General features: G+C 70.1%; 52 protein-coding genes and 1 tRNA gene (1 of these 53 cut by a window edge). 15 read left to right on the top strand and 38 right to left on the bottom strand.

Going from position 1 to position 57,211, the window contains the following annotated elements; translation table 11 throughout:
• Nucleotides 1–6 precede the first annotated feature (6 nt).
• The 13 genes from atpA to rpmE all read right to left on the bottom strand — a co-directional run bounded on the left by atpA (nt 7) and on the right by rpmE (nt 11,107).
• Nucleotides 7–1,644 carry a F0F1 ATP synthase subunit alpha gene (gene atpA / locus PVE36_RS04355; protein WP_277454805.1) on the bottom strand — a complete coding sequence of 546 codons (1,638 nt, stop codon included), beginning with the start codon at nt 1,642–1,644 and terminating at the stop codon, nt 7–9.
• 73 nt (nt 1,645–1,717) lie between these two features.
• Nucleotides 1,718–2,527 (bottom strand): F0F1 ATP synthase subunit delta, encoded by an 810-nt coding sequence (locus PVE36_RS04350; protein WP_277454804.1) that lies wholly within the window; start codon nt 2,525–2,527, stop codon nt 1,718–1,720.
• Complete coding sequence (locus tag PVE36_RS04345) at nt 2,527–3,117, bottom strand: F0F1 ATP synthase subunit B (RefSeq protein ID WP_277239857.1); 591 nt, start codon at nt 3,115–3,117, stop codon at nt 2,527–2,529. The genes PVE36_RS04350 and PVE36_RS04345 overlap by 1 nt, the downstream gene beginning before the upstream one ends.
• 50 nt (nt 3,118–3,167) lie before the next feature.
• Complete coding sequence (locus tag PVE36_RS04340; RefSeq protein ID WP_185990291.1) at nt 3,168–3,371, bottom strand: ATP synthase F0 subunit C; 204 nt, start codon at nt 3,369–3,371, stop codon at nt 3,168–3,170.
• A gap of 112 nt (nt 3,372–3,483) precedes the next feature.
• A complete protein-coding gene (gene atpB, locus PVE36_RS04335; RefSeq protein WP_277454802.1) occupies nt 3,484–4,323 on the bottom strand; it encodes a F0F1 ATP synthase subunit A in 840 nt (279 codons plus the stop codon).
• Nucleotides 4,320–4,682, bottom strand: coding sequence for an AtpZ/AtpI family protein (locus PVE36_RS04330; protein ID WP_277454801.1), 363 nt, complete (start codon nt 4,680–4,682; stop codon nt 4,320–4,322). Before PVE36_RS04330 ends, atpB begins: the two co-directional genes overlap by 4 nt.
• A complete protein-coding gene (locus tag PVE36_RS04325; protein WP_277454800.1) occupies nt 4,679–5,098 on the bottom strand; it encodes a hypothetical protein in 420 nt (139 codons plus the stop codon). Before PVE36_RS04325 ends, PVE36_RS04330 begins: the two co-directional genes overlap by 4 nt.
• A gap of 107 nt (nt 5,099–5,205) precedes the next feature.
• Complete coding sequence (locus tag PVE36_RS04320) at nt 5,206–6,342, bottom strand: MraY family glycosyltransferase (protein WP_277454799.1); 1,137 nt, start codon at nt 6,340–6,342, stop codon at nt 5,206–5,208.
• A gap of 34 nt (nt 6,343–6,376) precedes the next feature.
• The gene (glyA, locus tag PVE36_RS04315) at nt 6,377–7,654 is read right to left on the bottom strand and encodes a serine hydroxymethyltransferase (RefSeq protein ID WP_277454798.1); all 1,278 of its coding nucleotides are present in this window, start codon (nt 7,652–7,654) and stop codon (nt 6,377–6,379) included.
• The gene (locus PVE36_RS04310) at nt 7,644–8,444 is read right to left on the bottom strand and encodes an L-threonylcarbamoyladenylate synthase (protein WP_277454797.1); all 801 of its coding nucleotides are present in this window, start codon (nt 8,442–8,444) and stop codon (nt 7,644–7,646) included. Before PVE36_RS04310 ends, glyA begins: the two co-directional genes overlap by 11 nt.
• A gap of 275 nt (nt 8,445–8,719) precedes the next feature.
• Nucleotides 8,720–9,616, bottom strand: a complete 897-nt coding sequence (gene prmC, locus PVE36_RS04305) for a peptide chain release factor N(5)-glutamine methyltransferase (protein ID WP_277454796.1) — start codon at nt 9,614–9,616, stop codon at nt 8,720–8,722.
• Nucleotides 9,613–10,698, bottom strand: coding sequence for a peptide chain release factor 1 (prfA, locus tag PVE36_RS04300; RefSeq protein ID WP_277454795.1), 1,086 nt, complete (start codon nt 10,696–10,698; stop codon nt 9,613–9,615). The genes prmC and prfA overlap by 4 nt, the downstream gene beginning before the upstream one ends.
• Before the next feature lie 193 nt (nt 10,699–10,891).
• On the bottom strand, nt 10,892–11,107 hold the full coding sequence (rpmE, locus tag PVE36_RS04295) for a 50S ribosomal protein L31 (RefSeq protein WP_277454794.1): 216 nt from the start codon (nt 11,105–11,107) through the stop codon (nt 10,892–10,894).
• 229 nt (nt 11,108–11,336) lie between these two features.
• On the opposite strand from rpmE, the gene PVE36_RS04290 reads away from it, so the two are divergent.
• Nucleotides 11,337–11,903: a GNAT family N-acetyltransferase gene (locus PVE36_RS04290; protein ID WP_277454793.1), complete on the top strand. Its 567-nt coding sequence runs from the start codon at nt 11,337–11,339 to the stop codon at nt 11,901–11,903.
• A 94-nt stretch (nt 11,904–11,997) separates the two neighbouring features.
• On the opposite strand, the gene PVE36_RS04285 is transcribed toward PVE36_RS04290, so the two are convergent.
• The 10 genes from PVE36_RS04285 to argS form a co-directional block, all read right to left on the bottom strand.
• Nucleotides 11,998–13,980: an ATP-binding protein gene (locus PVE36_RS04285; RefSeq protein ID WP_277454792.1), complete on the bottom strand. Its 1,983-nt coding sequence runs from the start codon at nt 13,978–13,980 to the stop codon at nt 11,998–12,000.
• The gene (locus tag PVE36_RS04280; RefSeq protein ID WP_277454791.1) at nt 13,977–15,434 is read right to left on the bottom strand and encodes a glycosyltransferase family 2 protein; all 1,458 of its coding nucleotides are present in this window, start codon (nt 15,432–15,434) and stop codon (nt 13,977–13,979) included. The genes PVE36_RS04285 and PVE36_RS04280 overlap by 4 nt, the downstream gene beginning before the upstream one ends.
• Nucleotides 15,434–16,534: a HEAT repeat domain-containing protein gene (locus PVE36_RS04275; RefSeq protein WP_277454790.1), complete on the bottom strand. Its 1,101-nt coding sequence runs from the start codon at nt 16,532–16,534 to the stop codon at nt 15,434–15,436. The genes PVE36_RS04280 and PVE36_RS04275 overlap by 1 nt, the downstream gene beginning before the upstream one ends.
• 3 nt (nt 16,535–16,537) lie before the next feature.
• The gene (locus PVE36_RS04270) at nt 16,538–16,912 is read right to left on the bottom strand and encodes a response regulator (protein WP_277454789.1); all 375 of its coding nucleotides are present in this window, start codon (nt 16,910–16,912) and stop codon (nt 16,538–16,540) included.
• Between the two features lie 165 nt (nt 16,913–17,077).
• On the bottom strand, nt 17,078–19,069 hold the full coding sequence (rho, locus tag PVE36_RS04265; RefSeq protein WP_277455758.1) for a transcription termination factor Rho: 1,992 nt from the start codon (nt 19,067–19,069) through the stop codon (nt 17,078–17,080).
• 523 nt (nt 19,070–19,592) lie between these two features.
• Entirely contained in the window at nt 19,593–20,531 is a 939-nt protein-coding gene (thrB, locus tag PVE36_RS04260) for a homoserine kinase (RefSeq protein WP_277454788.1), read from the bottom strand.
• Between the two features lie 3 nt (nt 20,532–20,534).
• Complete coding sequence (gene thrC / locus PVE36_RS04255; protein WP_277454786.1) at nt 20,535–21,635, bottom strand: threonine synthase; 1,101 nt, start codon at nt 21,633–21,635, stop codon at nt 20,535–20,537.
• A 2-nt stretch (nt 21,636–21,637) separates the two neighbouring features.
• The gene (locus PVE36_RS04250; RefSeq protein WP_277454785.1) at nt 21,638–22,981 is read right to left on the bottom strand and encodes a homoserine dehydrogenase; all 1,344 of its coding nucleotides are present in this window, start codon (nt 22,979–22,981) and stop codon (nt 21,638–21,640) included.
• A complete protein-coding gene (gene lysA, locus PVE36_RS04245) occupies nt 22,978–24,444 on the bottom strand; it encodes a diaminopimelate decarboxylase (protein ID WP_277455757.1) in 1,467 nt (488 codons plus the stop codon). The genes PVE36_RS04250 and lysA overlap by 4 nt, the downstream gene beginning before the upstream one ends.
• Before the next feature lie 19 nt (nt 24,445–24,463).
• Nucleotides 24,464–26,107 carry an arginine--tRNA ligase gene (gene argS, locus PVE36_RS04240; protein WP_277454782.1) on the bottom strand — a complete coding sequence of 548 codons (1,644 nt, stop codon included), beginning with the start codon at nt 26,105–26,107 and terminating at the stop codon, nt 24,464–24,466.
• A gap of 98 nt (nt 26,108–26,205) precedes the next feature.
• Here argS and PVE36_RS04235 point away from each other — a divergent pair.
• A tRNA-Arg gene (locus tag PVE36_RS04235) sits at nt 26,206–26,281 on the top strand.
• A 153-nt stretch (nt 26,282–26,434) separates the two neighbouring features.
• Here the strand turns inward: PVE36_RS04235 and PVE36_RS04230 are convergent.
• From PVE36_RS04230 to PVE36_RS04205, 6 genes are all read right to left on the bottom strand, one after another.
• Nucleotides 26,435–26,926, bottom strand: coding sequence for a Gmad2 immunoglobulin-like domain-containing protein (locus PVE36_RS04230; RefSeq protein WP_277454781.1), 492 nt, complete (start codon nt 26,924–26,926; stop codon nt 26,435–26,437).
• A gap of 94 nt (nt 26,927–27,020) precedes the next feature.
• Entirely contained in the window at nt 27,021–27,164 is a 144-nt protein-coding gene (locus PVE36_RS04225; protein ID WP_277454780.1) for a methionine/alanine import family NSS transporter small subunit, read from the bottom strand.
• Nucleotides 27,161–28,717: a sodium-dependent transporter gene (locus tag PVE36_RS04220; RefSeq protein ID WP_277454779.1), complete on the bottom strand. Its 1,557-nt coding sequence runs from the start codon at nt 28,715–28,717 to the stop codon at nt 27,161–27,163. Before PVE36_RS04220 ends, PVE36_RS04225 begins: the two co-directional genes overlap by 4 nt.
• Nucleotides 28,718–28,814: 97 nt before the next feature.
• Complete coding sequence (locus PVE36_RS04215; RefSeq protein WP_277454777.1) at nt 28,815–29,759, bottom strand: hypothetical protein; 945 nt, start codon at nt 29,757–29,759, stop codon at nt 28,815–28,817.
• Between the two features lie 295 nt (nt 29,760–30,054).
• Nucleotides 30,055–31,086 carry a hemolysin family protein gene (locus PVE36_RS04210; RefSeq protein ID WP_277454776.1) on the bottom strand — a complete coding sequence of 344 codons (1,032 nt, stop codon included), beginning with the start codon at nt 31,084–31,086 and terminating at the stop codon, nt 30,055–30,057.
• The gene (locus PVE36_RS04205; protein ID WP_277454775.1) at nt 31,083–32,402 is read right to left on the bottom strand and encodes a hemolysin family protein; all 1,320 of its coding nucleotides are present in this window, start codon (nt 32,400–32,402) and stop codon (nt 31,083–31,085) included. The genes PVE36_RS04210 and PVE36_RS04205 overlap by 4 nt, the downstream gene beginning before the upstream one ends.
• Before the next feature lie 171 nt (nt 32,403–32,573).
• On the opposite strand from PVE36_RS04205, the gene PVE36_RS04200 reads away from it, so the two are divergent.
• The 5 genes from PVE36_RS04200 to PVE36_RS04180 all read left to right on the top strand — a co-directional run bounded on the left by PVE36_RS04200 (nt 32,574) and on the right by PVE36_RS04180 (nt 39,309).
• On the top strand, nt 32,574–33,557 hold the full coding sequence (locus PVE36_RS04200) for an ABC transporter ATP-binding protein (RefSeq protein WP_277454774.1): 984 nt from the start codon (nt 32,574–32,576) through the stop codon (nt 33,555–33,557).
• On the top strand, nt 33,557–34,357 hold the full coding sequence (locus tag PVE36_RS04195; protein WP_277454773.1) for an ABC transporter permease: 801 nt from the start codon (nt 33,557–33,559) through the stop codon (nt 34,355–34,357). Before PVE36_RS04200 ends, PVE36_RS04195 begins: the two co-directional genes overlap by 1 nt.
• Nucleotides 34,358–34,515: 158 nt before the next feature.
• Nucleotides 34,516–38,391: a multifunctional oxoglutarate decarboxylase/oxoglutarate dehydrogenase thiamine pyrophosphate-binding subunit/dihydrolipoyllysine-residue succinyltransferase subunit gene (locus PVE36_RS04190; RefSeq protein ID WP_277454772.1), complete on the top strand. Its 3,876-nt coding sequence runs from the start codon at nt 34,516–34,518 to the stop codon at nt 38,389–38,391.
• A gap of 1 nt (nt 38,392) precedes the next feature.
• Nucleotides 38,393–38,578, top strand: a complete 186-nt coding sequence (locus PVE36_RS04185) for a DUF6104 family protein (RefSeq protein ID WP_277454771.1) — start codon at nt 38,393–38,395, stop codon at nt 38,576–38,578.
• 50 nt (nt 38,579–38,628) lie between these two features.
• Nucleotides 38,629–39,309 carry a GDSL-type esterase/lipase family protein gene (locus PVE36_RS04180; protein ID WP_346780614.1) on the top strand — a complete coding sequence of 227 codons (681 nt, stop codon included), beginning with the start codon at nt 38,629–38,631 and terminating at the stop codon, nt 39,307–39,309.
• A gap of 297 nt (nt 39,310–39,606) precedes the next feature.
• Here the strand turns inward: PVE36_RS04180 and PVE36_RS04175 are convergent, their stop codons facing one another.
• Nucleotides 39,607–40,560: a hypothetical protein gene (locus tag PVE36_RS04175; RefSeq protein WP_277454770.1), complete on the bottom strand. Its 954-nt coding sequence runs from the start codon at nt 40,558–40,560 to the stop codon at nt 39,607–39,609.
• A 309-nt stretch (nt 40,561–40,869) separates the two neighbouring features.
• Here PVE36_RS04175 and PVE36_RS04170 point away from each other — a divergent pair, with 309 nt between their 5' ends.
• From PVE36_RS04170 to PVE36_RS04160, 3 genes are all read left to right on the top strand, one after another.
• Nucleotides 40,870–42,135 (top strand): divalent metal cation transporter, encoded by a 1,266-nt coding sequence (locus PVE36_RS04170; protein WP_277454768.1) that lies wholly within the window; start codon nt 40,870–40,872, stop codon nt 42,133–42,135.
• A gap of 87 nt (nt 42,136–42,222) precedes the next feature.
• The gene (locus PVE36_RS04165; RefSeq protein WP_277454766.1) at nt 42,223–43,458 is read left to right on the top strand and encodes a DUF2157 domain-containing protein; all 1,236 of its coding nucleotides are present in this window, start codon (nt 42,223–42,225) and stop codon (nt 43,456–43,458) included.
• Entirely contained in the window at nt 43,455–43,961 is a 507-nt protein-coding gene (locus tag PVE36_RS04160) for a GDYXXLXY domain-containing protein (RefSeq protein WP_277454764.1), read from the top strand. Before PVE36_RS04165 ends, PVE36_RS04160 begins: the two co-directional genes overlap by 4 nt.
• A gap of 137 nt (nt 43,962–44,098) precedes the next feature.
• Here the strand turns inward: PVE36_RS04160 and rfbB are convergent, their stop codons facing one another.
• The 5 genes from rfbB to PVE36_RS04135 all read right to left on the bottom strand — a co-directional run bounded on the left by rfbB (nt 44,099) and on the right by PVE36_RS04135 (nt 47,571).
• On the bottom strand, nt 44,099–45,094 hold the full coding sequence (gene rfbB, locus PVE36_RS04155) for a dTDP-glucose 4,6-dehydratase (RefSeq protein WP_277454763.1): 996 nt from the start codon (nt 45,092–45,094) through the stop codon (nt 44,099–44,101).
• 21 nt (nt 45,095–45,115) lie between these two features.
• Nucleotides 45,116–45,391, bottom strand: a complete 276-nt coding sequence (locus PVE36_RS04150; protein WP_277454762.1) for a hypothetical protein — start codon at nt 45,389–45,391, stop codon at nt 45,116–45,118.
• A gap of 148 nt (nt 45,392–45,539) precedes the next feature.
• Complete coding sequence (locus PVE36_RS04145) at nt 45,540–46,949, bottom strand: bifunctional dTDP-4-dehydrorhamnose 3,5-epimerase family protein/NAD(P)-dependent oxidoreductase (RefSeq protein WP_277454760.1); 1,410 nt, start codon at nt 46,947–46,949, stop codon at nt 45,540–45,542.
• A 57-nt stretch (nt 46,950–47,006) separates the two neighbouring features.
• Nucleotides 47,007–47,351, bottom strand: a complete 345-nt coding sequence (locus PVE36_RS04140; protein WP_277454759.1) for a type II toxin-antitoxin system PemK/MazF family toxin — start codon at nt 47,349–47,351, stop codon at nt 47,007–47,009.
• A complete protein-coding gene (locus tag PVE36_RS04135) occupies nt 47,344–47,571 on the bottom strand; it encodes a hypothetical protein (protein ID WP_277454758.1) in 228 nt (75 codons plus the stop codon). Before PVE36_RS04135 ends, PVE36_RS04140 begins: the two co-directional genes overlap by 8 nt.
• Before the next feature lie 457 nt (nt 47,572–48,028).
• Between PVE36_RS04135 and PVE36_RS04125 the strand changes: the two genes are divergently transcribed.
• Nucleotides 48,029–48,547, top strand: coding sequence for a helix-turn-helix domain-containing protein (locus PVE36_RS04125; protein ID WP_277454756.1), 519 nt, complete (start codon nt 48,029–48,031; stop codon nt 48,545–48,547).
• Between the two features lie 23 nt (nt 48,548–48,570).
• Nucleotides 48,571–49,176, top strand: coding sequence for a PIN domain-containing protein (locus PVE36_RS04120; protein WP_277454755.1), 606 nt, complete (start codon nt 48,571–48,573; stop codon nt 49,174–49,176).
• Nucleotides 49,177–49,211: 35 nt separating this feature from the next.
• On the opposite strand, the gene PVE36_RS04115 is transcribed toward PVE36_RS04120, so the two are convergent.
• Nucleotides 49,212–50,045: an SGNH/GDSL hydrolase family protein gene (locus PVE36_RS04115; protein WP_277454754.1), complete on the bottom strand. Its 834-nt coding sequence runs from the start codon at nt 50,043–50,045 to the stop codon at nt 49,212–49,214.
• 35 nt (nt 50,046–50,080) lie between these two features.
• Between PVE36_RS04115 and rfbA the strand changes: the two genes are divergently transcribed.
• Nucleotides 50,081–50,941: a glucose-1-phosphate thymidylyltransferase RfbA gene (gene rfbA, locus PVE36_RS04110; protein WP_277454753.1), complete on the top strand. Its 861-nt coding sequence runs from the start codon at nt 50,081–50,083 to the stop codon at nt 50,939–50,941.
• Here rfbA and PVE36_RS04105 read toward each other — a convergent pair.
• On the bottom strand, nt 50,934–51,521 hold the full coding sequence (locus PVE36_RS04105) for a low molecular weight phosphatase family protein (protein WP_277454752.1): 588 nt from the start codon (nt 51,519–51,521) through the stop codon (nt 50,934–50,936). The genes rfbA and PVE36_RS04105 overlap by 8 nt on opposite strands.
• Nucleotides 51,522–51,740: 219 nt before the next feature.
• Between PVE36_RS04105 and PVE36_RS04100 the strand changes: the two genes are divergently transcribed.
• Nucleotides 51,741–53,546 carry a nucleoside-diphosphate sugar epimerase/dehydratase gene (locus PVE36_RS04100; RefSeq protein ID WP_277454750.1) on the top strand — a complete coding sequence of 602 codons (1,806 nt, stop codon included), beginning with the start codon at nt 51,741–51,743 and terminating at the stop codon, nt 53,544–53,546.
• A 944-nt stretch (nt 53,547–54,490) separates the two neighbouring features.
• On the opposite strand, the gene PVE36_RS04095 is transcribed toward PVE36_RS04100, so the two are convergent.
• A complete protein-coding gene (locus PVE36_RS04095) occupies nt 54,491–55,588 on the bottom strand; it encodes a hypothetical protein (protein ID WP_277454748.1) in 1,098 nt (365 codons plus the stop codon).
• Nucleotides 55,589–56,150: 562 nt separating this feature from the next.
• Between PVE36_RS04095 and PVE36_RS04090 the strand changes: the two genes are divergently transcribed.
• Nucleotides 56,151–57,211, top strand: partial view of a PQQ-binding-like beta-propeller repeat protein gene (locus tag PVE36_RS04090; protein WP_277454746.1) — the 5' portion only. Its footprint extends 748 nt past the window's final position; 1,061 of the gene's 1,809 nt are visible here — the first part of the coding sequence; it begins with the start codon at nt 56,151–56,153; its stop codon lies off the right edge, out of view.

Below are 57,211 nucleotides of genomic sequence, written 5' to 3'. Positions count from 1 at the left end.
AAGACATCAGCGCTTCTGCTTGACGATCTGCTCCTGCGAGGAGTCGAGCGCGTCGTCGCCGTCCTCCTCGGTGCTGCCCATCGGCACCTCGTCCCCGTCGCCCGCGACGAAGGTCGGACGGAAGGCGTCGAAGGCCGAGGCCAGCGCCTGCTGGGTCGAGTCCTCCCAGTCGCCGCGCTCACGCAGCGCATCGAGCAGACCCTGCTCGTTGCGGTGCAGGTAGTCGATCCACTCGGACTCGAAGCGCGAGATGTCGCCGACCGCGACGTCGTCGAGACGACCGGTGGTACCGGCCCAGACCGAGACGACCTGGTCCTCGACCGGGAACGGGTTGGCCTGACGCTGCTTGAGCAGCTCGACGAGCCGGGCGCCTCGGGCCAGCTGCTGCTTCGAGGCCGGGTCGAGGTCGGACGCGAACATCGCGAAGGCCTCGAGGGAGCGGTACTGGGCCAGGTCGAGCTTGAGACGACCCGCGACCTTCTTCATCGGCTTGATCTGCGCGTCACCGCCGACTCGGGAGACCGAGACACCCACGTCGATGGCGGGGCGCACGTCCGAGTTGAACAGGTCGGCCTGCAGGTAGATCTGGCCGTCGGTGATGGAGATGACGTTGGTCGGGATGTACGCCGAGACGTCACCGGCCTTCGTCTCGATGATCGGCAGACCGGTCATCGAGCCGGCACCCATCCCGTCGGAGAGCTTGGCGCAGCGCTCCAGCAGACGCGAGTGCAGGTAGAAGACGTCACCCGGGTAGGCCTCACGGCCCGGCGGGCGGCGCAGCAGCAGCGACATCGAGCGGTAGGCCTCGGCCTGCTTGCTCAGGTCGTCGAAGACGATGAGGACGTGCTTGCCCTGGTACATCCAGTGCTGACCGATGGCCGACCCGGTGAAGGGGGCCAGGTACTTGAAGCCGGCCGCGTCGGACGCGGGGGCCGCGACGATGGTCGTGTACTCCATCGCGCCGGCCTCCTCGAGGGAGCCCTTGACCGAGGCGATCGTCGAGCCCTTCTGACCGATGGCGACGTAGATGCAGCGCACCTGCTGGTTCGGGTCGCCGGTCTCCCAGGCCTGCTTCTGGTTGATGATCGTGTCGACCGCGACCGTGGTCTTGCCGGTCTGGCGGTCACCGATGATCAGCTGACGCTGGCCACGGCCCACCGGGATCATGGCGTCGATGGCCTTGATGCCCGACTGCAGCGGCTCGTGGACCGACTTGCGGTCGACGACGCTCGGAGCCTGCAGCTCGAGCGCGCGACGCCCCTCGGAGACGACCTCGCCGAGGCCGTCGATCGGCTGGCCGAGCGGGTTGACGACGCGGCCGAGGAAGTTGTCACCGATCGGGACCGAGAGGACCTCGCCGGTGCGCTTGACCTCCTGGCCCTCCTCGAGCTTGGAGAAGTCGCCGAGGACGACGACACCGATCTCGTGGACGTCGAGGTTGAGTGCGAGGCCGAGCGTGCCGTCCTCGAACTCGAGCAGCTCGTTCGTCATGGCCGAGGGCAGGCCCTCGACGTGGGCGATGCCGTCACCGGTGTCGGTGACGCGGCCGACCTCTTCACGGGAGGCCGCGCCCGGGTTGTAGGACTGCACGTAGCCGTCCAGGGCGTCCCGGATCTCCTCCGGACGGATCGAAAGCTCCGTCATGTTGTCTTCTCCTCGTTGCCGGCCGTGGTGGGGGCCGAGTGGGTGGTCTGCATGGTGGTTGTGGACTCGGGCCTCAGCCGGCCAGGTGTCGCTTTGCCTCGTCGAGGCGGCGCAGGACGGTCCCGTCGACGACCTCGTCGCCGATCTGGACCCGGAGGCCGCCGATGACGTCCTCGTCGTGGACGACGTGCAGCTGGACCGCCTTGCCGTAGACCCGCTGCAGAGCGTCCGAGAGCCGGGTGCGCTGTGCGTCGGTGAGGTCGACCGCCGTCATGACGACCGCGGTGTACTGCTGACGACGCTCGGCCGCGACCTGGAGGTACTCCTCGATGGTCCGCGAGAAGCGCCGACCGCGCGGAGCCAGAACGGCCTGTCGTGCCAGACGCAGCGTCTCCGGACGGGTCTTGCCCTCCAGGAGCGAGCTGACGAGCTCGGCCTTGCCGGCCCGGTCACCCTGGCGGTTGGCGAGCGCGTCGCGCAGCTCGGGGTTGCCCGCGACGACCCGCTCGAAGCGGAAGAGCTCGTCCTCGACCTGATCGATCGCCCGGTTGTCCTCGGCACCCTTGAGCGCGGCCTCGACGGCGAAACGCTCGAGCGTGTCGGTGAGGTCCCGATCGGCCGACCACCGCTGGGCGGCCAGGCTCGCGACGGCACCGACGGTGCCCTCGGAGATCTTGCCGCCGAGCAGCCGGGTCACCAGACCCGACTTGTCGCTACCCTCGCGGGAGGGGTCGGCGACGCTGCGACGCAGGGTCGCGTTGTCGTCGAGCAGCCCGACCACGGCGAAGAGCTCGTCCGCCACGACGGCCGGGTCACCGGACGTCAGCGCCGACTCGAAGGCCGGACGACCCTCGAGGACGGCAGTGCGGGAGGAACCTCGCATCAGGCGTCACGACCCGTCGTGACGCGCTCCGGCTGGACCTTGCCCGTCTCGAGGTCGGTCAGGAAGCCGTCGATGAGGCTCTGGCGGCTCCCGGAGTCCTGCAGCTCGTGACCGACGATGCGGCCGGCCAGGTCGGTCGAGAGACGACCCACCTCACCGCGCAGGGAGATGGCCGCCTGCTGGCGCTCCGCCTCGATCTGCTTGTGCGCCGACTCGGTGATCCGGCTGGCCTCGGCCTGGGCCTGACCGCGCATCTCCGCGACGATGGCCGCGCCCTCGGCGCGTGCGTCCTCACGGATCTTGGCGGCCTCGGCACGGGCCTCGGCGAGCTGGGACTCGTAGTGGGCCTTGGCGGCCTCGGCCTCGGCCTGGGCGTTCTCCGCCAGGGCGATGCCGCCCTCGATCGCGTCGTGACGCTCGGCGTAGGCCTGCTCGAGGTTCGGGACGACCTTCTTCGCGACGACCCAGTAGAGGATCGCGAACATGATCAGCCCGAAGACGAGCTCTTCCCAGTGCGGAATCAGAGGCATGGTCTCCCCTTCCGCCATGGCGAGCCCCACGACCGACGAGGCGGTTGCGGTGATGTGCACGGGTACTCCTAGTAACTGGTGCCGGTTGGACTGATGCCGTTACCGGCGAATCAGAGGACGAAGGCGAGCACCAGACCGAAGATGGCGAGCGCCTCGGCAAGGGCGAAGCCGAGGATGGCGATCGGCTGCAGCAGGTTGCGCGACTCGGGCTGACGGGCAACACCGTTGATGTACGCGGCGAAGATCAGCCCGACGGCGATGGCCGGACCGATGGCGGAGAGGCCGTAACCGATGAGGTTGAGGGAGCCGTCCATGTGAGATTCCTCTTTCGTGTTTCTTCTGATCCACCGCGAGGGCATCTCGCGGGGAAGTCTGGTTGTACGTGCGGGCTATGAAGTTGTGGGTCTGCGGTGCGTGGGCCGCGGCTCAGTGCGCCCCGGCGGCGGCGTCGTCGGGGATGTGCTCCTCGGCGACGGCGCCGGCGATGTAGCTGGCCGCCAGGAGGGCGAAGACGAAGGCCTGGAGGAACTGGACCAGGATCTCGAAGAGGAGCATGACGCCGGCCATCGCGAAGGTCGGCAGCGACAGCAGGCGCAGGAGGACCCCGTCGCCGTGCAGCAGGAAGAAGAAGGCGCCGGTGACGAAGAGGTAGATGACCATGTGGCCGGCGAACATGTTGCCGAAGAGTCGCAGGGCCAGCGTCAGCGGCCGCGTGATCAGGTAGGTCACGAGCTCGAGGAGGAAGACGAAGGGCACGATCCACCCGGGCAGGCCCGGCGGGATCATGTGCTTGAAGTAGCCACCGAGGCCCATCTGCTGGATGCCGACCCAGTGGTAGACCACGTAGACCACGAGCGTCAGGGCGATCGGGAAGGCGACCTTGCCGCTCACGGGGTTCATCGTCAGGAAGAAGGACCCGGCGAGGTTGTAGAACAGCACCATCGTGAACAGCGTGAAGAGCAGCGGCACGAACCGGCGGAACTCCTTGGTGCCGATCATGTCGCGCGCGATGGAGTTGCGCGGGAAGTTGTAGAAGCCCTCGAAGAGCCACTGGCCCTTGCTCGGCAGGACCGCCGCACGCTTGCTCAGCGCGATCATGGCGAAGGAGAGCACCGCGGTGATGATCGCGGCCCAGGCCATCTGGTTGGTGACGGTCAGGCCACCCACCTCGAAGAGGGGTTGCCAGAAGATCTCCGGGGTGGGGGGCTGGTAGCTCTCCCCGCCTCCGGCGGCCGCCAGCGTGGGCGCGAGCGCAGTCAAGGTCACTGAATCTCCTCGTTGTGTGGCGCGGCAGCGCGCGTCGACCCATCAGGGTGGTCGGTCGTGGGTGCCTGGGACGTACCGTATCGGAGCCAGATGATGTAGAGCGACAGCCCCATCCCGAGGATGATGCCGACGGCCACGAAGACGGTGACACCCAGCCAGCGGTCCAGCAGCCAGCCCAGTCCCCCGAAGAGGACCGGTCCGGTGATCAGGTGTGCGAGAACGGTCGACCCCATGGCGTCCGCCGCGACGATCGGGTTGGGGCGGCTGGGGTCGACGGCGTAGCGGGAGGCGGCCGACGGGTCGGCGGGCTTCTTGGTCACCAGGCGCGGTGCGTCGGGGCGGCCGGTCGTGGCACTCATGCGCGACCCGCCTGCGGGTAGATCACGTGGCGCGAGCGGACGTAGCCGGTCACCTGTCCTGCCTGCAGCACCACGGTGGCGACGACCGCGGAGAAGGCGGTGATGTCCCCCTCGAGCCAGCTGGCGCCGTGCAGCGCCAGCAGGGCGCCGACGAGGAGGATGAGCTGGCCCAGGTAGACGACACCGGCGCCGGCCATCGAGACCGCCGGGTCACCGGCGACGATGACCGTGATGGCCAGCAGGCCGACGAGGATGACGACGAAGGCGAGCAGTGACCCGGCCAGCGCGCTCAGGGCGCCGTCGGCCCCCTTCGCCATGGCCCCCACGATCGTGAGGACGACGGTCCCGGCCACGCCGGAGACGAGGACGCCTCGGCGCATGCCCTGCACGGGTGTGCGGCGGGGAGGCGTCGTCATCGGCTCACTTCGGGACGGGAGTGGGGGCTCTGCGGGATCGCACCAAGGGTACTCGAGGGCGCTTGTGAAAGTTTACACAAGCGCCCCGGGGCCGCCCAATCGACCGGTCACCGGTCGACCCGCCGGCCCTCGTCGTCGAACTGCTTGGGCCGGTGACCGGGTCGGGAGAAGCGCGGCAACCAGGCCGTCAGACCGGCCGCGAGGAGGATCATCCCCGCTCCGCCGGCGGCGGCCGCACCCGGCGGCAGGAAGATGAAGCTGACGGCCCCCATCGCCAGGACGAGCGCCCACAGCCACAGCAGCAGCACCGCCCGCCGGTGCCCGTGGCCGATCTGCAGCATGCGGTGGTGCAGGTGCTGGCTGTCCGGGTGCCACGGCCGCTGGCCCCGGGCGGTGCGCCGGACCACGGCCCACAGGACGTCGATCAGCGGCAGCAGGATGATCGAGATGGGGATGAGCAGCGGCAGGATCGTCGACGCCACCCGGTTGGCGCTGACGTCGGCGGGCGCGATGTGGCCGACGTTGAGGATCGTCGCCGCCGCGAAGAGCAGCCCCAGCGTCAGCGCCCCGGAGTCCCCCATGAACAGTTTCGCCGGGTAGATGTTGTGCGGCAGGAAGCCCATGCAGCTGCCGGCCAGTGCCGCCGCGACGAAGGTCGCCGAGGAGAAGACGTTGGGCGGGCTGATGTTGGCGGTGATGCCGTAGCTGTAGAGGAAGAAGGCGACCGCCGCGATGGCGACGATCCCGGCGGCGAGCCCGTCGAGGCCGTCGATGAAGTTCACCGCGTTGATGCACAGCACCACGACGAAGATCGTCAGGATCACCAGCAGCGGTGCCGGCAGGACCGTGACCACCCCGAGCGGCAGCGAGAAGAACTGCACGCCCGCGAAGGCGATGATCGCGGCCGCGAGGAGCTGCCCACCGAGCTTGGTCAGCGCATCGAGCTCACGCACGTCGTCGATCGCCCCGAGGAGGCAGACGACGCCCGCCCCGACGAGGACACCGATGAGCTCGGCGGACTCGAAGACCTGGCTGAGGAAGGGCAGCCGCCACGCCACGAGCGTGGCGGCGGCGTAGCCCAGGAACATCGCCACACCGCCGAGGCGCGGGATCGGCACGACGTTGACGTCGCGCTCCCGCACCTCGGTGAAGGCACCGACGCGCACGGCCAGCGTGCGCATCAGCGGGACGAGGACGTAGGTCGTCGCCAGCGCGACGAGGAAGACGAAGACGTACTCCCTCACCTGCTGCCTCCGCCTGCGCCGGTGACCGGGCGGATCAGCGGGGGTAGGCCGGGAACTGCGTCACGAGGTCGGTGACGGTGCCCCGCACCTGACGGGAGACCTCGTGGTCGGGGTCGGCATCCCCCTTCGTCACGGCCGTGTGGATCAGCTCGGCGATGGTGACCATCTGGTCCGTGCCCATCCCCTGCGTGGTCACGCACGGCGTGCCGACGCGCACGCCGGAGGCGATCGAGGGCTTCTGCGGGTCGTTGGGGATGGCGTTCTTGTTCAGCGTGATGCCGGCCGCGTCGCACCGGGCCTCGGCGTCCTTGCCGGTCACCTCCACGCCCTGCAGGTCCAGCAGCGCGAGGTGGGTGTCCGTGCCGCCGGTCGTCGGGCGGATGCCGCGCTGGCCGAGCTCGTCGGCGAGGACCTTGGCGTTCTCGATGACGGACTTCGCGTACTCCTGGTAGGCGGGGGTGGCGCACTCCTTGAAGTTGACCGCCTTGGCCGCGATCGTGTGCATCTGCGGGCCGCCCTGCATCATCGGGAAGATCGCCTTGTCGAGCGCCTTGGCGTGCTCCTCCTTGCACACGAGCGCGCCGGAGCGCGGCCCGCGCAGCACCTTGTGCGTGGTGAAGGTGACGACGTCGGCGTACGGCACGGGGCTCGGGATGGCCTGGCCGGCGACGAGGCCGATGAAGTGCGCAGCGTCGACCCACATGATCGCCCCGACCTCGTCGCAGATCGCGCGGATGCGCTCGAAGTCGATCAGGCGCGGGATCGCGGAGCCGCCCGAGCAGATGACCTTGGGGCGGTGCTCCTTGGCCAGGCGCTCCATCTCGTCGTAGTCGACGTCCTCGGTCTCGGGGTGGACGCCGTAGTGGACCGCGTCGAACCACTTGCCGGAGAAGGAGACCTTGGTGCCGTGGGTCAGGTGCCCGCCGTGCGGCAGCGACATCGCCAGGATCTTCTCGCCCGGGGCGAGGAAGGCACCGTAGACGGCCTGGTTGGCGCTGGCGCCGGAGTGGGCCTGGACGTTGGCGTGGTCGGCGCCGAGCAGGCTCTTGCAGCGCTCGATCGCCAGCACCTCGGCCTTGTCGACCTCGGAGCAGCCCCCGTAGTAACGCCGGCCCGGGTAGCCCTCGGCGTACTTGTTGCTCAGCGTCGAGCCGAGGGAGGTGAGCACCTCCGGGGAGGAGATGTTCTCGCTGGCGATGAGCTGCAGGCCGCCACGGATCCGGTCGAGCTCGCTGGTGAGCACACCGGCGATCTCGGGGTCGAAGGCACGCAGCGCACCGAAGTCGGATCCGTAGAAGGTGTCATCGGTCATCGCTGGCCTCCGTGTCGGTGGACGTGTGGGTGGGGGTCTCGCTCCCGGCCGGCTCGGCCGGGTCTGCACGCTGGGGATTGTTCCACTCTTCGGCCGGGGGTGCGTCGGCGGACCCGGGCGGTGCCTCGTCAGGGGCGAAGGGGGCGACCGGCGCCGTGTCGAAGTCGGCACCGAGCACCTCCTCGAGGCGGGCGCGGTCGATCGAGCCCTGGCGCAGCACCTGCGGGTACTCCCCGGTGCAGTCGATGATCGTCGACGGCTCGACCGTGGCGCGTGGGCCGCCGTCGACGTAGACGGCGACGCTCGGGCCGAGCTGGACGGCGGCGTCGGTGACGGTGGTCGCGGCCGGCTCGCCGGTGCGGTTGGCGCTGGTGACCGCGAGCGGGCCGGTCTCGCGGAGCACGGCCAGCGCGACCTCGTCGTCGGGCATGCGCAGGGCGACCGTGCCGCCGGTCTCGCCGAGGTCCCAGTGGAGGGAGGGCTGGGCCCACAGCACGAGGGTCAGGGGGCCGGGCCACAGCGCGTCGACGAGGCGGCGGGCCTGCTCCGGGACGTCGCGCGCGAGGCCGTCGACGGTGCGGGTGTCGGGGACGAGGACCGGCGGGGGCATCTCCCGGCCCCTCCCCTTCGCGGCCAGGACGTCGGCGACGGCGGCGGGGTCGAAGGCGTCGGCCCCGATCCCGTACACGGTGTCGGTGGGGATGACCACGACCTCGCCACGGCGCACCGCGTCGACGCAGGCCTCGATGCTCGCGTCGCGGTCGGTGGTGGCATCGACGACGGGACTCATGCCCTCCACCTTATGACCCGCACTGGGACACGCCGGATTTGCCTCGTGTCCGTTGGCGCATGGCGGCTGCCGTCGTGGGTAGATTGACGCTCGTTAGGCAAGGTGCCGTGAACGAAGGAGGAACACATGCGTGGTTCGAGCCTCATCTGGACGATCGTGGGAGTTTTGCTGATCATCGCTTTGCTGATGTTCATCCTCTGACGTCCTCGACACCGACGAAGGGGGTCCGGCACCTGGGTGCCGGACCCCCTTCGTCGTGTCCGCGCTCGTCGGTGTCAGGGAGCGCGGCGGGCGACGGTCGCGCGGGGGCGGCCGGACAGGTCGGGGTGGTCGACGACGTCGACCCACTCCCCCGTGGCGGCGAGCGCGCGGGGCAGGGTCTGCCCCTGGGAGTCGGCGTGCTCCATCACGAGCAGACCACCGGGGCGCAGCAGGGCCGCGGCGGTGGCGGCCACCGCGAGCGGGATCGCCAGACCGTCCTCGCTCCCGCCGTACAGGGCGACCGCGGGGTCGTGCTCGGCGACCTCGGGCTCGAGCGGGACCATCCCGGCAGGGATGTAGGGCGGGTTGCTCACGACGAGGTCAACGCGGCCGACGAGCCCGGCCAGCTCCGGCACGCCGGCGGCCGGGGTGGTGGCGTCCGCGGCGACCAGGTCGACGGCCAGGCCGGTGACCTCGATGTTGCGTGCCGCCCACGCCAGGGCGAGCTCGCTCACCTCCACGGCGGTCACGTGCGCGCCGGGGACCTCGTCGGCGACGGCGAGCGCGAGCGCCCCCGAGCCGGTGCACAGATCCACGACGGTCGGCGTGCTGGTCCCGTCCGTACCGCCCGGCCCGACCAGCCCCTGGAGGGCGAGGTCGACGACGGCCTCGGTCTCGGGGCGGGGGACGAAGACCCCCGGCCCGACCTGCAGCTCCAGACGGCGGAAGGGGGCGGTACCGGTGAGGTGCTGCAGGGGCACCCGGGCGGCCCGCTCGGCCACGAGTGCGCGCAGGCGCCGCAGCTCGTCCGGCTCGACCCCGCCGCCGAGGACCATCCGGCGCTCGATCTCGGAGCGGTCGGCCCCGATGGCGTGGGCGGCCAGCAGCAGCGCGTCCGCCCGCGGCGAGGGCACGTCCGCCCCGGTGAGGACGGCGACCGCCTGGTCCACCTCCGTCCGGAGCGAGGTCACCCCTCGCCGCCGGAGAGCGCGCCCAGGCGCGCGGCCTCGTCGGCCTCGACCGCGGAGTCGATGACCGCGTCGAGGTCGCCGTCGAGCACGGAGTCGAGGTGGTGGGCCTTGTAGCCGGTGCGGTGGTCGCTGATCCGGTTCTCGGGGTAGTTGTAGGTGCGGATGCGCTCGGACCGGTCGACGGTGCGCACCTGCGAGGCGCGGGTCTCGGCGGCCTCGGCCGCGGCCTCGTCCACCGCCATCTGGTGCAGACGGGCGCGGAGCACGCGCAGCGCCGACTCCTTGTTCTGCAGCTGGGACTTCTCGTTCTGGCAGGAGACGACGGTCCCGGTCGGCAGGTGGGTGATCCGCACGGCGGAGTCGGTGGTGTTGACCGACTGCCCGCCCGGCCCGGAGGAGCGGTAGACGTCGATCTTCAGGTCGTTCGGTCCGATCTCGACCTCGGCTGTTTCCCCGATGTCCGGCATGACCCACACGCCCGCGGCGGAGGTGTGGATGCGGCCCTGGCTCTCGGTGACCGGCACGCGCTGGACGCGGTGGACGCCCCCTTCGTACTTCAGCCGCGCCCACGGCGCCTCGCCCGGCTCCGGGGTGCCCTTGGCGGAGACCGCCACGCGCACGTCCTTGTAGCCACCGAGGTCGGACTCGGTCGAGTCGAGGATCTGGGTGCCCCACCCGCGCTTCTCCGCGTGCCGCAGGTACATGCGCAGCAGGTCACCGGCGAAGAGGGCCGACTCCGCTCCCCCTTCGCCCGCCTTGATCTCGAGGATGACGTCGTTGTCGTCGTCGGGGTCGCGCGGGATGAGCAGGCGGCGCAGCCGGTCCTCGGCCTCGGTCGCGGCGCTCTCCAGGGCCGGGATCTCCTCGGCGAAGGCGGGGTCCTCCCCCGCGAGCTCGCGGGCGGCCTCGAGGTCGCCGACGATCTCCTCGTGGGCGCGGTGCGCGGTGACGATCGGGGTCAGCCGGGCGTAGCGCTGGTTGACCTCGCGCAGGCGGTCCGGGTCACCGATGACGGCGGGGTCGGCCAGGGCGGCCTCCAGCTCGGCGTGCTCGGTGAGCAGGGCCTCGACGGACTCGAGCACGTGGACCTCCGGTGTGACGCAGGAGCCTAAGCAGTTGCGAAGGGGGTGGGCCGGGTTCTCGCAGGAGCCTAAGCAGTTGCGAAGGGGGTGGGCCGGGTTCTCGCAAGAGCCTAAGCAGTTGCGAAGGGGGTGGGCCGGTGGAAACACAGATGCGCCGGCCAGCCCGAGCGGGCTGACCGGCGCATCGTGGGAGCTACTTGGAGGCCTTCTGGCCGTAACGCTTCTGGAAGCGGGCCACGCGGCCACCGGTGTCCATGATCTTCTGCTTGCCGGTGTAGAACGGGTGGCAGTTGCTGCACACCTCGGCGCGGATCTCGTGGTCGGCCTTGGTGCTGCGGGTGGTGAAGGTGGCGCCGCAGGTGCACGTGACGGTGGTCGCCTCGTACGCGGGGTGGATGTCCTTCTGCACGTGGTGCTCCTTGAGTCTGGATGTGTCCGGGTCGACGCTGTGCCCCTCGTTGGGACCGTCCAGCTGCGGCCTTGGTGCCGCTCGTCGTGAACCGGACCGACGTTGCATTGTGCCAGATTGCCGGCACACCGGACAAAACACCGGCGCGGGGGTGGATGTTCCTCCCGCACCCCGGGCGCCGCACCGGAGGCGCCCGGAAACGAGGCCGGGCGTGCGGCAGGATGGGGACATGGCTCGCTCCTCCCGCATCCCCCGACGCCCCGGACGGGACCGCCGAAGGGAGCCGGTCCCGGGCCCGGTGGAGGGCTCGGTGATCCGCCCGGCCGTCCAGGGTGACATCGCGACGATCATCGCCCTGCGCGCGTTGATGTTCGAGGCCATGGGGGTCTCCTCCGACGAGGTCCTCGACATCGGCTGGCAGCAGGACGCCTCCCGCTGGATCCAGCTGCGCCTGTCCGACCCGAGGGTGTGCATCGTCGTGGCCGAGGCCAACGGCACCGTCGTCTCGTGCGCGATGGGGCAGGTCGTCCCCCTGATGCCCTCCCCCTTCGGCTCGGACGACGGCGGCCGGATCTCCAACGTCGCGACCTTCCCCCGGCACCGGCGGCTCGGCTTCACCCGGGCGACGGTCGAGGCACTGCTCGAGTGGTTCACCGAGGAGACCGACGTCGGCGTGATCTCGCTCAACGCCACCGAGGAGGGCCGGGCGATGTACGAGCGCTTCGGCTTCACCGACGTCAGCTTTCCTGAGATGCGCCTGCACCTGGACCGGTCCGCGGACGACGAGGCGGACTGACTCCCCCTTCGCACGAGTCGTACCGGATCAGGTGGTCACCTCGTGCGGCATCGACGCGGTCTTCTCGCACCAGTCGACCACCTGATCACGGGCATCATCCCTCGCGCGGCGCGAGCGGGAGGGTCAGGGTGACCGTGGTGCCCTCCCCCTCGGTCGAGGCGAGGTCGACACGGCCGCAGTGCGCTGCGGCGATGGACTCGACGATGACCAGCCCGAGCCCCGTGCCGGGGACCTGCCCCTGCTGGGCGTTGCTCGCGCGGAAAAACCGCGTGAAGAGCCGCTCCTGGTCCGCGGCAGGGATCCCCATCCCCGTGTCCGCACAGACGATGCGCACCTCGTCACCGTGGACCCCGGTCGTCAGGCGCACGACTCCCCCGGCAGGGGTGAACTTCACCGCGTTGCTGACGAGGTTGCCGATCGCGCGCTCGATCTGCGCCGGGTCGACACGCGCCCGGACGGGGGCCTCGGGCTGCTCGAGGACGAGGTCGACCTCGGCGGCGGTGGCCACGGGAGCCAGCTGCTCGACCACTCGTGCCGTGCTGTGGGCGATGTCGTGGACCCGGCGCTGGGTGTTGGCCTCACCGCTGTCCAGCCGGTTGAGCAGGAGGAGGTCGTCGATGAGGCTGCGCAGCCGCTCCACGTTGCGGGCGATCACGTCCAGCGCCCGCGCCTGCGGCTCACTCAGCCGGCCGTAGTCACCGTCCTCGAGGAGCTCGAGGTACCCCGCGATCGAGGTCAGCGGGGTACGCAGCTCGTGGCTCGTCGTCGCCATGAAGGTCGACTTCTGCTGGTCGAGATCCTCCAGCGAGGCGACGTAGCGCTGCTCGACGAGGGTGTGCGCCGCGTACTCGGCGACCCGCTCCATGGCCTGGATCTCCGCCTCGTCCCACTCGTGCGGCTCGCTGGTGACCACGGACAAGGCCCCGACGGCCTCGTCCTGGAAGCACATCGGCAGCAGGACCCAGCCCTCCAGCGACCGGCGGCGGGCCACCTCCTGCAGCTCCTCCGGGAAGGTGGCCTCGATCTCGGCGCGGGTCCGCGCCCGCAGGATGGGCAGGTCGGAGAGCATCCGGGACAGCCCCGGGATGGCGAGCTCCTGCACGGCGCGCGGGAAGTCGGCACCGGAGGTGTCCCAGCTGCCCATGAGCGCGGCGACGTCCTCACCCACGAGCCGGTAGACCGATGTCGAGTCCGCCCCGATGCCGGCCCCGAGCTGCTCGCAGGCCAGGTCCCAGCCTCCCTCCCTCGAGCCCAGCACCGTCGGCAGGCGCCCGGTGATGCGGTAGAGGTCGAGTCGGTGCTCGCGCTCGCGCTGCATCCTCGCGTTGGCGCTGGCGAGGGAGTTGAAGGCGCTGGCCAGCTCGACGACCTCGTCTGCGCCGCGGGTCGTGTCCGCGCGCTCGTCCACGGCGCCCCGCTGGTGCCGGGCGACGACCTGCTGCAGGGCCTGGAGGGGGCGCGCCAGACGAGCGAGTGCGCGGCGGCTCTGCTGGACGGTGACCGCCAGGGCGATCAGCGTGGCCAGCCCCATGACCACCACCGCGCCGTTCATGGCCGTGCTGTAGCGGTCGCGGCGGTCCTGGCGGGCCTCGGCGATGTCCTGCACGAGGGAGTCGTGCGCGTCGGTCAGCTGGTCGAAGGCGCTGGCGTTGGGGCCCAGCGCCTGCGTCCGCGCGTCGGCGCCGGTCGCGATGTCCTCGTCGGCCACCTCGAACCAGCGGCTCCCGGCCTCCACGAAGGTCTTGGTCAGCTCCTCCTCGACACCCGCCCTGGCGGACGCCTCGAGCAGCTCGCGCTGTCCCTGCGTGAAGGTCGCCTTGGCCTCCCGGTACCGCTCGAGGAACTGCGGCTCCTCGGTCAGCAGGTAGGCGCGGTAGTTGGCGTGGGCCTCGGTGGCCTCGATCCGCATCCGCGCGCTGCGGTCGACGAGCGGGCTGATCGTGCTCGTGGACTGGCTCACCTCGTGCTGGATGACCAGGATCGAGGCGACCGAGAGCAGCGAGATCAGCAGGATGACCAGGGACACCAGGGAGACGAGGCGCTCGAGGACACGGGCGACGGTGTTGCGTGGGCTCATCCGTCCGACCGGTCCGCGGTGTCGAATCCGGTGCGGGTCATCGTGCCCCACTCCTGCTTGCGGCCGGCCAGGCTCTGCGCCCATCCCTCGAGGCGCCAGATCGCGGTCGCCTGTCGGTAGCCGAGGTTCTCCACGACGGCGGAGGCGGCGGTGCTCACCAGGTCACGCCACCGCGGGTACTTGTGGAAGCTGAGCTCCTCGACGGTCATGGCCGCCAGGGTCACGAGCATGGCGTAGCCGTAGGCCACGGCCATGAAGAGCAGGAAGTACCCCATGTCCACGACCCCGAGGAGCCAGCCCACGACGACGAGGACCAGCCCGAACAGCTCCAGGGCGGGGGCGATGAGCTCGAAGAGCCAGTAGTAGGGCACCGCGATGAGGCCGACGCGCCCGTAGCGCGGGTTGAGCAGCATCGAACGGTAGGCCCACAGCGTCTCCCACAGACCACGGTGCCAGCGCCGCCGCTGCTTGCGCAGCACCGCCGTCGTCTCGGGGACCTCGGTCCAGCAGATCGGCTCGGTGATGAACTGGACGCGGTAGTCACGGCCGGTGCGGCGCATGTGCCGGTGCACCCGCATGACCAGCTCGAAGTCCTCGCCGATGCTCCCCGGATCGAGCCCACCGACCTCGACGAGCACGTCCCGGCGGAAGACCCCGAAGGCGCCACTGATGAGGATGAGTGACTTCAGGCGCGACCAGCCGCAGCGACCGAGGTGGAAGGCACGCAGGTACTCCACGACCTGGATGCGCGCCAGCCAGCTCGTCGACATCCGCACCTCGGTGACGCGGCCACCACGGACGCTGCACCCGTTGACGGCGCGGATCACCCCTCCGCCGGCGACCATGCGCACGGGGTCCTCTGCGAAGGGTCGCGCCACCGCCAGGAGGGCGTCCGGATCGAGGACGGAGTCGGAGTCGACGAAGACCACGAGGTCCTGGGTGGCGAAGTTGACCCCGACGTTGAGGGAGTCGGAGCGGCCGGAGTTCGGCTTGCGCACCACGGTCAGTCGCGTCCGGCCGTTGCGCGGTACGTGCACGGAGGTCGCGACCTCGCGCACCGCCACGTCCGTGGGCATCCGTCGGGGCACCTCGACGAGGTCGAAGGCAGCACGCAGAACCTCGAAGCCACCGTCGCTGCTGCCGTCGTCGACGACGATCACCTCGTGCCGCGGGTAGTGCAGGGCGAGCATCGACTGCGTGGCGACCTTGATCCCCACCTCCTCGTTGTACATCGAGGTGACGACGCTGACCCCCGGCACCAGTCCGGAGCCGAGGAGCTCCTCGCGCCCGGCGAAGGGCAGCTGCCGGGTGGAGCGACGAAACTCCAGGGCCGCGGCGACGACGAGCACGAGGTAGGAGGTGTTGATCAGCAGGAAGTAGATCAGCACGGGCAGCGCGACGGCGCCGAAGATCGCCTCGACGACAGGGGTGGCGGGCTCGAGGACCTCCTCCATCACGCGCCCCTGGCCATCGGGTGACGAAGGGAGTGCATGGCCAGTCCGTGGGCGGAGGCTGCCGCTGCCGGCCCCTCGGCCGCGTCCGCCTCACGCAGCACCTCGACCCCGCCCTCCCCCAGGCCGATGAGCGCGTCCGCGGCGAGCTCGCCCACTCGCAGGTCCTCGTCGGCCAGCAGGACGGTCAGCGCCACGGCCGCTCCGCGGTCGCCGATGGCCCCGAGCGCCCGGGCGGCGGCCAGCCGCACCGACCTGGGGAGGGTGGGTGCGGTCATGTCGGCAAGGGCGGTCACGTCGGCGGGGTCACCCAGCTCGCCGAGGGAGTCGGCGATGGCCGCGAGGACCGCCGGGTCCCGCTCCTGGTCCACGAGCGAGCGCAGGCGCTCACGCTGGGACAGGTGCTGGGCCCGTCCGATGGTCATCGCCGCAGCCGTGCGGGTCGAGGCGTCCGGGCTGTCCAGGGCCGCGCCGACGACCGCTGCGGAGTCGGGCCCCAGGGCGCCGAGCGCCTCGACGACCACCCAGACCGGCAGCTCCCCTCGTCCTCGGCGTCCGGGGGCCACCGCGGCCAGGAGCGCGGCTGCGCAGCCGCTGTCACCCAGCATCCCGAGCGCGCGGGCCGCCGTCACCGACACCCCGCGGTCGCGGTCCCGCAGCAGCGGGACGATCTCGCTCGTCGCCTCCCGGACACCCATGACGCCCAGGACCCAGGCCGAGCGGGCCCGACGCGTGCCCGACCAGGCGGACAGCCCCGCACGCGCCCGCCGGACCAGACCGTGGGCCACGAGGATGTCGACGATCTGCTGCGCGGGCGCACCGCGGACCTTGCTCAGGTAGCCGACGAGGAGGGGCTCGACGAGCTCCACGCTGTGTCCGTGGAGTGCGCGCAGTCTCGCGTCGGCGGCCCCGTCCTCGTCGTCACCGGCAGCGATGGCGACGATGTCGCGACGCACGGGTGCCAGCTCGCGCGTGATCACCCGACGTCGGCGGCTGCGCACCAGACGAGCCATGACGATGGTGGCGAGCAGCACGACGAAGGTCGCGAGCACCACCCACAGGCTCAGCCGCAGCACCCACGGCTGGACGACGACCTCGTCCACCGGTCAGCCTCGCCCCATCAGCAGGGCGACCCGGTGCACCAGCTCACGCGGGCTGAAGGGCTTGGTGAGGTAGTCGTCCGCACCGGTGCTGAACCCGGCGTCGACGTCGACGTCGCGGGCGCGGGCAGTCAGGAGGATGACCTTGGTGGCGGCGAGGGTCTCGTCCGCCCGGATCTCGCGGAGCACGTCGAGGCCGGACAACCCGGGCATCATCACGTCGAGCACCGCCAGCTGCGGGCGCTGCTCACGCACCTGGCGCAGCGCGTCATCGCCGTCCGCGACCGAGAGGACCGAGTACCCGGCGTTCTCCAGCTTGAAAGCGACCAGGTCCTTGATGTCGGCATCGTCGTCCGCCACGAGGACCACCCCCTGCGCCATACGTCCTCCGATGTCGACCACTGCGCGTGCGTGGGCAGGATAGCCGCGAACGGCGAACCGCGACGACCGGACGTCTTGCAGGTCAACGGGGTCGGCGGCCGTACGGACAGCAGGTGGCCGCCACCCGGCGGGGTGGCGGCCACGTGCGCGAAGGGGGCGGGTCGCCTACGCGGCGTCGTCCTCGTCGCCGAGCTTGCCCGAGCTGGTCTGCGCGACCTGGGTGAGGAACTCGTAGTTCGTCTTGGTCTTGCGCAGCCGGTCCAGGAGCAGCTCGACGCCCTGCTGGGTGTCGAGGGCCGCGAGGACGCGACGCAGCTTCCACATGATCTTCAGCTCCTCCGGTGCGAGGAGGATCTCCTCGCGCCGGGTGCCGGAGGCGTTGACGTCGACCGCGGGGAAGATGCGGCGGTTGGCCAGGCCACGGTCGAGCTTGAGCTCCATGTTGCCGGTGCCCTTGAACTCCTCGAAGATCACCTCGTCCATGCGCGAGCCGGTCTCGACCAGCGCGGTGGCGAGGATCGTCAGCGAGCCGCCGTTCTCGATGTTGCGGGCCGCGCCGAAGAACTTCTTCGGCGGATACAGCGCCGCGGAGTCGACACCACCGGAGAGGATGCGCCCGCTCGCCGGGGCGGCGAGGTTGTAGGCGCGACCGAGCTTGGTGATCGAGTCGAGGAGGACGACGACGTCGTGCCCCATCTCGACCAGACGCTTGGCGCGCTCGATGGCCAGCTCGGCGACCGTGGTGTGGTCGTCGGCGGGCCGGTCGAAGGTCGAGGAGATGACCTCGCCCTTGACCGCGCGCTGCATGTCGGTGACCTCCTCGGGACGCTCGTCGACGAGGACGACCATGAGGTGGCACTCGGGGTTGTTCGTCGTGATCGCGTTGGCCACGGACTGCATGACCATCGTCTTGCCGGCCTTCGCCGGGGCGACGATGAGGCCGCGCTGGCCCTTGCCGATGGGAGCGACGAGGTCGATCATCCGGGTGGTCAGGACGTTGGAGTCGGTCTCCAGGCGCAGGCGCTCCTGCGGGTAGAGCGGCGTCAGGCTGCCGAAGGCGGCGCGACGCTTCGCGTCGTCGACGGTGAGCCCGTTGATCGTCTCGAGCTTGACCAGCGGGTTGTACTTGCCGCGGTTGCCCTTGCCGCCGACCGTGATCTGCGGCTCCTCGCCCTCGCGGGTGGCCTTGACCTGGCCGGTGACCGCGTCACCCTTGCGCAGGCCGTTGCGCTTGACCATGCCCAGCGGGACGTAGACGTCGTTCGGCCCGGGCAGGTACCCGGAGGTGCGCACGAAGGCGTAGTTGTCCAGGACGTCGAGGATGCCCGCGACGGGCACGAGCACGTCGTCGTCGTGGATCTGCAGGTCCATCTCGTCGGGCTGACCGCCGCCACGACGCTTGTTGCGGTTGCGGTTCCGGTTGCGCCGGCGACCGCCGCGGTCGTCGTCCTGGTTGTTGCGGTTGCCGCCCTGGTTGCGGTTGCGGCCGCCGTCGCCCTGGCCACCGCCCTGGTCGTTGCCGCGGTTGCGGTTGTCGCCGCCGTCGTTGCGACCGCCGTCGCGGTTGCCGCCGTCGTTGCGGCCGCCCTCGCGATTGCCGCCGTCGTTGCCGCGGTTGCGGTTGTCGCCCTCGTCGTTGCGGCCACCGTCGCGGTTGCCGTCGTTCTGGTCGTTGCCACGGTTGCGGTTGCGACCGCCCTCGCGGTTGCCACCGTCGCTCTGGTCGTTGCCACGGTTCCGGTTGCGACCACCGTCGCGGTTGCCGTCGTCCTGGCCACCGCCCTGGTCGTTGCCACGACCACGACCGCCACGGTCCTGGTCACGGTCGCCGCGCTCGGAGCGCGAGTCCTGGTCGGCGCGCGAGTCCTGGCTGCCGGAGCGGTCCTTCTTCGCGGACTGGTCGCCGGCTGCAGGCTGCTGCTGCGCCTGCGGCTGCTCGGAACGCTCGGGAGCCTGCTGCGGGGCAGCCTCGGCGGGAGCCGTGTCGGCCGGGGCCGCGTCGGCCTTCTTCTCCGGCGTCCGGGCCGGCGCCGTGGCCGGTGCGGACGAGCCGGACTGCTGCTCGCGGATGGCGGCGATCAGGTCGCTCTTGCGCATCTTGGCGGTGCCGGAGATGCCCATGCTCGACGCGAGCTGCTGCAGCTGGGCGAGGCGCATCGCGCTCAGTGCCCCGGAGCGACGCGGCTTCTCGGCCGTCTCCGCTGCGGTGTTCTCGTCGGTGGTGGTTTCGGTCACGAAGGACCCTTTCCCTCGTCGTGCCCGCCCATGGCAGGCCTGATGAATCCCGTCAAGGGCGGGATATCTGATGAGAACCCCACGACCGTGCGTCACACCCATCGGCGCAGACGCTCACGTAGGGGAAGTGCTCCTGTCCGCACATGCCCTCGACTGGTTCGCCGACGCATGGGGTTCGGTGGAGCAGTTCCAATGTATCACTGCCTCCCTGCCAGACCTACGCACCCGCCCCCTCTCCCTTCGCAAGAGCCTAAGCAGTTGCGACGAGCCACCCCCTCCCTTCGCAAGAGCCTAAGCAGTTGCGAAGAGCCACCCCCTCCCTTCGCAAGAGCCTAAGCAGTTGCGACGAGCCACCCCTCTCCCTTCGCAGGAGCCTAAGCAGTTGTGACGAGCCGCCCCCTCCCCTTCGCAGGAGCCTAAGCAGTTGCGACGAGCCTGACGCGCCTCAGCCGACGAGGTGGACGCCGCGGTCCGGGACGCCCGGGGTGAGCACCCGCCAGCTCGTCTCGCGCGCGGCGGCGATGGCGCCGACCTCGTCGACGTGGTCCCTCGTCGTCAGCGTGAGCACGGACGGACCCGCACCGGAGATCGTGGCGGCGAGGCCCTCGGCGCGCAGGGCGTCGACGAGCGCCATGCTCGTGGCGTAGCTCGGTCGGCGCGACTCCTGGTGGAGCAGGTCGGTCGTGCCGGCGGTGAGCAGCCCGGGGTCCGTGGTCAGGGCGTGCACGAGCAGGCCGACGCGCGCGGAGTTGGCGGCAGCGGTGGCCAGCGGCACGACGTCGGGCAGGACCGAGCGGGCCGTGTGCGTGCTCAGCTGCTGGTCCGGCACGAGCACGACGGGGACGATCCGCGGGTCGAGGCGAAGGGGGACGGTCCGGGTCGTCGGGAGCGGCTCACCGGCGTCGGTGGTCGAGAGCGTCGCACCGCCGAAGACGCTGGCGGAGGCGTTGTCGGGATGGCCCTCGAGCGCGCAGGCGATGGTGTTGATGGTGTCGAGGTCGAGCTGCCCGTCGCCACCGGAGCCCAGGGACGAGAGCGCCTGTGCCGCAGCCACGCCCATGACGATGGCGGTCGCCGAGGAGCCGAGACCGCGACCGTGCGGGACCGCGTTGCGGGAGCTCAGGTGCACCCCCGCGGGCGGCTCCACCCCGAGGTGCTCCCAGGCGGTGACCATCGTGCGGTGGACGAGGTGGCTCGCATCACGCGGCACCGCGTCGGCGCCGGCCCCCGTGACCTCGATGATCGGACCCGGACCGTCGATGACGGTGACCGTCGCCTCGTCCCACACGCCGAGTGCCAGACCGACGCAGTCGAAGCCGGGCCCGAGGTTGGCACTGGACGCAGGCACCCGCAGGGTCACGCCGGTGCCGACGGGGATGGCCACGGTTCAGCCCTGCAGACCGAGCTCGCTGGCGACCGCGTAGGCGTCTGCGGACACCCGCACCGGGGTGACGTCGGAGCCGTCAGCGTTCTTCAGGGCCCACTGCGGGTCCTTCAGGCCGTGGCCGGTCACGGTGCACACGATCGTCGCGTCCGCCGGCACCTGACCGGCGGCACTCGCCTTGAGGAGGCCGGCGACCGACGCCGCGGAGGCCGGCTCGACGAAGATCCCCTCCCGCGCGGAGAGGATGCGGTGCGCATGGAGGATCTCCTCGTCGGTCACCGAGGTGATCGAGCCACCGGACTCGTCGCGTGCCTGCTCGGCCTGGGTCCACGAGGCGGGGTTGCCGATGCGGATCGCGGTGGCGATGGTGTCGGGCTCGTCGACCGGGTGCCCCAGCACGATCGGCGCGGACCCGGCGGCCTGGAAGCCCCACATCTGCGGGGTCCGGGTGGCGACGGCGTCCAGCGTGCCCCCGAGGCCCTCGGTCGCGCTCGCGTACTCGCGGTACCCGCGCCAGTAGGCGGTGATGTTGCCGGCGTTGCCGACGGGCAGGCAGTGGATGTCCGGGGCGTCCCCGAGCGCGTCGACGACCTCGAAGGACGCGGTCTTCTGCCCCTCGATGCGCGCCGGGTTGACCGAGTTGACCAGCTCGACCGGGTAGCTCTCGGCGAGCTTGCGGGCGACCTCGAGGCAGTGGTCGAAGTTGCCGTCGACCTGCAGCAGCGTGGCGCCGTGCGCGATCGCCTGGGAGAGCTTGCCCATCGCGATATTGCCCTCGGGCACGAGGACCGCGCAGGTCATCCCGGCCTTGGTGGCGTACGCCGCCGCCGACGCGGAGGTGTTGCCGGTGGAGGCGCAGATAACGGCCTCGGCCCCCTTCGCCGCCGCCATCGAGATGGCTGCGGTCATCCCGCGGTCCTTGAAGGAGCCGGTCGGGTTGAGGCCCTCGTACTTGACGTGCACCTGCGCGCCGACCAGCTCGGAGAGGTGCTCGGCCGGGATGAGGGGGGTCCCCCCTTCGCGCAGGGTGACGACCGGCGCACCCGCCAGCATCGGCAACCGGTCGGCGTACTCGGTGATGACGCCGCGCCACTGGTGGGCCATGGTCAGTTCCCTTCCACGCGCATGACGGAGGTGACCTCGTTGACCGCGTCGAGCTGGGCCAGCCCGTCGACCGTCGCGGAGAGCGCGGCATCGGTGGCCGCGTGGGTGACGATGATCAGCATGGCGCGCGGGTCGCCCTCCTCGTCGGTGACGACCTGCTGGCGCACCGTCTCGATCGAGACGTCGTGCTCGGCGAACTTCGTCGCGACGGCCGCGAGCACACCGGAGCGGTCATCGACGTCGAGGCTGACGTGGTAGCGGGTGATCGCCTCGCCCATCGACAGCACCGGCAGGTTGGCGTAGCTGCTCGCCCCGGGCCCGCGGCCACCGGTGACCCGGGTGCGGGCGACGGCGACGATGTCCCCGAGGACGGCGCTGGCGGTCGGGTCTCCCCCGGCGCCCTGGCCGTAGAACATCAGGTCGCCGGCGGCCTCGGCCTCGACGAAGACGGCGTTGTAGGCCTCGCGCACCGACGCCAGCGGGTGGGTCAGCGGGATCATCGCCGGGTGCACGCGGGCGGAGATGCCCGTGCCGCGGGGGGTCTCGACCTTCTCGCAGATCGCGAGCAGCTTGACGGTGCAGCCCATGTCCTGCGCGGCCTGGATGTCACGGGCGCCGACGCCGGTGATGCCCTCGCGGTGCACGTCCTCGGTGCTCACGCGCGAGTGGAAGGCGAGGGAGGACAGGATCGCGGCCTTGGCCGCGGCGTCGAAGCCCTCGACGTCGGCTGTCGGGTCGGCCTCGGCGTACCCGAGGGCCTGGGCGCGCTCGACGGTCTCGAAGAGCCCGGCCCCGGTGGTGTCCATCGCGTCGAGGACGAAGTTGGTCGTGCCGTTGACGATGCCGATGACGCGGTTGATCGAGTCACCCGCGAGCGAGTCGCGGATCGGGCGCAGGATCGGGATCGCGCCGGCGACCGAGGCCTCGTAGTACAGGTCGACGCCGTTGTCGGTGGCGGCCGTGTGCAGGCTCGCGCCGTCCTCGGCCAGGAGCGCCTTGTTGGCGGTGACGACCGAGGCGCCGTGCTCCATCGCGCTCAGGATCAGTCCGCGGGCCGGCTCGATGCCGCCGATGAGCTCGACGACGATGTCCGCGCGGGTGACCAGCTCCGCCGCGTCGGTGGTGAAGAGGCTCGCGTCGACGCCCAGGTCGGAGCGGTCCCGCCCGGCCCGGCGCACGGCGATGCCCACGATCTCCAGGCGGCGCCCGATGCGCTGCTCGAGGTCGTCGGCCTGCTCGAGCAGCATCCGGGCGACGGAGCCGCCGACGGTGCCTCCGCCGAGGAGGGCGACGCGAAGGGGGTGGGACGAGGCGGTCTGGTCCGGCCTCGGTACCGCGGTGGTCATCGGACCTCCTGGGACGGGATGGGGGTGTCGTCGACGTCGAGCGCGAGCAGGTCATCGATCGTCTCGCGACGCACGATGGTTCGCGCGGCACCGTCGCGGACGGCGATGACCGGGGGCCGCGGGGTGTGGTTGTACTGGTTGGACAACGATCGGCAGTACGCCCCGGTGCCCGGCACCGCGATGAGGTCACCGGCGGTGATGTCCTCGGGCAGGTACTCGTCCATGACGACGATGTCGCCGCTCTCGCAGTGGCGCCCGACGACACGCACCAGGCGCTGCTGCGCCTCGGAGGTGCGCGAGGCGAGGGCGCAGGAGTAGTCCGCGCCATAGAGGGCGGTGCGCACGTTGTCGCTCATGCCGCCGTCGACGCTGACGTAGGTGCGGGTCAGCTCGGAGGTGACCTCGACGTCCTTGATCGTGCCGATCTCGTAGAGCGTGAAGGCACTCGGGCCGGCGATCGCGCGGCCCGGCTCGATGGACACGCGCGGCGCGGGCGCCTCGGGGTGCTCCTCGTGGAAGGCCTTCAGCTCGCGCTCGACGAGGCCGCCCATCTGCTCGCCGAGCTGCCGCGGCGTGAGCGGGTCGTGCTCGGAGGTGTAGGCGATGCCGTACCCGCCGCCGAGGTCCATCTCCGCCATGTATACGCCGTGCGCGTCGGCGATCTCGGTGTGCAGCTCGATGAGCCGGCGGGCGGCGATCTCGAAGCCGGAGGTGTCGAAGATCTGGCTGCCGATGTGGCTGTGCAGACCGAGCAGGTGCAGCGACTCCCCCTTCGCCACGATCCGGTCGACCGCCTCCCGGGCGAACCCTCCTGCGAGGGAGAAACCGAACTTCTGGTCCTCGTGCGCGGTGGCGATGAACTCGTGGGTGTGCGCCTCGACGCCGACGGTCACGCGGACCATCACCGGCGCGACGACGCCCAGCTCGCCCGCGATCTCGGCGACGCGGTCGATCTCGGCGAAGGAGTCGACGACGATGCGGCCGACACCCCACTCGAGCGCCTGGCGCAGCTCGGCGCGCGACTTGTTGTTGCCGTGCAGGGCGATGCGCTCCGGCGGGAAGCCGACCCGCTGCGCGACGGCCATCTCACCACCGGAGCAGGTGTCGAGGAAGAGACCCTCCTCCATGATCCAGCGGGCGACGGCCGTGCACAGGAAGGCCTTGCCCGCGTAGTAGACGTCGGCGCCGCCGAGCGACTCGAAGCCGGCGGAGAAGTCGTCGCGGAAGGCACGCGCCCGGGCGCGGAAGTCGTCCTCGTCCAGCACGTAGGCGGCGGTGCCGAAGTCACGGGCGATGTCGGTGACCGGCACCCCGGCCACGGTCAGCGCGCCGCTGTCGTCGCGGGCGGTGTTGCGCGCCCACAGCTGCGGCATCAGCGCGGACAGGTCCTCCGGCTCGGGCAGCCAGTTGGGCGTGATGCCGTAACCGTCGGCGTGCAGGGTCCCGGCCTCGTGGGCCCTCATGTTCGTCGCCATGACCGCCTCACATCCGCTCGGGCGCCGAGACGCCGAGCAGGTCGAGCCCGTTGGACAGCACCTGGCGGGTGGCGTCGTTGAGCCACAGGCGCGTGCGGTGGGTGTCGGTGATCTCCTCGTCGCGGTGCGGGCGCACGCGACAGGTGTCGTACCACTTGTGGAAGTGGGTGGCCAGGCCCTCGAGGTAGCGGGCGACGCGGTGCGGCTCGCGCAGCTGGGCGGCGTGAGCGACGACCCGCGGGAAGTCACCGAGCGCGGCCAGCAGCGTCGCCTCGGTCGGGTGCGACAGCAGGCCCGGGTCGAAGCCCGCGTCGCGGTCGATGCCGTCCTCGGCAGCAAGGCGAGCGACGTTGAAGGTGCGCGCGTGGGCGTACTGGACGTAGAAGACGGGGTTGTCGTTGGTCTGCTTGCGCAGCTCCTCGCCGTCGAGGTTCAGCGGCGAGTCCGCGGGGTAGCGCCCGAGCGAGTAGCGCACGGCGTCGGTGCCGATCCAGGAGATGAGGTCCCGCAGCTCGATGATGTTGCCGGCGCGCTTGGACAACTTGGCGCCGCCGAGGTTGACCAGCTGGCCGATGCGGATCTCGATGTTGCGGTCGGGGTCGTCCCCGGCGCAGGCGGCGATGGCCTTCAGGCGGCTGACGTAGCCGTGGTGGTCGGCGCCCAGGAGGTAGATCTTCTCCGGGAAGCCGCGGTCCTTCTTGCTCAGGTAGTACGCGGCGTCGGCGGCGAAGTAGGTCGGCACGCCGTCGGAGCGGACCATGACGCGGTCCTTGTCGTCGCCGAAGTCGGTCGTGCGCAGCCACACCGCGCCGTCACGGTCGTCGACGTGCCCCTGCTCGCGCAGCCGCTCGATCGCGGCGTCGACCGCGCCGCCCTCGTGGAGGCTCTTCTCGGAGAACCACACGTCGAACTCGACGCCGAAGTCCACCAGCGTGGCGCGGATGTCCCCGAGCTGGGTCTCGTACCCGATCTGGCGGGCCACGGCGAGCGCCTCGTCGTGCGGCAGGTCGAGCAGGTCGGGACGGAGGCGAAGGGCGGTGGCCGCCAGGTCGTCGACGTACGGCCCGGGGTAGCCGCCCTCGGGGGTGGGCTCCCCCTTCGCCCGGGCGAGGACCGAGGCGCCGAAGGTGTCCATCTGCGCGCCCGCGTCGTTGATGTAGTACTCGGCGGTGACGTCGGCACCGGAGGCGACGAGCAGCCGGCGCATCGAGTCGCCGAGCGCGGCCCAGCGCGTGTGGCCGATGTGGAGGGGGCCGGTCGGGTTGGCGGAGATGAACTCGACGTTGACCGTGTGCCCGACCATCGCCTCGTTGTGGCCGTAGACGGCGCCGGCCTCGACGATGGAGCGCGCGAGCTCAGCGGCCGAGGCGGTCTCGAGGGTGATGTTGAGGAAGCCGGGCCCGGCGATGTCGACCGCGGAGATGCCCTCGGCCTCGCGCAGGCGGTCGGCCACGAGGGTGGCCACGTCCCGCGGCTTCATCCCGGCGGGCTTGGCGAGCTGCAGGGCGATGTTGGTCGTCCAGTCCCCGTGCTTCTTCTGCTTGGGTCGCTCCACGCGGATCTCGGTCGGTACCTCGACGGACAGGTCGCCCGCTTCGACGGTGGCGGAGAGGGCGGCGCGGATCGCTGCAGAGAGCTCTTCGGGGGTCACGATCGCTCAGTCTAGGTCCGGGGGCGCAGGCCCTGTCGCGGCGGATCGATTCTCGGGACGGCGCGCGCTGGTGTTAATCTCATGCGGCATCACCCACTGCCTCCGTAGCTCAGGGGATAGAGCACTGGTTTCCGGTACCAGGGGCCGCAGGTTCGAATCCTGCCGGGGGCGCCACGTGGGTCACACGTTTATCGGGTGACCCGATGAACCCCGGGTTCGCACGAGTTTCTTACTCGTGCGAACCCGGGGTTTCTCTTGCACAGGTCCGCGAGGGACCACGGGATGCGGTTCGCGCGGGGGCGCGCCCCCTTCGCGCCCCGCAGGGACTCACAGGGCCCGCGGCACCCGGATGAGGTCACCCACGCTGATCTGGTTGGGGTTGGTGATGCCGGGATTGGCGTGCACCAGCCGGTGGTAGAGGCTGCCGTTGCCGTAGTGCGTCTGCGCGATGCCCCACAGCGTCTCGCCCGAGCTGACGACGTGCTCGAGGTAGGTGCGGTACCCCGGCACGAGCAGCCGACCGAGGATGACCGGCACCACCCGCGTGCCGAGCTCGGCCCCGTCCCGCGCGGAGACGTGGAAGACCTCGACGAACGCGGTGTGCAGGGTGAAGGCCGCGGCGGACACGTCGACCGAGACCTGGAACTGGCCGTGGCCCCCGATCCCGTCGCCGGCCATGAAGTGCCCCGTGACCTCGTCGTGCCCCTCGGTGACGCGGTAGTTGAAGTTCGCCTCGAAGGCTCCCCCGGCGGTGCCGGCGATCATCACGGTGTCACCGACGATGTCGTGCGGCTGCGGTTGCTGGATCTCGATGCTCATGGTTCCCCCCGTAGTGACTGATTCCCCCCACAAAAAAGGTACCGCGGTCGGCCCCTGCCGGACAGGGGTCGACCGCGGTTCCTGCGGGCGCGGGTCAGAGGTCTCGGTGCACCTCTGCGCCGCGGACGTCCTCGCGCGCGACGTTGCCGCGCTTGCCCAGGTTGATGATCGCGAGCAGGAGCCCACCCCAGATGGTCAGCATCATGATGATCATCATGATGATTGCCGTCGTGGTCATGCCTTCTCACCTCCATCGACGAGCTCAGCAGCTTCCTCGGGTGCATTCTCGAGGTCGACGTCCCCACGCCACGGGACCAGCGACAGGACGATCGCGATGATCGGCAGGGCAATGGCCATGCCCCAGCCGAAGACGTTGAGCAGCTCGGCCGGGTAGCCCCCGTACGGCTCGGCGATCTTCGACTGCAGCTCCTGGACGAGCATGACGACCAGCAGCACCGGGACGACGACCGCGATGAGCACCGGCCACCAGCCCTTGAGCTTGATCGAGCCGATGCGGTCCATGTGCTCGCGCAGCACCGGCAGCTTCCGGAAGACGAAGGCGATGGCGAGCATCATCACGGCGGCGACGACCACGATGCCGAAGGAGTTGACGAAGGCGTCCATGGTGTCGAGCAGGTAGAGCCCCCCGGTGGTCGAGAACATCACGGTGCTCAGGACCGCCATCGGGACCCCGACGACGAAGGTCGCCGCCCTGCGGGAGATCCCGATCTTGTCGCGGACCGCGCCGATGACGACCTCGACGATGGAGATCATCGAGGTCAGCCCGGCGAGGACGAGCGAGCCGTAGAACAGCACGCCGAGCAGCGCGCCGGCCGGGGCCTCGTTGATGATCGCGGGGAAGGCGACGAACGCCAGCCCGATCCCGCTGGAGACGACCTCGCTGACCGAGCTCCCGGCGGCCTGCGCCATGAAGCCCAACGCCGCGAAGACACCGATGCCGGCCAGCAGCTCGAAGCCGGAGTTGGAGAAGGCCACGACCGCACCGGAGCCGGTCATGTCGGTCCTGCGGCTGACGTAGCTGGCGTAGGTGATCATGATGCCGAAGCCGACGGACAGGCTGAAGAAGATCTGTCCGACCGCCGAGATCCACACGCCGGTGTCCCCCAGCGCCGCCCAGTCGGGCGTGAAGAACGCGTTGAGGCCCTGGCCGGCACCGTCGAGCGTCAGCGCGAAGACCACGAGGGCGAGGAAGGCCACGACGAGGATCGGGATGAAGACCAGCGCGAGCCGTCCGATACCGGTCTGCACCCCCAGCGCGAGCACCCCGATGATGATGGCCCACATGATGATCATCGTCAGCAGGATGCCGGGGACGAAGTCCAGCGTCGGGCCGGGCGTCTCGGCGGCCTGCAGGTAGGTGCCGAAGAGGTAGCCCTCCGGGTCGTCTCCCCATCCCTTGTCGAAGGAGAGGATCGTGTACTTCACCGCCCACGCGAGGATGGCCGCGTAGTAGATCGCGATGACGATGCAGATGAGCGTCTGCCACCACCCGAGCCACTCGGCGCCGCGGTGCAGCCGCCGCAACGACAGCGGAGCGGACCCGCGGAACTTGTGCCCGATCGAGTAGTCGAGGTACAGCATCGGGATCCCCGCGAGGAGCAGCGCGACGAGGTACGGGATGACGAAGGCGCCACCACCACCCTCGTACGCCACGTACGGGAATCGCCAGATGTTGCCCAGACCGACGGCGGAGCCGATCGCGGCGAAGATGAAGACCCGGCGCGTCGAGAAACCTTCTCGTCGCGCGACCGGAGCCTTGGTGGTCGACATGTCGTGTTCCTCCTCCTGTGTTTCAACTACCCCCAGCATGCTCCTCGCGAAGGGCTGGGGGAATGGTGGCACGCGCGTGTCGTCCCCATACGCGCGGTCACCCGCCGCAGGCGCGCAACGGTCGCCCGGGCAGGCCGGCCCGCTCGGAGATCGTGCGGATGCCGCCGGGGTCCAGCGCGCAGCCGAGCTCGTCGGCCACTCGACGCACCAGGACCAGTCGCCGCGGGCGCCGGAAGTAGTCGTCCTTGGTGAAGTCGACGTACGTCCATCCGGCCGCCTCCACCAGCCTCCGTCGGACGATGTCGTCGTCCCCACGCTCGTAGTCACCGAAGTGGTCCGCGCCCTGGTACTCCCCCACGACCTTCGCCTCGCGCCACACGAGGTCCCCCGTCGCCAGCCAGCCGCCATCGGGATCGCTGATGTCGACATTCAGCTCCGGCTCGGGCAGCCCGGCGCGCACGAAGAGCACGCGTGAGCGCGTCTCCATCGGCGAGCGCGACCCGACCCGGATCCACTCCAGCGCCTCGCGGGCCCGGCGCACCCCCGGGACGCGACGGCCCAGCAGCGCGCGCAGCGGATCGGTCCCACCCAGGCGCCTGGCCACTGCGTCACCAATGACGACGAGGTCCTCCAGGCTGACGAAGGGAGCCAGGTCCAGCCAGGTGTCGGCCAGACCGGTCACCGGGATGCCGCGGAGTGTCGTCACCTCACGCCGGTCGAGTCCGCGGTGGGCGACCACCCCTCGCCTCCGGATCCGTGCACACGGACCCATGACGTGCACGGCGTCGTGCTCGCACTCCCGTGGAAGCGGCAGGTTGAGCGCCTCGGCCGCGGAGCAGTGCGACAGGGCGAGGTCCCCGGGGCACACCAAACGCAGCGCCCCGAACCGCTCGACGACGGTGTCCGGGGCGTCGTGGCAGCGCACCCCTCGGTACGGGTTGGCCAGGGTTCGCAGGCTCCCGCCCGGGACCGCGTCCCGCGCATCGCGCACCCGGAAGCTGCCCTCGTGGAAGGGCTCCGGGAAGTTCAGGGGTCGTGCCACGCCCATCAGCGTGCCCGGGGAGCCTCTCCGCGCCGCGAAGTTCTCCACACCCCGGCTCAGGTGGTCACTTCGTGCGACAAGACCCGCCTCATCACGCACCAACTGACCACCTGTTGGGAAGGAGGAGCGGCACCCGGGCCCAAGCGTCCCGGCCAACACATCAGGTGGTCACTTCGTGCGACAAGACCCGCTCCATGACGCACCAAGCGACCACCTGATGACGAGGAGTCTCCAGATTCTCGGGTGACCCGATAATCGTGGGACGTGCGAGAGAGACACACCCGGACGAAGGGGGTCAGCCGCGCTGGGTCGAGTCGGTCACCTCACCGACGAGCTCCTCGATGACGTCCTCGAGGAAGACCACACCGCTGACGCGGCCGTCGTCGCCGACGACGCGGGCGACGTGGGTGCCGGTGCGCTGCATGGTCCGCAGCACGTCCTCGACCTCGTCGTCCGGGCGGACGGTGGCCATCCGGCGCATGCGCTTGGGCGGGACGGCCTGGCTGCGCTCCTCCTCGTCGGCGTAGAGCACGTCCTTCAGGTGGAGGTAGCCACTGAGGTCTCCCCCGTCACCGGCGACCGGGTAGCGGGAGAAGCCGTGCTTGGCCACGAGCCGCTCGATGTCGTCGGGTGTGGCGCCGGGCGCGACGGTGACCAGCTCCCCGGGAGTGATGGCCACGTCGACGGCGTCCTTGTCGGAGAACTCCAGCGCCGCACCGACGAGGCCGTACTTGTCCGCCTCGACGAGCCCCTCCTTGTGGGACTCGGCGACGATGTGCTGGACCTCCTCGGCGGTGAAGGCAGCGCCCACCTCGTCCTTGGGGTCGATGCCCATCGCCCGGACGAAGGCCTTCGACACCCAGTCCATCCCGAGGATGACCGGCTTGGCGACCTTCATCACCCACATCAGCGGCGGCACGAGCCACATCGCGGAGCGCTCCGGCCCGGCGATGGCGAGGTTCTTGGGGACCATCTCGCCGACGACGACGTGCAGGTAGACCACGATGAGGATGGCCAGCACGAGCGAGGTGGCGTCGGTGAAGGCGTCCGGCACACCCGCGCTGACCATCACCGGGTGCAGCGCGTGGTGCAGCGCCGCCTCGGAGATCGCACCCAGGAGCACCGAGCAGATCGTGATCCCCAGCTGGCAGGTCGCGAGCAGGACCCCGGTGTGCTGCATGGCCTCGACGGCCACGGCGGCCCGCTTGTTGCCCTCGTCGGCCAGGGGCTCGAGCTGGCTGCGGCGGGCGGCCATCGCGGCGAACTCCGCGCCGACGAAGAAGGCATTGGCCAGCAGCAGCGCGACGGTGATGAGAACCGGGGTCACTCCGACACACCGTCCTGGGCATCGACCTGCCGGCCGAACCGCAGCCGGTCCACCCGGTGGTTGTCCATGTCGACCACGGTCACCTCCCAGCCGTCGATCCGCACGACGTCACCGACCTCGGGGACGCGTCCGAGCTCGGCCATGACCCAGCCGCCGACGGTCTCGTACGCAGCACCGTCGGGCACCGGCGCACCGATCCGGTCGTGGACCTCGTCGGGACGCCAGAGTCCCGGGACGGTCCAGTTGCCGTCGCCGAGCGAGCGGCCCGTGGTCTGCACGCGGTCGTGCTCGTCGTGGACCTCCCCGACGATCTCCTCGACGAGGTCCTCCAGCGTCACCAGCCCGGCGGTCCCCCCGTACTCGTCGACGACCACCCCCATCTGCAGGCCGGCCTCGCGCAGCTGCAGCAGCAGCGGGTCCAGGCGCAGCGTCTCGGGGACGAGCACGGCGTCGATCATCAGCGCGGAGACCGGGACGGAGTCGCGTCGGTCGTGCGGGACGGCGATGCCCTTCTTGACGTGGACGACGCCGTCGATGTCGTCCCAGTCGTCGCCGGCGGTGACCGGGAATCGGGAGTGCCCGGTGCGGCGCGCGAGCGCGACGAGCTCCTCGGCGGTAGCGGTGCGGTCGATGGAGCTGGCCCGGTTGCGCGGCGTCATCACGTCGGCGGCCGTCTGCTCCCCGAAGCCCAGCGAGCGCGCGACGAGCCGGCCGGTGCCCGAGTCCAGCGTCCCCGCCTCGACGGAGGTGCGCACGAGGGAGGCCAGCTCGGCGGGACTGCGCGCGGCGGACAGCTCCTCCTGCGGCTCGACACCCATGCGGTGGAGCACCCAGTTGGCCGAGCCGTTGAGCACGACGATCGCGGGCTTGAAGATCGCGCCGACGACGCGCATCGGCACGGCGACGACCTTGGCGGTGCCGAGGGGTGCGGAGACGGCGAGGGTCTTGGGGACCATCTCGCCGAGGATCATCGAGAAGACGGTGGCGATCACCAGGGCGACACCGCCGGCGCTGCGCGACGCGGCCGCCTCGGACATGCCCAGCGCCTCCAGCCCGGGCGAGATGAGCGACCCGATCGCCGGGTTGGCGATGTACCCCAGGGCCAGCGTGGTGACGGTGATCCCCACCTGGCAGGCGGACAGCAGCGTCGACAGGCGGCGAAGGGAGCCGAGCACCGGCCGCGCCCGCGCGTCACCGGCGTCGACGGCCCGCTGGACGGCCGGACGGTCCAGAGCGACGAGGGAGAACTCGGCGGCCACGAAGAGCGCTGTGCCCAGGGTCAGGACGAGGGCGAGGACGAGGAGACCGATGGTCATGATGTCGGGATTCTACGGTCACCGCGCTCGGTGACGGGACGACGGCGACCTTCCGGGCGGACGGGGCAGGACGACCCGGGCCCACCCCCTTCGGGATGTCGCTTGGGGACACACCTGCTCCAGTGGTTGCATGGGTGCCGGACACCACACTGCGACAGGGGACTTACGCACATGACTGTGACCGGCGCGCGCGTCGAGGTACGCAACCTCACCAAGAGATTCGGCGGCTTCACCGCCGTGGACGACCTGAGCTTCACCGTCGAGCCGGGGCGGATCACCGGCTTCCTCGGGCCCAACGGCGCCGGCAAGACGACCAGCCTGCGGATGCTGCTCGGCCTGATCCACCCCACCTCGGGCTCGGCCACGATCGACGGACAGGAGTACATCGGACTGGACCGGCCGATGACCCACGTCGGCTCCGCGCTCGAGGCGACCAACTTCCACCCCGGCCGCACCGGCCGCGACCACCTGCGCGTGCTCGCCGCGCCCGCCGGCGTCCCCGACTCCCGGGTCGACGAGCTCCTCGAGCTCACCGGCATCCCCGCGGCCGCCCGCAAGCGCGCCGGCGGCTACAGCATGGGCATGCGCCAGCGCCTCGGCCTGGCGGCCGCCCTGCTCGGTGATCCCCGCCTGCTCGTCCTCGACGAGCCGGCCAACGGCCTCGACCCCGAGGGCATCCGGTGGCTGCGCGGCTTCCTGCGCCACCTCGCGCAGGAGGGGCGCACGATCCTCATCTCCAGCCACCTGCTGCAGGAGGTGGAGCAGACCGTCGACGAGGTCATCATCATCAGCAACGGCCGCCTCGTGCGGGAGGGGACGGTCGGGGACCTGCGCGGCGCGGCCAGCTCGCTCGTGCGCACGACCGACGCCGAGACCCTCGTCGGTGCGCTGCGCGTCGCCGACGTCACCGCGACCCTCGGCCCTGACGGCGAGGTCCTCGCCGACACCGACGACCTGCGCCTCATCGGCGACGTGGCGCTGCGCGCCGGGGTGCCGGTCCACGAGCTGCGGCCACAGGCGGCCGACCTCGAGCAGCTCTTCTTCTCCCTCACCGAGGGCACCAACCGCAACCTCGGCTCGTCGGTGGAGGCCTCCGGCGAGCACGCCGAGCCGATGACACCGGTCGCGGCCGCCGGTCAGGAAGGGGACCGCTGATGCCGGGCGCGATCCGAGCCGAGTTCCGCAAGTACTTCACCACCCGCATGTGGTGGGGCATGGCCATCGCCGTCTTCGTCGTCAGCGCGGGCTTCGCGGCGCTCTTCGGCTTCCTGATGACGATGGACCAGACCGGCACCCCGCCCGAGCAGCAGTTCGGCGGCAGCCCAGAGGAGGTCGCCAAGTCGGTCTACACCGCCGGGCTGGGGGTGGCCTACCTGCTCACGCTGGCCGTCGGGGTCATGCAGATCGGTAGCGAGTACCGGCACAAGACGATCACCTCCACCTTCCTCGCGGTGCCGAAGCGCTCCGTTGTCATGGGCGCGAAGGTCCTCTCCCTGCTGGTCATCGGCGCCATGTACGGCGTGGTCTCGCTCGCCGGCTCGGTCGGCGTGGGCGCCGCCGTGCTCAGTGCCCGCGGCGCCGAGATCTTCCCCTCCGCGGGGGTGGGCCGCACGCTGGCGCTGAGCCTGCTCGTGCTGGGCCTGTGGGCGCTCATCGGCCTGGGCGCCGGCATCCTCATCCCCAACCAGGTCGCGGCACTGCTCATCTCCGTCGGCGTGGCGTGGATCGTCGAGCCGCTGGTCGGCTTCGCCTTCACCTTCTGGGACTGGGGGCAGGACGTGGCCCAGTACCTGCCGTCGGCGGCGACCCAGGCGATGGTCGGCGGTGTCACCGGTGGCCCCACCGCCGGGGCCGCGCAGCTCGAGTGGTGGGCCGGTGCGCTCGTGCTCGCCGGGTACGCCGTGGTGCTCGCCGGCATCGGGTCGTGGCGCACGGTGCGTGCCGACATCAGCTGACCGCTCGTCGCCGCCACGGGCCGTCGGTCGATCGGATCGCGACACATCGTGGCCGCCCGACCGCGCATGGCGTTGCTCACGTTAGGCTTGTCCACAGGAGGGGTCCGCGGTGACTTCGGGCCCCGGTTCGCAACTGTGATGAAAGAGGCGTATGCGCCGTGCCTGACCCCCAGGATGGCTCCGTTTCCCTGACCGACTTCGGCCCCAACGAGTGGCTGGTCGACGAGCTGTACGAGCAGTTCAAGCAGGACCGCAACAACGTCGACGAGGCGTGGTGGGAGTTCTTCGAGAACTACGAGCCCGGCGAGGGTGGTAGCGGCAACGGGACGACGGCGAAGGGGGCGGCCCCCTCCTCCGAGTCCGAGCCGGCGAAGGACGAGCCCAAGAAGGCCGAGTCGAAGAAGGCGGAGCCGAAGAAGGCCGAGGAGAAGAAGGCCGAGCCCAAGAAGGCCGAGCCGAAGAAGGCCGAGCCGAAGAAGGCCGAGGAGAAGAAGGCCGAGCCTAAGAAGAGCGAGCCGAAGAAGACTGAGGCCAAGCAAACCGAGGCCAAGAAGGCCGAAGCCGAGGTCAAGACGGCTGAGAAGCCCTCCCCGACCAAGGACATCTCCTCGGACGACAAGGCGGAGGTCCCGGAGGAGGAGCGCTCCCCCCTTCGCGGTGTCGCAGCACGCGTGGTGACCAACATGGAGGAGTCCATCGAGGTCCCCGTCGCCACGAGCGTGCGCGCCGTCCCGGCGAAGCTGCTCATCGACAACCGCATCGTCATCAACAACCACCTCAAGCGCAGCCGCGGTGGCAAGGTCTCCTTCACCCACATCATCGGCTACGCGATGGTCAAGGCGCTCACGCGCATCCCCTCGATGAACGTGCACTACGACACGGACGAGAAGGGCAAGCCGGTCGTCGTCGAGCCGGGCCACATCGGCCTGGGCATCGCCATCGACCTGGAGAAGAGCGACGGCGGCCGCCAGCTGATGGTCCCCTCCATCAAGCCCGCGGACCGGATGAACTTCACCGACTTCTGGCGCGCCTACGAGGAGGTCGTCAAGAAGGCCCGGGGCAACAAGCTCACCCTCGACGACTTCTCCGGCACGACCATCTCGCTGACCAACCCCGGCGGCATCGGCACCGTGCACTCCATCCCGCGGCTGATGAAGGGCCAGAGCGCCATCATCGGCGTCGGCGCCCTCGACTACCCGGCCGAGTGGCAGGGCGCGAGCGCCGAGACGATCAACCGCAACGCGGTCTCCAAGCTCCTCACGCTCACCTCCACCTACGACCACCGCGTCATCCAGGGCGCGCAGTCGGGCGAGTTCCTGCGCCTGATGCACGAGTACCTGCTCGGCGGGGACGGCTTCTACGACGAGATCTTCGCGAGCCTGCGCATCCCGTACCAGCCCGTGCGCTGGGCGCCGGACATCTCCGCGACGCACGACGACGACATCAACAAGGTCGCCCGTGTGCAGGAGCTGATCCACTCCTACCGGGTCCGCGGCCACCTCATGGCCGACATCGACCCGCTGGAGTACAAGCAGCGTCACCACGACGACCTCGACATCACCAGCCACGGCCTGACGCTGTGGGACCTCGAGCGCCACTTCGCCACCGGCGGCTTCGGCGGCGAGCCCTTCCTCAAGCTGCGCAAGATCCTGGGCATCCTGCGTGACTCGTACTGCCGCACCACCGGCATCGAGTACATGCACATCCAAGACCCCGCCCAGCGTGCCTGGATGCAGGAGCGCGTCGAGGTCGGCTACAAGAAGACCACGAGCGACGAGCAGCTGCGCATCCTGCGCCGCCTCAACGCCGCGGAGGCCTTCGAGACCTTCCTGCAGACGAAGTTCGTCGGGCAGAAGCGCTTCTCCCTCGAGGGTGGCGAGTCGGTCATCGCGGTCCTCGACCGGATCATGTCCCGCTCCGCCGCGGAGGGCATGGACGAGGTCTGCATCGGCATGCCCCACCGTGGCCGGCTGAACGTCCTGGCCAACCTCGCCGGCAAGTCCTACGGGCAGATCTTCCGCGAGTTCGAGGGCAAGCTGGACCCGAAGTCCGTGCAGGGCTCCGGCGACGTGAAGTACCACCTGGGCACCGAGGGCGAGTTCACCGGTGACGACGGCTCCACGACCAAGGTCTACCTCGCCGCCAACCCGAGCCACCTCGAGGCGGTCAACCCGGTGCTCGAGGGCATCACGCGCGCCAAGCAGGACCGGCTCAACCACGCCGGCGAGGACTTCCCGGTGCTGCCGATCCTGATGCACGGTGACGCGGCCTTCGCCGGTCAGGGTGTCGTCGCGGAGACGCTGCAGCAGAGCCAGCTGCGCGGCTACCGCACCGGCGGCACCATCCACGTGATCGTCAACAACCAGGTCGGCTTCACCACCGCCCCCTCGGCCAGCCGCTCGTCGTGGTACTCCACCGACGTCGCGCGGATGATCCAGGCGCCGATCTTCCACGTCAACGGCGACGACCCGGCGGCCTGCGTGCGGGTCGCCGAGCTCGCCTTCGAGTTCCGGCAGAAGTTCCACAAGGACGTCGTCATCGACGTCGTGTGCTACCGCCGCCGCGGCCACAACGAGGGCGACGACCCGTCGATGACCCAGCCGCTGATGTACAAGCTCATCGAGAACAAGCGCTCGGTGCGCAAGCTGTACACCGAGGCACTGATCGGGCGCAACGACATCACGCCGGAGGAGGCCGACGACGCGCTGCGCGACTACCAGGCCCAGCTCGAGCGGGTCTTCGCGGAGACCAAGGAGGCGTTGAAGAACACCCCCGACTCCCCCGACGAGCCCGGTGGCTCGGACAACGCCGGCCTGGAGCGCCCGGCCTCGCAGACGACCGACGACACGAAGCGCTCCGCGACGGAGACCGGTGTCGAGATCGCGGACCTGAAGCACATCGGTGGCCTGTTCGCCTCGCCGCCGGAGGACTTCACGATCCACAACAAGCTGCAGAAGTCCATGGAGAAGCGGGCCGCCTCGGTCACCGAGGGCGGCATCGACTGGGGCACCGGCGAGATGCTCGCCCTGGGCTCCCTGCTCATGGACGGCACCCCGGTGCGCCTGACCGGTCAGGACACGCGCCGCGGCACCTTCGTGCAGCGGCACGCGGTCCTCATCGACAAGGTGACCGCCGAGGAGTGGACGCCGCTGAACTACATCGGCGGCGGCCAGGCCCGCTTCTGGGTCTACGACTCGCTGCTGTCGGAGTTCGCCGCGCTGGGCTTCGAGTACGGCTATTCCGTCGAGCGCCCGGACGCGCTCGTGCTGTGGGAGGCGCAGTTCGGTGACTTCGTCAACGGCGCCGCGGTGGTCATCGACGAGTTCATCTCCTCCTCGGAGCAGAAGTGGGGCCAGAACTCCTCGGTCGTCCTCCTGCTGCCGCACGGCTACGAGGGCCAGGGGCCGGACCACTCCTCCGCACGCATCGAGCGCTTCCTGCAGATGTGCGCCGAGGAGAACATGACGGTCGCCTTCCCGTCGACGCCGGCGAGCTACTTCCACCTGCTGCGTCGTCAGGCCTACCACCGCCCGCGTCGCCCGCTGGTCGTCTTCACCCCGAAGTCGATGCTGCGGCTGCGGGCGGCGGCGAGCAGCCCGGAGGAGTTCACCAGCGGCGGCTTCCGCCCGGTGCTGCCGGACGCGGAGGGCGCCCCCACCGGCGACGACGTCACTCGCGTGCTCATCGCCTCCGGCAAGGTCATCTACGACCTCGAGGAGGAGCGCGCCGAGCGCAAGGACGAGCAGACGGCGATCGTGCGCCTCGAGCGCTTCTACCCGCTGCCGGGTGAGGAGCTCGCCCGTGAGCTGGCGAAGTACCCGAACGCCGAGCTCGTCGTCGTGCAGGAGGAGCCGGAGAACATGGGCGGGTGGCCCTTCCTCGCGCTCAACCTGCCCGGTGACCTCGCCGAGCACGGCGAGGAGCGTCCCCTGCGGGTCGTCGCCCGCACGGCGAGCGCCTCCCCGGCGGCCGGTACGGCCAAGAAGCACAAGGTCGAGCAGGAAGAGATCCTGCGCGAGGCCTTCGACCGCTGACGTGTACTTCACCGACCGCGGTATCGAGGAGCTCGCGGATCGTCGTGGTGAGGAGCTGGTCACTCTCGAGTGGGTGAGTGACCAGCTCCGCCACTTCGTCGATCTCAACCCCGAGTTCGAGACTCCCGTCGACCGACTTGCCGCCTGGCTGGCACGCCTCGACGACGACGGGCTCGACGACGAGTAACGTGCGCGGTAGTCCCTGACCGCACCACCACCCCCAGGAGTACCCCCGACGTGAGCGGCACCCCGATGACGGACGCAGCCGGCAACGAGTTCACCCCCAGCGCGAGCTTCTCCTCCGACGAGGGGCGACGGGATGTCTCGTTGGTCTTCATCGGCGACTCCTTCGTCGCCGGGGTCGGTGACGAGAAGGCCCTCGGCTGGACGGGGCGGGTCCTCGCCCGCACCACCCTGACCGATGCCGTGCTGGCCCACTACAACCTCGGCCTGCGCGGCGAGACCTCCGGCGGGCTCTCCCAGCGCTGGCAGTCCGAGGGTACCCTGCGCTTCCGCGACGCCACCGAGCGTCGCCTCGTCGTGCAGGTCGGCCACGCCGATGTCACCGCGGGCACCTCGATCGCCCGCCACCGGCTCAACCTGGCCAACGTGCTGGACGAGGCCGCCAGTCAGGGCGTCGGGACCTTCGTCGTCGGCCCCCCGCCCACGGCCGATCCGGTGACGAACGACGCCCTGAGCCAGCTCGTCGACGCCCAGCGCGACGTCTGCGACCGCCGTGGCGTGATGTTCGTCGACACCTTCACCCCCTCGTCGGCCACGACCAGTGGGAGGCGGACCTCGCCGCCTCCGCCGACGGCGTCCACCCCGGCCAGGCGGGCTACGGCCTCATCGCGTGGCTGGTGCTCCACCACGGCTGGGGTGACTGGCTCTCCTGACCCCAAGTCGGGTCCCCCTTGACGCTGGGGGCCTAATCACTGGGTCCCCCGTTTGACGCTGGGGCCCCCTTTGACGCTGGTTCAATGTATTCGCGCGTCCCCTGAAACGCGCTGATACAGCGACCCACTGGCAGAGCAGCCCCACCGCCGCTGGGTAGATGTATTCGCGCGCCTCCGGATGCGCCCGAATACATCGACCGGGCAAGGCGGGAGATGCCAGACGCGCCTCCCACGTCCACCCCCGCACCCACTCCCCGCGCCAGTCCCCCACGCCAGTCCCCCACGCCAGTCCCCCGCGCCGACCCCGGGCCGGCCCAGGTCAGCGGCGCCGACGGGCGTAGTTGTCCTGGGCCCAATCGGAGCGAAGGGCGGCGGCCACCTGATCCATGACGGTCTCCTCGTCGAGGCGGAGACCGACGACATTGATCCGCAGCACCCGGTCGCCGTCGATGACGACCTGGTTCTCACGCAGGTTGTCGTCGACCTGCGCCAACCCCCACAGGTGGCCCGCCCCGTCGATCTCGACGACGAGTCCGTACTCCTCGAAGTAGACATCGAGGTACACCCGCCCGCGCGGCCCCCTTCGCATGACCTGCCGGCTCGGGACGGGCAGCCCCCGCCTCCGGCACGCCGCGGCGAAGTCGATCTCGCCCAGCGACTGTGCACCGTCGACGATGTCCATCACGAGCTGGCGGATCAGGGCCCGTCGTGTCCGCCCCCTCACCACCTCGAGCGCGGCCGCGAGTCGCTCCCCGGTCACGAGGCGTTGCTGCACCGGCATGGCCAGGATCGTGGCCGCCTGCCGGTCGCTGACCGCCCAGTGCGCGGCGCGGATGGCAGCCACCGCCGGTGTCGTCCTCGGCATACCCACTCGGACCGCTTCGTCCTCGACCCGACGGATCACCTTGTGCACCTTCACCCCGTCGATCGGGGCGACCACGTGATTGTGGACGGCCGACACGTGCACGACGTCCTCGGTCCACCCCTTCAGCCCCGCAGCCTGGAGCGCCGATGCCCCGTCGACGAGCGCGATCCGCTCGCCCGTCTCCCACACCGCGCGCCAGCACTGCCCGGTGGGCTCCAACGGTGCGTCGCGCATGCCGAATGTCTGGTTCCCCAGCCTGACCCACCGTCCCGCCGTGACCTGGGCGTCGGCCTGGTGCCGCGTGACCCCGAGCTCACGCAGACGTCGCCGACTCAGCACGAAGCCCGTCTCCTCGGACGCAGCGAGCACCCGGCGGTGGCGCTGGATGGCGGTCTCGCGAGGTGGCATGGCAACACCGTGGTGGCGGTCTCCTCGCGGCGGACCCGACCACGTGCAGCTGGGGACAAGCAGCCCGCCTGGCCTCCCGCTGTGGACAACCCCCCTCCTGGGTCGATGTATCCCCGCGCCTCCCGCCGCGCATCAATACATCGACCCGGCGGAAGGGAGGCACGCCAGCGGGAAGGGTGCTCCAACACAGGGGGCGAACCCCTCGGATGCGGGCGGCGGTTCTCCCCACTGCCCTCGGATGCGGGCGGCGGTGCTCCCCACTGCCCTCGGATGCGGGCCGCGGGCTTCCCCGCTGCTACGGTGCCGCGCATGACAATCACCGACGAGAGCCACGTCACACCACGATCGACCTGGCGCAGCCGGTGGTTGGCCCTCGGCCCCGGTCTGCTCGCCGCCTCGGCCGCGATCGGCGCCTCGCACCTGATCTCCTCCACCCAGGCAGGCGCGCTCTTCGGCTGGCAGCTCGTCGGACTGATCCTGCTGGCCAACCTGCTGAAGTACCCCTTCTTCCGGTTCGGGCCCCAGTACACCGCCGAGACCGGACACAGCCTCGTCGAGGGCTACGCCCGCCGCGGCCGGGTCTACCTGTGGGTCTTCTTCGTCCTCGCCGCCCTGTCGTCGGTCGTCTCGACGGCGGGCGTCGCGCTGCTGTGCACGGTGATCCTGGCCTACCTCGTGCCGGCGTCGTGGGGCATCGGCATCCCGGTCCTCGCCGGCGCCCTGATGCTCATCACCTGGCTGCTGCTCGTCGGCGGCCACTACAAGGCGCTCGACGGGGTCACCAAGGTCATCATGGCGGTCCTCGCCGTCTCCACGGTCGTGGCCGTGGTGATGGCCGCGAGCCAGGGCGCGGTGCGCCAGCCGGACTTCGTCGACCCCTCGCCGTGGACCCTCGCGACCCTTCCCTTCCTCGTCGCGCTCGTGGGCTGGATGCCGGCACCGATCGAGATCAGCGCCCTCAACTCGCTGTGGGTCAAGGCCAAGGCCGAGGACCGCACGGTGCACCCGCGGGACGTCCTCTTCGACTTCAACACCGGCTACGTCGTCTCGACGATCCTCGCGGTCTTCTTCGTCGGTCTCGGTGTCTTCGTCCAGTACGGCAGCGGCAAGGAGCTCGAGCTGGCCGGCGGCGCCTACATCCCGCAGCTGATGTCGATGTACGGGGACGCGATCGGCACGTGGGCGACGCCGATCATGGCCGTCATCGCCTTCGCCGTCATGTTCGGCACGGTGATCTCCGTCGTCGACGGCTACGGCCGCGCCTGCGCGGAGTCGCTGCGGCTGCTGCGCGGCCAGCCGCAGATGACCCGCCGCCACAAGGACCTGTGGATCACCGGCATCGCCGGCATCGGTCTGGCGATCGTGGTCTGGATGAGCGCTGAGCTGGGCACGATGCTGCGCTTCGCGATGATCAGCGCCTTCCTCACCGCGCCGGTCTTCGCCTGGCTGAACTTCTCGATCATCCGCAGCGAGCGCCGGCTCTCCGTCGGTATCCGCGTGCTCGCCTACGCCGGTCTGGTCTTCCTCATCGGCTTCGGCGGGCTCTTCCTCGTCTCGCAGCTGGGCCTGATCTGAGGCCTCCCCCACCCGCGCACGCCGGGCGAAGGGGGATGGGGCGCCGTACTCATGGGCAAGCCGCCTGCGAGGGGCCATGCTTTGTCCATGGACACCACATCCCACGCGAGCGCGCCGCGTGAGGTCAGCCGCCAGCGGCTCGACTGGTTGCGTGCAGAGGTCGCCGACTGGCAGGCCTCGGGGGTCATCGACGCCACCCAGGCGCAGACGATCACCGGTCGGTACGACGTCCGCGGGGGTTCCTCCGCATCGTCCGTGCTCGGGCGCCTCATGCTCCTGCTCGGTGGCGCCTTCGTCGGCGTCGGTCTGATCTGGCTCGTCGCCGCCAACCTCGACGAGCTGAGCCCGATGACGCGCTTCGTCGCCGTCGTGGCACTGTGGCTGGCCTTCCTCATCGGCGGTGAGGTCCTCGCCGCGCGCAGTGCGTCCGCCCCCCTCGTGGGAGCGATCCGGCTGCTCGCCGCACTCGGCATCGGTGCGGTGATCATGCAGGCCGCGCAGTCGCTGCAGGTGCCCGCCTACGAGCCCACGCTCGTGGGCCTGTGGTCGCTGGGCGCCCTGCTGCACGCCCACCTGACGAAGTCGACGATGCCCTTCCTCGTCGGCCTCGGCACCGGCGTCCAGTGGTGGATCTGGCAGCCCCTGTGGACCGAGGGCAGCGCGATGGGCGCGGTCATCTCCCTCGGTGCCGGCGCCGTGGTCGCCGCGTCGCTCGCGGTGCTCAGCGACGGCTGGGTCCGTTCCTTCGCGTGGGGTTGGCGACTCGTCGCCGCGGCCCTCGCCCTGGCCGCCCTCTTCGTCGCGGCGATCCCCGGGATCTACGACGGTCTCGACTGGTCGCTGTGGTTGATCGTCGAGCTCATCGCGGCCGTGCTCCTCGGGGTCGTAGCCGTCGCCCTGGCGGTGCGCCGGCCCGACCACGCCTGGATCGAGCCGGTGGGGGCGTTCGTCGTCCTCGCCGCGGCCGTGCTGCTCGCCCTGTGGGACACCGGCACCGACATCAGCGACGTCGGCCCCAGCCAGTGGGCACACGCCGTGCTCAGTGTCGTGGCCTACGTCGCTCTGGCGGTCGCCCTCCTCGCCTTGGACGTGCTGCGCGAGCACCGCGCCCTCAGCTGGGTCGCGATGGCGGCCCTCGTGGCCTTCACGACCTTCCAGAGCTTCGCGGTCTTCGCGCCGATCGTCACAGGGGCCCTGCTCTTCGTGGTCCTGGGCGTCGTCTTCCTCGGGACGGGGTTGCTCTTCGACCGCGCCCGACGACGGGTGGCCAAGACGCTCGACCCCGTCACCGGACCGGGCTCTGACGAGGGGGTGCAGCGATGAAGCGCATCGCCACCGTCGCCACCATCGCGATCGTCCAACTGGTCCTCGTGGGGGTCGCCGTCGCTCCCCAGCTCTCGGCGCGGCTCATCGGCGACAGCCACGTCCTACGGGTCGCGCCCATCGACCCGATCGACCCCTTCCGCGGGGCCTACGTCAGCCTGGGCTACCCCGACCTGCAGCCGGCGCCGGACCCGGCCTCCGGCGAGATGCCACCCGGCTCCTGGAGCCTCGACGACGGCGAGTCAGGGGCCGTCTACATCACGCTGCGCCGCGAGGGGGAGGTCTGGGTCGCGGACGAGTGGCTCCGCGAGCGCCCGTCGGGCACCCCGTACCTGGCCTGCGACGACCACTCGTGGAACGTCCGGTGCGGCATCGACAGCTGGTTCCTGCCCCAGGAGGAGGCGCTGGCCATGGAGGCCGACCTCGCCGACGGCGCCTACGCCGAGGTCCGCGTCGACCGGTGGGGCCACGCCGCCCTCGTCGACGTGCGGGAGTCGCCCTGAGGTGTGGGTGGTGTCCCTTCGAGGCTCGCTCGCTGCGCCACCCCGTGCACTTGGTTGAATGTATTCCCGCGCCTCCGTGGCCGCGGGAATACATCGACCCGGCGAAGGGGGCGGGGCGAGGGGGGGCCGCCCGGCGCCTACTGCCCCGTGCGGGCGTACTTCGCCTCGGTGGCGTCCTTCATCGGCCGCCACCACTGCTCGTTGGCCTCGTACCACTGGATCGTCGCGGCGAGCCCGGACTCGAAGTCCCGGTACCGCGGCTGCCACCCCAGCTCCTCCCGCAGCCGTGACCAGTCGATCGCGTACCGCCGGTCGTGGCCGGCTCGGTCGGGCACGTGCTCGAAGTCCTCCGGTGAGCGCCCCATCAGCGACAGCACCGAGCGCACGACCGTCACGTTGTCGACCTCGCCGTCGGCCCCGATGAGGTAGGTCTCCCCCACCTCACCCCGGTCGACGATCGCCCACACCGCGTCGTTGTGGTCGTCGACGTGGATCCAGTCGCGCACGTTGAGCCCGTCGCCGTACAGGCGCGGGCGGCGTCCGTCGAGCACCTCGGTGACCTGGCGGGGGATGAACTTCTCCACGTGCTGGCGCGGTCCGTAGTTGTTGGAGCAGTTGGAGATCGTCGCCTCGATGCCGAAGGACCGCACCCACGCCCGCACCAGCAGGTCCGAGGCCCCCTTCGTCGAGGAGTACGGGCTGGAGGGGTTGTACGGCGTGGCCTCGGTGAACCGCTCCGGCGAGTCCAGCGCCAGATCGCCGTAGACCTCGTCGGTGGAGATGTGGTGGTAACGCACCCCGTGCCGGCGCACCGCCTCGAGCAGCTCATAGGTCCCCACGACATTGGTCTGCACGAAGGCCCCCGGTGAGGCGAGCGAGTTGTCGTTGTGCGACTCAGCCGCGAAGTGCACCACTAGGTCCGAGTCCGCCACGAGCGAGTCCACGAGGGCCCCGTCCGCGACATTGCCCTCGACGAAGCGCACGTCCTCCCGCACGCCATCCAGCGACGACAGCGACCCCGCGTAGGTCAGCGCGTCGAGCACCGTCACCCCGACGTCCCCACGCGTCGCCAGCGTCCGGTGCACGAAGTTGCTCCCGATGAACCCGGCTCCCCCGGTGACGAGCACCCGCATGGCGTTCAGGCTAGTCGGCGGTCAGCGGGTGCGGTAGTGCGCGAGGATCGCCTCGTGCAGGGCCTCGATCGCCTTCGCATCCGCCCCGCCGGGCCGGTCGCCGACCAGCACCCCGGCAGCGGCCGCGCCGTCGTCGCTCCCCACGGAGGACCAGGTCGGCCGCTCGCCACCCGACGCGCCGGTCAGGTCCGTCACCACGCCGTAGGAGCCGAGCGCCACCATGAGCGCGGCGATGATCGCGGTGATGGGCGTGACCGGGGTCAGCTGGAGGTTCGCCCCCTGCGTCGACCGCGCCATGTCCACCCTCTCGCGCCTTCCGACCGCCCCGGTTGGGCGGCCCGTGAGTGCACCCCCGCCCTTCCCCAGCGGGGGTGCACTCCTACTCTGGAGTACATTGAATGGTAAATCAAGGGTAAGAGAACAGTAAGTTTTCTGAATCTGCTCCTCAGACCCTTTGATCGGTGGCTGACGTAGCAGAACCCCCGGGCTCGAGCCGCGACTCCACGTATCGGCGCAGCGCCTCGAGCTGGTCGACGGACTCGAAGCCCGTCTGCCGCAACCGGTCCAGCGACAACGTCGAGTGCCGCGGCCGCGGGGCCGGGGCGCCGTAGTCCTGCGTGCTGATCCCCGTCACGTCGGACCGCGAGCGCCCGCGCAGCGCGAAGATCTCCCGGGCGATCCCCGCCCAGGTCAGCGACTCCCCGGACTGGGTGACGTTGTACGTGCCGAAGGGAGCGGACCCCTGCACCAGGTGCAGCGTCGCCGCGGCGATCTCCGAGGCGAGGGAGATCCGCCCGTGCTGGTCGTCGACGACGGCGGGGGTGCCCCCTTCGTCCGCGAGGCGGGCCATGGTGCGCACGAAGTTGGCCCCGTCCCCGACCACCCACGCCGTGCGCAGCAGGTAGTGGCGCGGGGCGAGCATGACGGCGAGGTCCCCGGCGGCCTTGCTCTGCCCGTAGACCGACAGCGGCGCGAGGGCTTCGTCCTCTTCGTGGACCTCGGTCTGCCCGTCGAAGACGTAGTCGGTGGAGTAGTGCACGAGGGTGAAGCGCTCGTGCGCGGCGCGGCGGGCGAGCTGGGTGGGCAGCTCGGCGTTGAGCCGCCAGGCCAGCCGCCGGCCGTCGTTGGTCTCGGCGGCGTCGACGGCGGTCATCGCGGCGGCGTTGATGACCAGGTCGTGCTCGCCGAGGGCGAGTGCGGCCACGGCCGCGCGGTCGGTCAGGTCCAGCTCCGCGCGCGTGGGCGCGAGCGCATCGGGCAGCAGCGAGCGCAGGGCGGAGCCGATCTGCCCGCTGCCCCCGAGGATCAACGGCCGACGCCGGGCGAAGGGGGTGACCCCCTCCAGAGTCGGGTTGGCCAGGTCCTTGGCCGAGATCTCGGCCTGCGACAACGGGATCGGCCAGTCGATGGCAGCGATGGGGTCGTCGAGGGCGAGCGCCGGGTAGGTCAGGTCGGGGCGCCAGTGCTCGTTGACGAGGTAGGAGTAGACGGCTCCGTCGGTGAGCGCCTGGTAGGAGTTGCCGACGCCGCGGGGGACGAAGACCGCGGTGCCCGGCTCGATCTCGACGGTGAAGGTCGCGCCGAAGGTCTCCCCCTCGCGCAGGTCGACCCACGCGCCGAAGACCGCCCCGTGCACGACGGTGACGAACTTGTCCCACGGCTCGGCGTGGATCCCGCGCGTGGACCCGCGGACGGCGTTGTGGGAGACGTTGTGCTGGACCGGGCCGAAGTCGGGCAGCCCGAGCGCGGTCATTGTCGAACGCTGCCAGACCTCCTGGAACCAGCCGCGCGCGTCCCGGTGGACCGGCGAGCGCAGCACCAGCAGCCCGGGGATCGGCGTGTCAGTCAGCTCCATGACCGGAGCGTAGCGGTGACCTCGGACGGCGTTCGCTCATCAGCGACCGCGGCCGGCTCAGGACAGGGCGAGGAAGTCCCTCAACCAACCGTCCACCTCGCGCATCGTCGCGAGGTCAACGCTGCCGATCGTGCCGACCAACCGGTCGCGCGCCACAGTGCGCGGCTGCTCGGTCATCACGAACGTCGACTGCGACAGCTCGAGTCGCGGACCGCGCAAGAGGACGTGGTTCGGCCATCCTCGGTCGGTGGTCGTCGCGGGCAGGATGATCGCCAGCGTGTCCGCTTGGTCGAGATACAGGTCGCTCGCGACCACGAGCGCTGGCCGGCGCCCGGACTGCTCTCGTCCGCGCACGGGGTCGAGCTCTGCCCAGACGACGGCCCCGCGACGGAGATCACTCACCCGGTCGGCCGTCGTCAAGCGTCACGTCCCACGAGTGGAACTCGTCCCAGTACGACTCATCCGCACCGCGGAGGGCCCGCCCGAAGGACTCCATCCGCTGACGTCGCTCATGCGCGTCCAGCAGACGCTCGATCAGACCGGCGGCCGTGACACCCCGCTCCTGGGCGTCCCGGTTGATCCGGTCGCGCAGCTCCTCGCTCACCTTGATCGTCGTTGCCATGACAAGAGTATACCGAGTTGGCTACCACGCGCGATCAGTGCGCCCCGTTCACCGGGCCCAGGTCGCGGCGATCGCCCTCGGCAGCGTTTCGCAAGGCCCTGCGGAGAGCGCCTGCCCCGCGCGACACTCTCTGGCGCCACAGTCGATGGCCCCGGTCGGTCGTCGAGGGCGAACGCGGGGGACGTGTCCTGCACCCACCCGAAGTCGGGCGGCCCGAGGGTGACCAGCTTCTCCCGCTGCCAGGCCCTGGTGAACCACCCCCGCGCGTCGCGGTGCACGGGCGAGCGCACGACCAGCAGCCCGGGGATCGATGTCTGCTCGATGGTCGCATCCAGTCGCCGAGCGTAGCGGCATGGTGGTCGCTCGCGTGCGCTCTACCGCCACGCGGTTGCGCGCGGTAGACTAAACGAAGCAAACGCAAATGCTTGCGCGTTGAGCAGTTAAGGGAGTGTGTCTCATGTCCACCACGGAAACCCTCGCATCGTCGACCCACAGCGCGAACGACACGCAGTTGTTGGGACGCGTCTACGACATGCTCACTGCCGATGAGGCGCTCGACCCGGTGCCGCGCTACTACCTCGTCGGCTCGATGAAGGACCACCCTGTTGAGCTACCCGAGGAGGTCTACCAAGTACTGCGGCGCGTCGTGGACGCGATGCAGAAGGGCCTGTCGGTGACGATCTCTCCAACCTCGCAGACACTGACCACCCAGCAGGCGGCCGATCTACTGGGCGTCAGCCGTCCCACGCTGATCAAGGCGCTCGACGGCGGCAGACTGCCATATACGCGCTCAGGCTCACATCGACGGATCGCTCTCACCGATGTCCTGGACTACCGCGAGAAGAGACGACTGGAGCAGTACGCGGCGATCGACGCGCTCTCGGTCGACATCGACGAGACGACCGACATCGATCAGACACTGGCTGACCTCAAGGAGGCTCGGAAGGCCGTGGCGGCGAAACGTCGGGGTCGCTGAACGTCTTTGCATAAGGTGGCCGCGTGTTTGCAGCCGTTCTCGACACCAGTGTGCTCTGGCCCAGCTTGCAGCGGGATTTCCTGCTTTCGCTGGCCGCCGAGGGTAGCTACAGCCCAAAGTGGAGTTCGGCGATCCTCGACGAACTGGTCTATCACGAAGCGAAAAAGTTGATCGGGCGAGGAACACCCGACGAAGAAGCCGAGACAAGCGCGAAGAGGCTGATCCACCAGATGTCGAGTGCGTTCGATGACGCGCTCGTCACCGGGTGGGAATCTTTGGAGGGCACGTACGGCCTGCCAGACCCTGATGACGAGCACGTTGTTGCCGCGGCAGTCATGGGTGGTGCAGAGACGATCGTCACGGAGAATCTGAAGCACTTCCCCGTGTCAAACCTCCCCGCGTCCATTCGTGCGACTCCAGCGAGACAGTTCGTCTACGACACAGTCCAGCAGCACCTGACGCAGGCTTCCCGAGCTGTGCTCGCGATATGCGAACGCAGCGGACGACACGGTCCGGACCTCACAGCGGCCGATGTGCTGACGGTCCTCGATGAGCGCTACCAGATGACAGAGACGGTAGAACTTCTTTCCGTCGCGCCTGGCCTACGCGACGCTCTTCGGGTGACATAACCCAACACGAGTATCCCGCCTCGACTACCGCCCCGTCAGGCCAGCGCCTCCTCCACCGTCTCCGCCCACAGCTGCGAGCCGGCGCTCGAGGGGTGCATCTCGTCCAGCCGCAGGTTCTCCGGCGCCTGGTCGGACTCGGCGAAGGCGGCGGCCACGTCGATCGTCGGCAGCCCGGACTCCTCCGCCCACCCGGCGATGGCCTCGCGCACAGAGGCGTTGGCGTCGTCGGCCTGCGGGTTCTGCAGGACGACGACGATCGGGGTCTCCGGCGCCTGCTCGGTGATGGCAGCGCGCAGCTCCTCCATGGACTGCGTCGCCTCGTCCGCGGAGGAGTAGTGGTGGCCGTAGCTCAGCAGCACCAGGTCGGGGTCGGTCGAGGGCCACATCGCGTCCCAGTGCTCGACCGGGTAGTCGGCGGTGGCCTCGGTCATCGCCCCGGACCACAGGCGGGTGCCCTCGCTCGCCCCGCTGTAACCGTTCTCCGTCTGGGTCATCCACATCGCGCCGGGAAGGCCCTGCGACTCCGCCAGCAGGAAGGCCCACTCGTCCCAGCTGTCACCGGTCTCGTCGCCGAGCACGAGCACCCGGGAACCGTCGGCGGCGAAGGCCTCGCGCGCCTGGTCCAGGGTCCCTTCCCCCTCGGCCGCGCCGTCGTCGCCATCGGAGCTGCTCGACTCCGAGCTCGGTGAGCTGCTCGACTCGCCGGGGGACGAGGAACCCGCGCTGCTGCCGGACGTGGATGCCTGGGCCGAGGAGGCCTGCCGGTGGTCGAAGAAGACGAAGGCCCACAGCCCTGCGACGAGCACCATGAGCACGAGGGCCACGACGAGCGCCAGGGCGGACGAGCGGCGATCCGAAGAGCGAGCCATGGCGGTCTCCTACTGCGGGGCGCTACCTTGCAGGGATGCGCGGGATCATCCTCGCCGGGGGGACCGGGACCAGACTGCACCCGATCACGCTCGGCGTCTCCAAGCAGCTGGTGCCGGTCTACGACAAGCCGATGATCTACTACCCGCTGAGCACGCTGATGCTCGCGGGGATCACGGACGTCCTCGTCATCACGACGCCGCACGAGGCGCCCGACTTCGAGCGGCTGCTCGGTGACGGCCACCAGTTCGGCGTCTCGATCACGTATGCGCAGCAGCCCTCCCCGGACGGTCTGGCACAGGCCTTCCTCATCGGGGAGGAGCACATCGCCGGTGGGCCGGCCGCGCTCGTGCTCGGCGACAACATCTTCTACGGGCCGGGGCTGGGCACGCAGCTGCGGCACTTCACGCACGTCGACGGCGCGGCGATCTTCGGCTACCAGGTCGCCGACCCGCGCGCCTACGGCGTCGTGGACTTCGACAGCGAAGGGAGGGCCACCTCCCTGGAGGAGAAGCCAGAGAACCCGCGCAGCCGCTACGCGGTGCCCGGCCTGTACTTCTACGACGACACGGTCGTCGAGCGCGCCCGAGCGCTGCGGCCCTCGGCGCGGGGCGAGCTGGAGATCACCGACCTCAACCGCATCTACCTCGACGAGGGCCGGCTGCACGTCGAGGTCCTGCAGCGCGGTACCGCGTGGCTGGACACCGGCACCTTCGACTCGCTCAACGACGCGAGTACCTACGTGCGCACTCTGGAGGCCCGGCAGGGGCTGAAGGTCGGCTGCCCGGAGGAGGTCGCCTGGCGGATGGGCTTCATCGACGACGATGGCTTGCGCCGACGCGCCGAGCCACTCGTCAAGAGCGGCTACGGCCGGTACCTGTTGGACCTGCTCAGCTGAACTGCCGCTCGAACGCCACGATCCGCTCCACCGCTGCGTCGACCTCCGCCGCCATCCGGTCGAAGGCCTCCTGCGGCCGCCGGTAGGGGTCGGCGATGTCATCGGCCCCCTCATCCACCCGGCTCAGCCCACGCTCGCGCGCCAGGTGCGAAGGGAGCGCAGCCCACCGCTCCTCGGGCGTGGACAAGCCGGCGAGACGCTGGGTCCACGGCTCGCGGGCATCGGCCGAGTCGAGCAGTCGGGCGAACTCCTTCATGGTGAAGGCGCGCTTGAGGTGCCGAGGCGAGTACGACAGCACGAGCTTGCGGTGGCCGACCTCGAGCGGGAGAACGACGTCGACGTCGTCGAGCATCCGCTCGGTGATCTGGCGGGCCGCGAAGTCGTCGTGCGCGATGCCTCTGCCCTGCAGGATGTGGGCGCTCCCGGGCTCGACGGTGTAGTCGACCATCGCGTGCGTACCAGCACTCGTCACCTCGAAGGCACCGGGCCGGACTTCGTCGAGTGCGTGCTGCAGCGCGAACTGGGCATACGGAGAGCGACAGATGTTGCCAGTACAGACGGTCAGGATGCGCACGCTCATGGGGCCCATCCTGTCGCACCGACCCTCGCCCGGTAGATTGATCCCTGACGCGCGTGGGAACTTGAGCTGTCAACCTCACCCGCCAAAGTCGCGTCACTTCTGCCACTCTGTAGTCCATTGGTCTCAGACGTCTCATAGCCACCGTCGAGGGGAGCTTCCGTGCCGCCTGCTGCGCCCGCACGCGTTCGCCGCATGCGCCGTCATCGGCTGGTGGCCGTGGTGGCCGACACCATCATCTGGTCGGCCGCCATTGCCGTGGCGACCGTCCTCCGCTACGAGCTCGACCCTTCACGCATCGATGTGGCCAACATCGTCATCGTGGCGACAGCGGCGTCGGGCGTCCACCTCGTTCTCGGCATGCTCCTCGGCCCCTATCTCGTCGGCCACCAGTCCGGCTCCTTCGACGAGGTGTATGCGCTGACGAAGCTTGCCTTCGTGGTGGGGGGACTCCTGTTCCTCGTGAACTTCTTCTACGACCCGTTCCTCCTGCCACGGTCCGTACCACTCACCGCAACGGCCATGGCGTTGATAGGGATGTTCGGCGCACGGTTCGTCATCCGATCCCTCGATGTCACGGGGACCGATCCCGACGCCCGACGGGTGATCGTCTTCGGCGCGGGTGAGGGCGGCCGACAGCTCATCCGGTCGATGGTGCGGGACCCCCAGGAGGGCCTGTCCCCCGTGGCCATCCTGGACGACGATCCGCGCAAGCGTCGGCTGCGCATCGATGGAGTGCGTGTCCGGGGTCGACGGTCCGACCTCCTCGCCGTGGCGGAACGCGAGGATGCCACGACCTTGGCCGTCGCGGTGCCGAGCGGCTCGGCAGAGCTCCTCGTCGACCTGCGGGACCGGGCAGCCCAGGCGGGTCTGGAGCTGCTGGTTCTGCCTTCGACGTCGGAGATCTTCGGTCTGCTCGATGCCCGGAGTCTCCGGTCGATTGACCTGCGTGATCTCCTAGGACGCCAGGCCGTCGACCTCGATTCTGGGGCGATCGCGCGGACGGTCATGGGCCGACGCGTCCTCGTCACCGGTGCGGGCGGCTCGATCGGCTCCGAGCTGTGCCGACAGATCGCCCGCTACGCACCGGGCAGCCTCGTGCTCCTCGACCGGGACGAGACCGCCCTGCAGAGCACGCAGATGAGTCTCACCGGCCGTGGGCTCTTCGAGGGCGACGAGGCGGTCCTGGCCGACATCCGCGACTCCGACCGCCTGATGGACGTCTTTGCCGGTTACCGACCTGAGGTGGTCTTCCACGCCGCTGCGCTCAAGCACCTGGCCATCCTCGAGCAGTCGCCGGGCGAGGCCTGGAAGACGAACGTCCTCGGGACCCTCAACGTGCTGGAGGCTGCCCGCAGCCACGGCGTCTCGACCTTCGTCAACATCTCGACCGACAAGGCTGCCGACCCACACAGCGTCCTTGGCTACAGCAAACGGCTGACAGAGCGCCTAACAGCCGGCTTCGCTCGACGGCACGGCGGCACCTACGTCAGCGTCCGCTTCGGCAATGTCCTCGGCTCCCGTGGATCCGTCGTCGGTGTCTTCGCGGCGCAGATCGAGCAGGGCGGTCCCGTCACAGTCACGCACCCAGAGGTTGAGCGGTACTTCATGCTCGTGGAGGAAGCCTGCCAGCTCGTGCTGCAGGCTGCTGCAGTCGGTCAACACAGGGATGTCATGGTCCTCGACATGGGTCAGCCCGCCAAGATCGCGGAGATGGCCCGGACCCTGGTGTCGCTCGCCGGTCGTTCGGATATCGACATCATCTACACCGGCCTGCGCCAGGGTGAGAAGCTCAGCGAGGATCTCTACTCGGTCGGTGAGACCATCCACCAGTCCGGGCACCCCCGCGTCACGCACGTGCCCGTCCCCGCCATGCGGCCCAGCGACATCGCTCGGCTGCGCTCGGCGACCCCACAGGAGGCCCTGGCTCTGATGCGCGATCCGGCCGCAGTCATTGGCAACGTCGCCGACCACGAGGTCCGAAGCGATGGCGTCGCGAGCACTGTCGACCTGAACTCACGACGGTGAGTTCTTGCGCCGGAGGTCGAGGAGGCTGGCTGTCGATCGCCACGACGACCGCCCTCGTGACTGCCTTGGCGGCGCCCGTCGTCCGGAAGGGCCTCAGGGCTGCGCACGTGCTCGACATTCCCAACGATCGTTCGTCGCACACGCAGCCAGTGCCGCGAGGTGGCGGGATGGCGTGTGCCGCCGGCGTCAGTGCGGGCGCTCTCGCGCTGGCACGACACGGGCGCGGGCTCACGCGTGGGCAAGCAACCGGCACAGCTCTGCTCACCGTCACTGGATTCATCGACGACGTCCAAGGGTTGCCTCCAGCCATCAGGCTGGTCTCTCAGGGCACCGCCGGGCTCATCTCCGCGCCATGCGGCCAGCGTCTTAGGGGCGCAGCCGTCCTCCCCATCGCAGTGAACATCGTCAACTTCATGGATGGGATCAACGGCATATCGGGGCTGACGGCCGTCTCCTGGGGGGTCACGGCCGCTGGAGCCCGGCATGCCCATCCGATCGCGGCCCTGGTTGCCGGTGTGGGAGCGGGCTTCCTGCCCTGGAATGTCCCTCGACCACGGCTTTTCCTCGGGGATTCGGGCAGCTACCTCATCGGCTCACTCATCGGTAACGCAGCCCTTCACACGACCACGACCAAGGAGACGACAGCACTGGTCGTACCGCTCCTGCCCTATCTCGCCGACGCGCTGGTGACCATTGGGCGCCGTCTCGCCAGAGGTGAGGCTGTACTGCGGCCACATCGTCAGCATGCATACCAGCGTTTGGTGCACGACCATGCCTGGTCCCATGGGCAGGTCGCCGTCACACATGGTGTTCTCGTCGCCGGGCTGGGCCTGCTGGCCAACCGGTCAAGCACACACGTCAGCGTCATCGTCGGGGCTACAGCCGCAACGGCGTGGGCATTCGCACCTGAGGCGCTCACGAGGCTGCAGAGAGACTCTCGGGACTCATAGGTCGGCGTCGGCCGGTGCGCTCGGGGAATCCGTCGACGTCGGTGTGGGCGAGTCACTCGTCGAGACGGACGGTGGGTCTGGATCTGGTGTCAGAGGACTCGACGTACTTTGAGTGGTCGTGCGGTAGGAGGTGGTCGGCGGGGAGTACGTCGTCGGGGGCACATAGGTCGTCGGTGGGACGTATGGCGCCGGTCCGGCGCTCTCGGGTGGGGAGTAGGTCGGGTCCGACGTCGTCCTGGGTTCCGGTATCGCGGGCTCTGTGGACGCTGCAGTGGGCGCTGTCGTCACCTCCTGCGGCGAGGTCGTCGCAGGAGGCGACGAGGATTCAGATGGTTTCCTGAGGAGGGCATCCGCGACGGTCCGCGCCCACAGATCTGCTCCCGCTTCCGCGATGCCTGTCGGCAGCCAGTCCGCGCGCAGATCGGGTCGCGGAGATTCCCTGAAGGCGCCATCGACATCGATGACCGGCACGCCCGCATTGCGGCCCCACTCCCGTTGGGCCCTGCGAACGGGCCCATTGGTGTCTGCCGCTGGTCGTGGCGTGAGGATCAGCCCAACGGCGGCGTCCGGGGCACGTCGATCCACGGCGGAGACGAGGGTGTCGAGTTCGTCCTTTACGTTTCCACCCCCCTCCGGTTTCATACTGATCAGCACCACGTCGGCACCCTTGGGGACGAGGAACTCCACCCGTTCAGCCGCGTAGGTCAGATCGGCATCCGCCACGGAGCCGTTGCGTAAGGTGAGTTCCTCCCCCTCCCCGATGACCAGCTCCTCGGCGTATCGGGTGGGGTCCTCGGGCTCGAGAGCTGCATAGCGAACCTTGCGTGAACGATCGGCCAGGACCGGGGCCAGCTGGTCGACCCAGCCTCCGGCGCCGACTCCCGCCTCCGCCCCGAGCACCACCACGACGGGCTCCGAGCGGCTGGCGATGACCTGGGCCGGGCTCTCGGGCTCGCGCGTGGTCGAGCTGGACGATGACGTATGGGTCGATGAGGACTGCGTCGACGTCGTCGACGAGGAAGGCAACGCAGGAAGGCCTTCGAGACCCACGACGACGGCTATGACGATCGCGAGGTTGAGCAGCAGGACCACGACCCCGATCAGGGCTCCGGACAAGCGCGCACGTCTCACACGACTCAGTATCGCTCAGTCGAGCCTCCCCTCGGCAATCGTGCCGCTTGCACCCTGTGTGTCAGGGGGCACCCCTGAAATGTCAGTGAATCCCCATGGGCGCCGTGGGGCCACGCGCAGGTGCTCGACCCCGGCCGGTGGCCGGTAGCCTGTCGGAGCCTGACCCCTCGTACTGGAGCCCACGACGATGATGCCCCGCCACCACGAGGCCACTGACCCCACGGGGCGCAGGCATCCCCGACAGGACATCACGAGGATGCCGGTATGGCGCCTCCTCATCCTCACGGTGGTGGTCGGGGTGTACCTGCTGACGCTGATCTGGGCGAACGTCGATTCGGGTCAGGAAGGGACCGGCAGCCCGGGTCCGCAGTCGGGCTGGTCGACCCCACTCGATGCCGAGGCCAGGACCGCGACCACGGTTGCGTTCGTCGTGGACGGCCGTCCGAAGCTGGCCGCGATAGTGTCAGGCCGTCCAGCGCAGCTCCAGGTCCTCGACGTCGGGAGCGACCAGGTGGAGCACGCAGTGGACTTGCCGACGATCACGAGCGGTCGGGCAATCACCGTCGGCCCGGACGGCAGCATCTACGCCGGCGGTGACTCCGACCTGATCTATCGCTACACCCCGGGCGCCGACGAGGCTGACGAGCTCGGTCCGGTGACTCCGAGCACCACGAGCGTCTTCGACCTCACGACCGCACCCGACGGCTCGATCTGGGGCGGGGGCTACCCTCGCGGGGAGATCTGGCAGATCGTGCCGGCCACGGGGACGATCGATTCCCTCGGTCAGGTGAGGGCGGGCGCCGACTACGCCCGCAGCCTCACTGTCGGCAACACCTATGCCTATGTCGCGGTCGGTTCGACGCGACCAGAGATCATCCGGGTTGTCCGCGACTCTCCGGAGCAGCGTTCGCGCATTCCCCTTCCGGTGCCACTCACGAGCGGCATCATCAGTGACATTCGTCTCCTCGGTCGCTTCCTCGCGGTCAGACTGCCGTCCGGTACGACGACCACCGGTGCGCACCGGCCCGCAGAGCGGCGTCTGTACGACCTGAAGGCTCGTACGTGGGACGTCCCCGCCAACGTCACAGGTCAGTCGCCTTCGCCGATCGACAGCCAAGGCGAGTTTCACTACGTGGCTGACGGGAAGTTGTGGGGTGTGGACGCGACCACGGGCGTCAAGCGCTCGTTGGCCCCGGCTGGTGCCGCGGCAGGCCGGGACCGGCACGTCCTGTGGGGGACGCTCCAGGGAAGATCGACCGAGTGGATGCTCACCTACGATCCCCAGGTCGGCGAGGTCGTCGCCTTCGACCTCACGACGTATGAGTACCACGCCTATCCCGCGCACTTCCGTCCACTCCCCCTCACCATCAAGTCGCTGACGAAGGGAGGTGAGGGTCAGGTCTTTGTCGGCGGGTACGGGGGACCCAGCTTGGCGATCGTCAACCTCCGGTCGGGAGCGACGACACATCTGCCGCGGCGGCCGGTGCCGAAGGGCGGCGCGACCATCGGTGAGATCGAGGGCTCGATCGCGTCCGGCCACTACCAGTACTTGGGCACCTATACCCAAGGCAAGATCTTCCGGTA

Origin of the sequence: Janibacter sp. DB-40 (genome assembly GCF_029510815.1) — a bacterium.
GTDB lineage: Bacteria > Actinomycetota > Actinomycetes > Actinomycetales > Dermatophilaceae > Janibacter.
This window is presented reverse-complemented; position numbering and strand designations above follow the sequence as displayed.

Coding starts and splice junctions, on each gene's coding strand:
- PVE36_RS04290 (WP_277454793.1), top strand. CDS start 11,337: ATGGCTCGCTCCTCCCGCATCCCCCGACGCCCCGGACGGGACCGCCGA.
- PVE36_RS04280 (WP_277454791.1), bottom strand. CDS start 15,434: ATGGAGGAGGTCCTCGAGCCCGCCACCCCTGTCGTCGAGGCGATCTTC.
- PVE36_RS04250 (WP_277454785.1), bottom strand. CDS start 22,981: ATGACCACCGCGGTACCGAGGCCGGACCAGACCGCCTCGTCCCACCCC.
- thrC (WP_277454786.1), bottom strand. CDS start 21,635: ATGGCCCACCAGTGGCGCGGCGTCATCACCGAGTACGCCGACCGGTTG.
- PVE36_RS04135 (WP_277454758.1), bottom strand. CDS start 47,571: ATGGCAACGACGATCAAGGTGAGCGAGGAGCTGCGCGACCGGATCAAC.
- PVE36_RS04200 (WP_277454774.1), top strand. CDS start 32,574: ATGACTGTGACCGGCGCGCGCGTCGAGGTACGCAACCTCACCAAGAGA.
- PVE36_RS04225 (WP_277454780.1), bottom strand. CDS start 27,164: ATGACCACGACGGCAATCATCATGATGATCATCATGATGCTGACCATC.
- PVE36_RS04205 (WP_277454775.1), bottom strand. CDS start 32,402: ATGACCATCGGTCTCCTCGTCCTCGCCCTCGTCCTGACCCTGGGCACA.
- PVE36_RS04350 (WP_277454804.1), bottom strand. CDS start 2,527: ATGCGAGGTTCCTCCCGCACTGCCGTCCTCGAGGGTCGTCCGGCCTTC.
- PVE36_RS04175 (WP_277454770.1), bottom strand. CDS start 40,560: ATGCCACCTCGCGAGACCGCCATCCAGCGCCACCGCCGGGTGCTCGCT.
- PVE36_RS04310 (WP_277454797.1), bottom strand. CDS start 8,444: ATGAGTCCCGTCGTCGATGCCACCACCGACCGCGACGCGAGCATCGAG.
- PVE36_RS04115 (WP_277454754.1), bottom strand. CDS start 50,045: ATGGCTCGCTCTTCGGATCGCCGCTCGTCCGCCCTGGCGCTCGTCGTG.
- PVE36_RS04165 (WP_277454766.1), top strand. CDS start 42,223: ATGGACACCACATCCCACGCGAGCGCGCCGCGTGAGGTCAGCCGCCAG.
- PVE36_RS04150 (WP_277454762.1), bottom strand. CDS start 45,391: ATGGCGCGGTCGACGCAGGGGGCGAACCTCCAGCTGACCCCGGTCACG.
- rho (WP_277455758.1), bottom strand. CDS start 19,069: ATGCGCCTCGCCCAGCTGCAGCAGCTCGCGTCGAGCATGGGCATCTCC.
- PVE36_RS04160 (WP_277454764.1), top strand. CDS start 43,455: ATGAAGCGCATCGCCACCGTCGCCACCATCGCGATCGTCCAACTGGTC.
- PVE36_RS04170 (WP_277454768.1), top strand. CDS start 40,870: ATGACAATCACCGACGAGAGCCACGTCACACCACGATCGACCTGGCGC.
- rfbB (WP_277454763.1), bottom strand. CDS start 45,094: ATGCGGGTGCTCGTCACCGGGGGAGCCGGGTTCATCGGGAGCAACTTC.
- PVE36_RS04220 (WP_277454779.1), bottom strand. CDS start 28,717: ATGTCGACCACCAAGGCTCCGGTCGCGCGACGAGAAGGTTTCTCGACG.
- PVE36_RS04325 (WP_277454800.1), bottom strand. CDS start 5,098: ATGACGACGCCTCCCCGCCGCACACCCGTGCAGGGCATGCGCCGAGGC.
- lysA (WP_277455757.1), bottom strand. CDS start 24,444: ATGAGGGCCCACGAGGCCGGGACCCTGCACGCCGACGGTTACGGCATC.
- PVE36_RS04105 (WP_277454752.1), bottom strand. CDS start 51,521: ATGAGCGTGCGCATCCTGACCGTCTGTACTGGCAACATCTGTCGCTCT.
- PVE36_RS04285 (WP_277454792.1), bottom strand. CDS start 13,980: ATGAGCCCACGCAACACCGTCGCCCGTGTCCTCGAGCGCCTCGTCTCC.
- PVE36_RS04230 (WP_277454781.1), bottom strand. CDS start 26,926: ATGAGCATCGAGATCCAGCAACCGCAGCCGCACGACATCGTCGGTGAC.
- PVE36_RS04340 (WP_185990291.1), bottom strand. CDS start 3,371: ATGGACGGCTCCCTCAACCTCATCGGTTACGGCCTCTCCGCCATCGGT.
- atpA (WP_277454805.1), bottom strand. CDS start 1,644: ATGACGGAGCTTTCGATCCGTCCGGAGGAGATCCGGGACGCCCTGGAC.
- PVE36_RS04125 (WP_277454756.1), top strand. CDS start 48,029: ATGTCCACCACGGAAACCCTCGCATCGTCGACCCACAGCGCGAACGAC.
- PVE36_RS04195 (WP_277454773.1), top strand. CDS start 33,557: ATGCCGGGCGCGATCCGAGCCGAGTTCCGCAAGTACTTCACCACCCGC.
- PVE36_RS04270 (WP_277454789.1), bottom strand. CDS start 16,912: ATGGCGCAGGGGGTGGTCCTCGTGGCGGACGACGATGCCGACATCAAG.
- PVE36_RS04145 (WP_277454760.1), bottom strand. CDS start 46,949: ATGGAGCTGACTGACACGCCGATCCCCGGGCTGCTGGTGCTGCGCTCG.
- rfbA (WP_277454753.1), top strand. CDS start 50,081: ATGCGCGGGATCATCCTCGCCGGGGGGACCGGGACCAGACTGCACCCG.
- glyA (WP_277454798.1), bottom strand. CDS start 7,654: ATGACCGATGACACCTTCTACGGATCCGACTTCGGTGCGCTGCGTGCC.
- PVE36_RS04330 (WP_277454801.1), bottom strand. CDS start 4,682: ATGAGTGCCACGACCGGCCGCCCCGACGCACCGCGCCTGGTGACCAAG.